At 69.2% G+C, this 55527-nt stretch carries 53 protein-coding genes (1 of these 53 only partly in view); 23 read left to right on the top strand and 30 right to left on the bottom strand.

Annotation, left to right across the window (positions count from 1 at the left end):
* Nucleotides 1-472, top strand: the 3' portion of a protein-coding gene (locus ACIQCZ_RS38050; protein WP_402290018.1) for a class I SAM-dependent methyltransferase. It extends 302 nt beyond the left edge of the window; 472 of the gene's 774 nt are visible here — the last part of the coding sequence; its start codon lies beyond the left edge, outside the window; it ends in the stop codon at nucleotides 470-472.
* A gap of 4 nt (nucleotides 473-476) precedes the next feature.
* On the opposite strand, the gene ACIQCZ_RS38045 is transcribed toward ACIQCZ_RS38050, so the two are convergent.
* Nucleotides 477-938 carry a hypothetical protein gene (locus tag ACIQCZ_RS38045; RefSeq protein WP_402290015.1) on the bottom strand — a complete coding sequence of 154 codons (462 nt, stop codon included), beginning with the start codon at nucleotides 936-938 and terminating at the stop codon, nucleotides 477-479.
* A 228-nt stretch (nucleotides 939-1166) separates the two neighbouring features.
* On the bottom strand, nucleotides 1167-2486 hold the full coding sequence (locus tag ACIQCZ_RS38040) for a M60 family metallopeptidase (RefSeq protein ID WP_402290014.1): 1320 nt from the start codon (nucleotides 2484-2486) through the stop codon (nucleotides 1167-1169).
* 609 nt (nucleotides 2487-3095) lie between these two features.
* Here ACIQCZ_RS38040 and ACIQCZ_RS38035 point away from each other — a divergent pair.
* Nucleotides 3096-4157, top strand: coding sequence for a tetratricopeptide repeat protein (locus tag ACIQCZ_RS38035; RefSeq protein ID WP_402290012.1), 1062 nt, complete (start codon nucleotides 3096-3098; stop codon nucleotides 4155-4157).
* Nucleotides 4154-5206, top strand: a complete 1053-nt coding sequence (locus ACIQCZ_RS38030) for a polyprenyl synthetase family protein (protein ID WP_402290010.1) — start codon at nucleotides 4154-4156, stop codon at nucleotides 5204-5206. Before ACIQCZ_RS38035 ends, ACIQCZ_RS38030 begins: the two co-directional genes overlap by 4 nt.
* Before the next feature lie 137 nt (nucleotides 5207-5343).
* On the opposite strand, the gene ACIQCZ_RS38025 is transcribed toward ACIQCZ_RS38030, so the two are convergent.
* Both ACIQCZ_RS38025 and ACIQCZ_RS38020 read right to left on the bottom strand, forming a co-directional pair.
* Complete coding sequence (locus ACIQCZ_RS38025; protein ID WP_402290008.1) at nucleotides 5344-6036, bottom strand: RraA family protein; 693 nt, start codon at nucleotides 6034-6036, stop codon at nucleotides 5344-5346.
* A 148-nt stretch (nucleotides 6037-6184) separates the two neighbouring features.
* Nucleotides 6185-6805, bottom strand: coding sequence for a TetR/AcrR family transcriptional regulator (locus ACIQCZ_RS38020; RefSeq protein WP_402290007.1), 621 nt, complete (start codon nucleotides 6803-6805; stop codon nucleotides 6185-6187).
* A 116-nt stretch (nucleotides 6806-6921) separates the two neighbouring features.
* On the opposite strand from ACIQCZ_RS38020, the gene ACIQCZ_RS38015 reads away from it, so the two are divergent.
* The gene (locus ACIQCZ_RS38015) at nucleotides 6922-7944 is read left to right on the top strand and encodes a hypothetical protein (protein WP_402290005.1); all 1023 of its coding nucleotides are present in this window, start codon (nucleotides 6922-6924) and stop codon (nucleotides 7942-7944) included.
* A gap of 126 nt (nucleotides 7945-8070) precedes the next feature.
* Here the strand turns inward: ACIQCZ_RS38015 and ACIQCZ_RS38010 are convergent, their stop codons facing one another.
* From ACIQCZ_RS38010 to ACIQCZ_RS37975, 8 genes are all read right to left on the bottom strand, one after another.
* A complete protein-coding gene (locus ACIQCZ_RS38010) occupies nucleotides 8071-8625 on the bottom strand; it encodes a hypothetical protein (RefSeq protein WP_402290004.1) in 555 nt (184 codons plus the stop codon).
* Complete coding sequence (locus ACIQCZ_RS38005) at nucleotides 8622-8948, bottom strand: metal-binding protein (RefSeq protein ID WP_402290002.1); 327 nt, start codon at nucleotides 8946-8948, stop codon at nucleotides 8622-8624. The genes ACIQCZ_RS38010 and ACIQCZ_RS38005 overlap by 4 nt, the downstream gene beginning before the upstream one ends.
* A complete protein-coding gene (locus ACIQCZ_RS38000; protein ID WP_402290000.1) occupies nucleotides 8945-9676 on the bottom strand; it encodes a 2OG-Fe(II) oxygenase in 732 nt (243 codons plus the stop codon). The genes ACIQCZ_RS38005 and ACIQCZ_RS38000 overlap by 4 nt, the downstream gene beginning before the upstream one ends.
* Before the next feature lie 204 nt (nucleotides 9677-9880).
* A complete protein-coding gene (locus ACIQCZ_RS37995) occupies nucleotides 9881-10660 on the bottom strand; it encodes a 2OG-Fe(II) oxygenase (protein WP_402289999.1) in 780 nt (259 codons plus the stop codon).
* Nucleotides 10661-11035: 375 nt separating this feature from the next.
* Entirely contained in the window at nucleotides 11036-12202 is a 1167-nt protein-coding gene (locus tag ACIQCZ_RS37990) for an IS630 family transposase (protein ID WP_402289997.1), read from the bottom strand.
* Nucleotides 12203-12330: 128 nt separating this feature from the next.
* Entirely contained in the window at nucleotides 12331-12705 is a 375-nt protein-coding gene (locus tag ACIQCZ_RS37985) for a PPOX class F420-dependent oxidoreductase (RefSeq protein WP_402289994.1), read from the bottom strand.
* A gap of 523 nt (nucleotides 12706-13228) precedes the next feature.
* Nucleotides 13229-13840 carry a TetR/AcrR family transcriptional regulator gene (locus ACIQCZ_RS37980; protein ID WP_402289992.1) on the bottom strand — a complete coding sequence of 204 codons (612 nt, stop codon included), beginning with the start codon at nucleotides 13838-13840 and terminating at the stop codon, nucleotides 13229-13231.
* 132 nt (nucleotides 13841-13972) lie between these two features.
* Complete coding sequence (locus tag ACIQCZ_RS37975; protein ID WP_402289990.1) at nucleotides 13973-14527, bottom strand: nuclear transport factor 2 family protein; 555 nt, start codon at nucleotides 14525-14527, stop codon at nucleotides 13973-13975.
* Nucleotides 14528-15233: 706 nt separating this feature from the next.
* Here ACIQCZ_RS37975 and ACIQCZ_RS37970 point away from each other — a divergent pair.
* Nucleotides 15234-16562 carry an epoxide hydrolase family protein gene (locus tag ACIQCZ_RS37970; protein WP_402289988.1) on the top strand — a complete coding sequence of 443 codons (1329 nt, stop codon included), beginning with the start codon at nucleotides 15234-15236 and terminating at the stop codon, nucleotides 16560-16562.
* A 191-nt stretch (nucleotides 16563-16753) separates the two neighbouring features.
* On the opposite strand, the gene ACIQCZ_RS37965 is transcribed toward ACIQCZ_RS37970, so the two are convergent.
* Nucleotides 16754-16909, bottom strand: a complete 156-nt coding sequence (locus tag ACIQCZ_RS37965) for a DUF6131 family protein (RefSeq protein ID WP_402289986.1) — start codon at nucleotides 16907-16909, stop codon at nucleotides 16754-16756.
* 521 nt (nucleotides 16910-17430) lie between these two features.
* Between ACIQCZ_RS37965 and ACIQCZ_RS37960 the strand changes: the two genes are divergently transcribed.
* Nucleotides 17431-18546, top strand: a complete 1116-nt coding sequence (locus tag ACIQCZ_RS37960) for an AI-2E family transporter (RefSeq protein ID WP_402290027.1) — start codon at nucleotides 17431-17433, stop codon at nucleotides 18544-18546.
* A 226-nt stretch (nucleotides 18547-18772) separates the two neighbouring features.
* Here the strand turns inward: ACIQCZ_RS37960 and ACIQCZ_RS37955 are convergent, their stop codons facing one another.
* Entirely contained in the window at nucleotides 18773-20896 is a 2124-nt protein-coding gene (locus tag ACIQCZ_RS37955) for a glycogen debranching N-terminal domain-containing protein (protein WP_402289984.1), read from the bottom strand.
* Between the two features lie 125 nt (nucleotides 20897-21021).
* Here ACIQCZ_RS37955 and ACIQCZ_RS37950 point away from each other — a divergent pair, with 125 nt between their 5' ends.
* The 5 genes from ACIQCZ_RS37950 (at nucleotide 21022) to ACIQCZ_RS37930 (ending at nucleotide 26362) form a co-directional block, all read left to right on the top strand.
* The gene (locus ACIQCZ_RS37950; RefSeq protein ID WP_402289982.1) at nucleotides 21022-22071 is read left to right on the top strand and encodes a LacI family DNA-binding transcriptional regulator; all 1050 of its coding nucleotides are present in this window, start codon (nucleotides 21022-21024) and stop codon (nucleotides 22069-22071) included.
* A gap of 92 nt (nucleotides 22072-22163) precedes the next feature.
* A complete protein-coding gene (locus ACIQCZ_RS37945) occupies nucleotides 22164-23405 on the top strand; it encodes an extracellular solute-binding protein (protein WP_402289980.1) in 1242 nt (413 codons plus the stop codon).
* A 5-nt stretch (nucleotides 23406-23410) separates the two neighbouring features.
* Complete coding sequence (locus tag ACIQCZ_RS37940) at nucleotides 23411-24559, top strand: carbohydrate ABC transporter permease (RefSeq protein ID WP_402289978.1); 1149 nt, start codon at nucleotides 23411-23413, stop codon at nucleotides 24557-24559.
* Nucleotides 24556-25494, top strand: coding sequence for a carbohydrate ABC transporter permease (locus tag ACIQCZ_RS37935; RefSeq protein ID WP_402289976.1), 939 nt, complete (start codon nucleotides 24556-24558; stop codon nucleotides 25492-25494). The genes ACIQCZ_RS37940 and ACIQCZ_RS37935 overlap by 4 nt, the downstream gene beginning before the upstream one ends.
* Nucleotides 25495-25741: 247 nt before the next feature.
* Entirely contained in the window at nucleotides 25742-26362 is a 621-nt protein-coding gene (locus ACIQCZ_RS37930; RefSeq protein WP_402289973.1) for an L-threonylcarbamoyladenylate synthase, read from the top strand.
* A 132-nt stretch (nucleotides 26363-26494) separates the two neighbouring features.
* Here the strand turns inward: ACIQCZ_RS37930 and ACIQCZ_RS37925 are convergent, their stop codons facing one another.
* Complete coding sequence (locus tag ACIQCZ_RS37925) at nucleotides 26495-27115, bottom strand: TetR/AcrR family transcriptional regulator (RefSeq protein WP_402289970.1); 621 nt, start codon at nucleotides 27113-27115, stop codon at nucleotides 26495-26497.
* Between the two features lie 126 nt (nucleotides 27116-27241).
* Here ACIQCZ_RS37925 and ACIQCZ_RS37920 point away from each other — a divergent pair, with 126 nt between their 5' ends.
* A complete protein-coding gene (locus tag ACIQCZ_RS37920; protein WP_402289968.1) occupies nucleotides 27242-28681 on the top strand; it encodes an amidase in 1440 nt (479 codons plus the stop codon).
* Between the two features lie 508 nt (nucleotides 28682-29189).
* Here the strand turns inward: ACIQCZ_RS37920 and ACIQCZ_RS37915 are convergent.
* The 10 genes from ACIQCZ_RS37915 to ACIQCZ_RS37870 form a co-directional block, all read right to left on the bottom strand.
* A complete protein-coding gene (locus tag ACIQCZ_RS37915; RefSeq protein ID WP_402289965.1) occupies nucleotides 29190-29378 on the bottom strand; it encodes a ferredoxin in 189 nt (62 codons plus the stop codon).
* 31 nt (nucleotides 29379-29409) lie between these two features.
* Nucleotides 29410-30606, bottom strand: a complete 1197-nt coding sequence (locus ACIQCZ_RS37910; protein WP_402289963.1) for a cytochrome P450 — start codon at nucleotides 30604-30606, stop codon at nucleotides 29410-29412.
* A 675-nt stretch (nucleotides 30607-31281) separates the two neighbouring features.
* Nucleotides 31282-31800, bottom strand: a complete 519-nt coding sequence (locus ACIQCZ_RS37905) for a transglycosylase SLT domain-containing protein (protein WP_402289960.1) — start codon at nucleotides 31798-31800, stop codon at nucleotides 31282-31284.
* 544 nt (nucleotides 31801-32344) lie between these two features.
* Nucleotides 32345-33223, bottom strand: a complete 879-nt coding sequence (locus ACIQCZ_RS37900) for an urease accessory protein UreD (RefSeq protein ID WP_402290024.1) — start codon at nucleotides 33221-33223, stop codon at nucleotides 32345-32347.
* A 59-nt stretch (nucleotides 33224-33282) separates the two neighbouring features.
* Nucleotides 33283-33924, bottom strand: a complete 642-nt coding sequence (gene ureG / locus ACIQCZ_RS37895; RefSeq protein ID WP_402290022.1) for an urease accessory protein UreG — start codon at nucleotides 33922-33924, stop codon at nucleotides 33283-33285.
* A gap of 226 nt (nucleotides 33925-34150) precedes the next feature.
* Nucleotides 34151-34837 carry an urease accessory protein UreF gene (locus ACIQCZ_RS37890; protein WP_402290020.1) on the bottom strand — a complete coding sequence of 229 codons (687 nt, stop codon included), beginning with the start codon at nucleotides 34835-34837 and terminating at the stop codon, nucleotides 34151-34153.
* 79 nt (nucleotides 34838-34916) lie between these two features.
* Entirely contained in the window at nucleotides 34917-36641 is a 1725-nt protein-coding gene (gene ureC / locus ACIQCZ_RS37885; RefSeq protein ID WP_402289957.1) for an urease subunit alpha, read from the bottom strand.
* On the bottom strand, nucleotides 36641-37051 hold the full coding sequence (locus ACIQCZ_RS37880; protein ID WP_402289956.1) for an urease subunit beta: 411 nt from the start codon (nucleotides 37049-37051) through the stop codon (nucleotides 36641-36643). Before ACIQCZ_RS37880 ends, ureC begins: the two co-directional genes overlap by 1 nt.
* Before the next feature lie 18 nt (nucleotides 37052-37069).
* On the bottom strand, nucleotides 37070-37375 hold the full coding sequence (locus ACIQCZ_RS37875) for an urease subunit gamma (protein WP_376211997.1): 306 nt from the start codon (nucleotides 37373-37375) through the stop codon (nucleotides 37070-37072).
* Between the two features lie 4 nt (nucleotides 37376-37379).
* Nucleotides 37380-38333 carry an urea transporter gene (locus tag ACIQCZ_RS37870; protein ID WP_402289955.1) on the bottom strand — a complete coding sequence of 318 codons (954 nt, stop codon included), beginning with the start codon at nucleotides 38331-38333 and terminating at the stop codon, nucleotides 37380-37382.
* A gap of 874 nt (nucleotides 38334-39207) precedes the next feature.
* Here ACIQCZ_RS37870 and ACIQCZ_RS37865 point away from each other — a divergent pair.
* The 8 genes from ACIQCZ_RS37865 to ACIQCZ_RS37830 all read left to right on the top strand — a co-directional run bounded on the left by ACIQCZ_RS37865 (nucleotide 39208) and on the right by ACIQCZ_RS37830 (nucleotide 47719).
* On the top strand, nucleotides 39208-39453 hold the full coding sequence (locus ACIQCZ_RS37865; protein WP_402289954.1) for a hypothetical protein: 246 nt from the start codon (nucleotides 39208-39210) through the stop codon (nucleotides 39451-39453).
* Complete coding sequence (locus tag ACIQCZ_RS37860; protein ID WP_402289951.1) at nucleotides 39450-41744, top strand: heavy metal translocating P-type ATPase; 2295 nt, start codon at nucleotides 39450-39452, stop codon at nucleotides 41742-41744. Before ACIQCZ_RS37865 ends, ACIQCZ_RS37860 begins: the two co-directional genes overlap by 4 nt.
* On the top strand, nucleotides 41741-42286 hold the full coding sequence (locus ACIQCZ_RS37855) for a copper chaperone PCu(A)C (protein WP_402289949.1): 546 nt from the start codon (nucleotides 41741-41743) through the stop codon (nucleotides 42284-42286). The genes ACIQCZ_RS37860 and ACIQCZ_RS37855 overlap by 4 nt, the downstream gene beginning before the upstream one ends.
* A 443-nt stretch (nucleotides 42287-42729) precedes the next feature.
* A complete protein-coding gene (locus ACIQCZ_RS37850; protein ID WP_402289947.1) occupies nucleotides 42730-43521 on the top strand; it encodes a hypothetical protein in 792 nt (263 codons plus the stop codon).
* A gap of 136 nt (nucleotides 43522-43657) precedes the next feature.
* Nucleotides 43658-44332 carry a sigma-70 family RNA polymerase sigma factor gene (locus ACIQCZ_RS37845; RefSeq protein WP_402289945.1) on the top strand — a complete coding sequence of 225 codons (675 nt, stop codon included), beginning with the start codon at nucleotides 43658-43660 and terminating at the stop codon, nucleotides 44330-44332.
* Between the two features lie 441 nt (nucleotides 44333-44773).
* Complete coding sequence (locus tag ACIQCZ_RS37840) at nucleotides 44774-45379, top strand: TetR family transcriptional regulator (RefSeq protein WP_402289943.1); 606 nt, start codon at nucleotides 44774-44776, stop codon at nucleotides 45377-45379.
* 58 nt (nucleotides 45380-45437) lie between these two features.
* Nucleotides 45438-47039, top strand: coding sequence for an MDR family MFS transporter (locus ACIQCZ_RS37835; RefSeq protein ID WP_402289941.1), 1602 nt, complete (start codon nucleotides 45438-45440; stop codon nucleotides 47037-47039).
* A 29-nt stretch (nucleotides 47040-47068) separates the two neighbouring features.
* Complete coding sequence (locus ACIQCZ_RS37830; protein WP_402289939.1) at nucleotides 47069-47719, top strand: TetR/AcrR family transcriptional regulator; 651 nt, start codon at nucleotides 47069-47071, stop codon at nucleotides 47717-47719.
* Between the two features lie 222 nt (nucleotides 47720-47941).
* Here ACIQCZ_RS37830 and ACIQCZ_RS37825 read toward each other — a convergent pair whose 3' ends face one another.
* Nucleotides 47942-48262, bottom strand: a complete 321-nt coding sequence (locus ACIQCZ_RS37825; RefSeq protein ID WP_402289937.1) for a DUF4157 domain-containing protein — start codon at nucleotides 48260-48262, stop codon at nucleotides 47942-47944.
* 570 nt (nucleotides 48263-48832) lie between these two features.
* Nucleotides 48833-49447, bottom strand: a complete 615-nt coding sequence (locus tag ACIQCZ_RS37820) for an SMI1/KNR4 family protein (RefSeq protein ID WP_402289935.1) — start codon at nucleotides 49445-49447, stop codon at nucleotides 48833-48835.
* A gap of 275 nt (nucleotides 49448-49722) precedes the next feature.
* Between ACIQCZ_RS37820 and ACIQCZ_RS37815 the strand changes: the two genes are divergently transcribed.
* Nucleotides 49723-50286 (top strand): dihydrofolate reductase family protein, encoded by a 564-nt coding sequence (locus ACIQCZ_RS37815; RefSeq protein ID WP_402289934.1) that lies wholly within the window; start codon nucleotides 49723-49725, stop codon nucleotides 50284-50286.
* A 743-nt stretch (nucleotides 50287-51029) separates the two neighbouring features.
* On the opposite strand, the gene ACIQCZ_RS37810 is transcribed toward ACIQCZ_RS37815, so the two are convergent.
* Nucleotides 51030-51293: a hypothetical protein gene (locus ACIQCZ_RS37810; RefSeq protein ID WP_402289932.1), complete on the bottom strand. Its 264-nt coding sequence runs from the start codon at nucleotides 51291-51293 to the stop codon at nucleotides 51030-51032.
* Nucleotides 51294-51449: 156 nt separating this feature from the next.
* Between ACIQCZ_RS37810 and ACIQCZ_RS37805 the strand changes: the two genes are divergently transcribed.
* The gene (locus ACIQCZ_RS37805) at nucleotides 51450-52535 is read left to right on the top strand and encodes an integrase core domain-containing protein (protein WP_402289930.1); all 1086 of its coding nucleotides are present in this window, start codon (nucleotides 51450-51452) and stop codon (nucleotides 52533-52535) included.
* A 98-nt stretch (nucleotides 52536-52633) separates the two neighbouring features.
* Here ACIQCZ_RS37805 and ACIQCZ_RS37800 read toward each other — a convergent pair whose 3' ends face one another.
* Nucleotides 52634-52918, bottom strand: coding sequence for a hypothetical protein (locus ACIQCZ_RS37800; protein ID WP_402289928.1), 285 nt, complete (start codon nucleotides 52916-52918; stop codon nucleotides 52634-52636).
* A 174-nt stretch (nucleotides 52919-53092) separates the two neighbouring features.
* Complete coding sequence (locus tag ACIQCZ_RS37795) at nucleotides 53093-53659, bottom strand: hypothetical protein (RefSeq protein WP_402289926.1); 567 nt, start codon at nucleotides 53657-53659, stop codon at nucleotides 53093-53095.
* Between the two features lie 402 nt (nucleotides 53660-54061).
* On the opposite strand from ACIQCZ_RS37795, the gene ACIQCZ_RS37790 reads away from it, so the two are divergent.
* Nucleotides 54062-55489, top strand: a complete 1428-nt coding sequence (locus tag ACIQCZ_RS37790) for a trypsin-like serine peptidase (RefSeq protein WP_402289923.1) — start codon at nucleotides 54062-54064, stop codon at nucleotides 55487-55489.
* Nucleotides 55490-55527 lie beyond the last annotated feature (38 nt).

Genomic DNA, 55527 nt, shown 5'->3' with positions numbered 1-55527 from the left:
GGGCCTCTCGACACTTCCGCGCGTCCGGCTCCACGGCCACGCGCCGATCCACGGTCGGAGCCCCCTTCAGGTCCGGGTTCACGAGACGCGTGTCGAGCTTCTCGACACGCACAAGTCCTACGACGTGATCATCTCGGGCCTGCCGTTCACCAACTTCGGTCCGGACACGGTCGCCTCCCTGATGGACCGCTACCTGGATCTGCTGCGCCCCGGCGGGTCGTTGACCTACTTCGCGTACGTCGGCACCGCCCCGGCCCGCCGGTTGGTCGCCCCCTCCGCCGAGGTGGCCCGGCACCGGGCGGTCGAGGCCGTCCTCGCCGCATACCGGCGGCGCGGGCCGGCCCAGGGGCGCACGGTGTGGGCGAACGTCCCGCCGGCCCGCGTCTGGCGTCTGGATCCGACGCCCTCGCGCACCCGCACCCCCGCTCCGCGCGGCCGACGAACCACCACGGCCCGCCCGGCCAAGGGGTGAGCGGTCAGCGCCGGGCCCGGCGCCGGGGGCACCTCGACGAGGCCCGGCGTCCCCGGTGGCAGCCCGCGGTCAGGAAACCCAGACCGACGCCCAGCATCCAGGAGTCCTTGGCCATCGGGATGCCGTTCTGGGTGGGGCGCAGACTGCCCGGCTCCCGCATACCGGGAACACGCAGATAGAGGCCGAGGAGCCCGCTGGAGAACCCGGTCAGCGCCAGTCCGGCCAGCCGCGTCGGCACGACGGGGGCGAGCAGCGCACCGCCGATCGTGACCTCCGACCAGCCGAGCATCCGGGTGAATCGCCCGGCCTCCACCTTCTCCAGGAACGGGTAGGCGACACAGGCCATGCCGTGCACGGCCCGCGCCGTCTCCTCGTCCGCCTTCAACTTGCCCAGGCCGGAGTTCAGGATGAACGCGCCGATGGCGAGGCGCGGGGCCACGTCGCGTGGTTCGAACGTCATGGTCATGGGAGCCTCCGTCGATCTGGTATTCGGCCCCTCGACGAGCTTAGCCAGGAGATGCCCGTGGCGCTTCGCAAGGCGCCCTGCCGGTGCGATGCGCATCGCACCGGCGGGGCGCCCAGCGGGATCTCCCGGTGGTACGCGGCGCACCGTCCGCGGGACCGGGCAGGATCGCCGGTCCTCAGGCCGTCCGCCGGTCGGCCCCGGTGCGGTGCCGCGCGCCCCGGGAGGCGATCACTCGGTCCGGCCGACGACCGCTGCCGCCGCGTTGCCCGTCACCGTGACCTGCTGTCCGCGGCCGGTGGCCGTGGAGCTGGTGCTCAGGCAGCTGCCGGTCGACGGGTCGGTGGCGGTGGGAAGGCCGCCCGTGTGGTCGACGCCGTCCTCGGTGCCGACCGGTTTGCCGTACGTCACGGTGACGCGCTGCCCGCAGCCGGCCGAAAGGTAGGGCTCGATGAATCCCTGATCGGCGCTCTTGAACCGGCCCGAGGCCGACGGCAGGCTGAAGCTGCCGATGTGCGCCACCGGCGTTCCTGTCGCCGTCTCGACGACGTCGCCGGACATCAGCTGCGTCGCCCCGCTCACCGCGGCCCGTTTCAGCGCCAGGGAGTACATCGTTCCCGGTGTATAGACGAAGCGGACCGCACAGCTCACTCCGGCGCCGCCGTCGGCTCCGTAGGTGCAGTGGTCATCGGCCGTCGTGGCATCGGCGTTGAAGGAACTGAAGATCGCCTGGAGCACATGGTTGCCGCTCGCGTCCACGGGCTTCGGCTGGAAACCGGCGTACGGGCGTGTGCCGCTCTCCAGGGTGGTGTAGAAGGCGAAATAGATGCCGGACGCGTCCGGAGCGGAGTCCACCGCCATCGGAAGCGTCAGCGTGGTCACGGGGGTGGGCGCGCCGGTGGTCCAGCGGAGTATCGGAGTCGAGGCCCACGACTGGCCCGTCGCACCGACGGCGAGCAGCGCGGCGGCGGCGAGGACCGTACCCGCCCGCATGAGGCGGCGCAGGGGCCTGTGGGCGGGTGCACCTGTCACGAAACTTGTAGTGCGCATGTCATCTCCTTCAATGGAACTGCTGCGACTGGCGATGTTCCGGGCGGACGCGACGGACACGGCAAGGCTGCCGGGGGCGAGGCCCGGTTCGGTGGTGCCGAGCTCCGGCAGCGCGGCCTGGTAGTGGTTGAATCCCGTCGCGGGGTCGACGGTCAGGAGGTCGGACGTCTGGCCGAGGGTGCGCTGCGCGGCCAGTGAGCAGATGCTGGCGGTGACTTCGGTCAACTGAGCGGCCCGGCAGGCGGCTTGCTGGTGGAGATGACCCAGCTCGCGGGAGAGGCCCCAGCACCGGGTGCGGGGCCCGGCCACGGCGCCCAGCCGGTCCATGTACGCGCGCGGGAAGCCGTTGCAGCCGTGCCAGGCACAGGCATCCACCCAACTGGGCACGAAGCCGACCTCGTTGACGTGATAGCGGCCCGCCTCGGGCCGGTCGAGCGGGCCCCTGCCGTCCAGACCGCCGATGCGGGCATGGCTGTCGATGACGGTGTCGAACAGCTCCATCGGCGTGGCGTGGAAGCGAGCAGTCGGGCCGGAGCGGTGAACGGCGTTCGGGCAGAACCCATCCGGAAACTCCCATGGGATCAACGGCATCGGAGTGAAGTGCGGGCCGCGCGCCAGCATGTAAGCGATTGCTATGAAGCCGCAAGAGCAGTTTCAAAGTTTCTGACTTTTACTATGGCCAAGGCATGTGATGGCGACAGTAATCGCTCACATTCAGCAGGCATGGCCGAGCGGAAGGGCGAGCACGGCCATCGAGTGCCGGCCTGCGCCCGGCGCCGACGACCGTCCGGCGGGTCGGGACGCGCACGCGGTCGTCTCGTTCGAGGAGGATCGGAGTTCGACTCCCGTCCGATGCCCCAGTGCCCGCCGGCCGGAATGACGAGCGACACCCGGTGCCGGACGAAGTGCAGACGGCTTCTGCTGCTCACGGAGCAACCTGAACCACCCGACCACCGTCTTGATCCACAACAAGGCGGTTCGCCGCACGTCACCAGCAACCTCCGACCCCCACGAACGCCCGGGTTCGACCATCGGGTAACTATGCACAAAATGTATACACGATGTTCATAGTTGCTCCGCCGTCGACCCGGCCGCGCGCGAAAGGCACCCATGCACAGCAAGGCAATGGCGCCCGAGTACCAAGGCGCTCTCACCAAGATGTCGGTGAACTCCTCTCTCACGGATGTACTGGCGGAGGGCGTACGTCACTTGAGAGAGGCCGAACTCAGCGGCTCCCAACAGGAAGTGGCGAAGTGCGGGCTCGCGGTCGCGGAGGCTCATCGCCGGCTCGGCAACATCGCGGAAGCCGATCAGGCCTGGAAGGCCAGCTACCGGGCCGCCCGCTCGGCCGGTGACCTGGGAGCGATGGCGTGGGCGCTGTGGAGCGGCGGGACACTCGCCCGGCAGCGCGGCGAACTCAGGCTCGCCTTCCGTCTGTTGGGGCTCGCCGCCGACATGGGAAAGCGCGGTGGGGATGTCGTGGCCCGCGGATACTCCCTCGCCGGCCTCGCCGAGACCGGGCGAATACAGGGCGACTACGAGACTGTCGCGGTGCTGCACGAACAACTGCTCGCCGAAGCCCGAGCCCGTGGCGAGGCACGGCACACCGTGTGGGCCCTGGAGGGAATCGCGCAGATCCACCGCAACACCGGGTCGCTCGACAGCGCCCTGGCCATGTTCGAGGAAGCGGCCGAACTGGCCGGCGACGCGGACGACCGGCGTGGCCGCGCATGGGCCCTGCGCGGCATGGCCGACATCATTTCCCTGCGGGACGACCCCGAGCGCGCTCTGGCTCTGCTCACGGAGGCGGAACTCACCTGCCGCGAGATGAAGTTGTCCAGCGCACTGGCGTACAACCACAAGATGCGCGCCAACGTCTTCTTCCGTGCCCACCGGTACGAGGAAGCACGTCAGGTGTACGAGGAGGCACTCGCGGAGTTCCGCGCGATGGCCGAACCCCGGGGTGAAGCCCTCGCCCGGCTCGGTCTCGTCAAGTCACTGGCCCGGCTCGGCCGGGACCGGAACGAGACCGCCGCCGACCTCGACGAGCTGCGCCGCACCCTCAGCCGGATCGGCCTGCTCAACGCCCGGGACATGGTGGACAAGGCGTATGCGGAACTCGGCGTGACACCGGTCGGTGCCGATTCGGACGAGGAAAGCGGGCACCGATGACCCCCTCGCCCGTAACCCACCGGGCCACGGCGCCACAGGCCCTCACCCGCTGCCGCGAACTCGTCCGCCCCGCGCTGGCCGGAGCCGTGCAGCGTCTGCACCCCTGGCACGCGGAGATGGCCGCCTTCTCCCTCGGCTGGGACGCAGCGGACGGCAGCCCCGTCCCCGGCTCACAGGGCAAGGGGGTGCGCCAGGCCCTCACACTGCTCAGCGCCGAAGCCGCCGGCGCGCCGGCGGAGGACGCCGTCGTCGGCGCGGTCGCCGTAGAGCTGATCCACGTCTTCTCCCTCCTCCACGACGACATCATGGACGGCGACGAGACCCGCAGACAGCGCGCCACCGTCTGGAAGGTGTACGGGACCGGCCCCGCGATCCTCGCAGGGGACGCGCTGTTCGCACTGGCCGTCCAGACACTGGCCGACTCGCCCGGCGCGCACGGCGCGGCCGCGGTCCGGCAACTCGCCGCGACGCTGGCCGACCTGGTGCGCGGCCAGGCCGAGGACCTGCTCTTCGAGGCCCGGCCCTGGACCGGACCCGAAGCGGTGCGACCACACGAGTACCGGTGGATGGCCGAGCACAAGACCGGCGCGCTGCTCGGGTGCGCGACGGGCCTCGGTGGACTCCTCGCCGGAGCCCCGGCCGCGACCGTCGACGCCCTCGCCGTGGCCGGCCGGCACCTCGGAGTGGCGTTCCAGGCCGTGGACGATCTCCTCGGGATCTGGGGGGACCCGGTGCTCACGGGCAAGCCGGTCCACAGCGATCTGCGCAGGCTGAAGAAGACGTACCCCGTCCTCGCGGCCCTGGCCACGGACGGCCCCGCCGCCCGGCACCTCGCCGCGCTCCTGGGTTCCGGCAGCCCGCTCGACGCCGCAACGGCCCGACGGGCGGCCGACCTCGTCGAAGAAGCCGGCGGGCGCTCGGCGACGCTGACCGAGGCCCACCGGCACCTGGACAGCGCCCGCCGCAGCCTCGACGGCGTTCCCCTGGCCCCGGCCGCGCTCGGTGAACTCCTCGCGCTGTTCCCGTTCTTCGTCGACCGCGCCATGTGACCCGCCGGGCGCCCCGACCGGGCACCACCCCGTCCCGGGCTCACGCGCCGGTGGCCGGGAACCCGTCACCCGGGTCCGGCCACCGGTATCTCCTGAACCGTCGCTGCGAACAGGGGGGTTCCCCGCCGCCCCGCGGCCTACTCCTCGATGGCTCCACCGGTCCGCCGGAGGTGCCGGCGGAAGGTGTACGACGGATCGGCTGTGCGCCGGGCCAGATAGTCGTCGAAGGAGGTCTGCTTGCGCAGCGTCTCGCCCGCCCTGATCATGAGGGCCTGTTCGCGTTCGGTCCGGCGGATCTCGTGCGCGGTGGTCAGCACCTCCTCGACACGTGGGGCCGGGACGAACAGCACTCCGTCCTCGTCACCGAAGACGACGTCCTCAGCGCTCACCAGGTGCGGGCCGAATCGCGCCGCGGTCAGGGCCTCGGGTTCCCGCTCGTCCAACCGGACGGGGCCGGAGGGGTAGTTGCCGTAGCTGAACACGGGAACGCCGATCTCCCCCAGTTCCGAGGTGTCGCGGTGCAGGCCCCACACCACCAGGGCCGCCACGCCCGCGGCCTCGGCCTCGAGCACCGCCAGGTCTCCCACACATGCCTCGTCCGACCGGCCGCCGTTGTCGATGACCAGCACGTCACCCTGCTCCGCCGCGCCGAACGCCTCCAGGAAGACGTCCACGCTGCCGTAGTGCCGCACCGGCAGCGCCCGGCCCGCGATCCGGTGCCCGGAGACGACCGCGCCGATTCCGGACGGCGCGATGCGCAGGGGCACGTCGACGCGGAGGCAGGCATCGGCCACCAGCGGTGTGGACAGGTCCTCGAAAGCCTTCAGCATGGTTCTCCCTGGCACGGTGCTGGCGTCTTCGGCCGACAGCGGGCGACGACAGCGGCTTGGAGCCGCGATGTTACTTGCGCAGCCCCGATGAGTCGACGGAGCACCGCGTCAGGCCCCGCCGCGGTGCGGTACGGGAGGGGGGCGCACTTCAGCTCGGGACCGGACCGCTTCGCCGCACCAGCGGCAGGTACACCTCGTCGACGATCTCGACGAGGACGTCGTCCGGTGCGGTGGGAACCCCACGCATGACGAACTCATTGCGCAGCAGGACGACGGCCACGGTCGCGACCCGTGGCCGGAGCGCTTCCGGAGCGACTTCCCCGCGGGCCACCGCCCGCTCCAGGACGGTCAGCCAGGGGACGGCTGCGGCGTCGCCGGACTGGTCCTGCAATTGCGCCAGAAGTTCCGATGCGCCTCCGGCCGCGGCGAGTAGTTCACGCAGGATCATGCCGAGCGGGGAGCTCCAGTGGCGGTTCGCCCGGCGCAACAGCTCCAGGACGTCATCGCGCAGATCGCCGGTGTCGGGTGGCCGAACCGTCGTGGTCAGTTGCCGGTAGGCGGCGATGCCGAGCGCGAGGCGGTTCGGCCAGCGACGGTAGATGGCGTTCTTGTTGGTGCCCGCGCGGGCGGCAACCTTGTCCATGGTCAGCCCGGCGTACCCGGATTCGGTGAGTTCATCGACCGCGGCGCGCAGAATCGCCTCCTCCAGGGCAGCTCCGCGTCGGCGCGTCCGTCCGGCGTTCTGCTGCCCCATCGCTTCCCCTGCCATGGCCCCTGCCTCACTCGGTACCGATCACACCCTCATTCTGCTTCGCGTCCTCGACCCACGAAAAATAGGGTACGTTGAGTACCGTATTTGGGTTCCGACAAGAGGGGATGCGACCCATGCGGGCCAGAGGCATCAGTTACGACACCGGCTTCGTCCGGAACGGAGTGAACTCCCGCACGTACTTCGACCCCGTGGTGGTCGAGCGCGAGTTGCGCATCATCCGCGACGACCTGCACTGCGACGCCGTCCGCATCATGGGCGGTGATCCGGAACGGGTGGAGCTCGCGGCCACGTACGCCGCGGACCTCGGTCTTGAGATCTGGTTCTCCCCCTACCCCCTCGAACTGACCACCGACGAGATGCTGTCGCTGTTCGCCGACTGCGCCGAGCGCGCGGAGCGGCTCAGGCAGCGGGGAGCCGAGGTCGTGTTCGTCACCGGCGCCGAGCTGAGCATGATGAACAAGGGGTTCCTGCCGGGCGACAGCACCGACGAGCGGGTCGCACTGCTGAGTCGGCCGGAGGGCGTGCGTGAGCACGTGGGCCGGGTCGGTCCGCGGGTCAACGACTTCCTCGGCAAGGCCGCGGCACTCGTCCGCGAGCGCTTCGGCGGCAAGGTGACCTACGCCTCCGTGCCGCTCGAACGCGTCGACTGGACGCCCTTCGACATCGTGTCCATGGATCTCTACCGGTCGGCCGAGACCGCCGACCGCTTCGCCGCAGGTGTCCGTGACCTCACTGCGACGGACAAGCCGGTCGCGATCACCGAGTTCGGCGCGGCCGGCTACCGGGGTGCGGGTGACAGGGGCGCCCTCGGTCTGGAGATCGTGGAGTACGACCCGGATGCCGGTCCGGTCCGGTTGAACGGTGAGTACGTCCGCGACGAGGCCGGCCAGGCCGCGTATCTGCGCGAGTTGCTGGAGGCGTTCGAGGACGGCGGCATCGACAGCGCCTTCGTCTTCACCTTCGCGCTGTACGACCATGTGCACCGCCCCGACGGCGACCCTCGCGAGGACCTGGACCTGGCCAGCTACGGCATCGTGAAGGTCCTGGACGGTCGCCTCGGAGACACCTACCCCGACATGCCGTGGGAGCCCAAGGCCGCGTTCGCCGCCGTCGCCGACCACTACCGGGAACGCTGAGGCGGCGAAAGCGGCCCTGTGCGGGGCGGGTTCACCGTTGGCCCGGCTCGCCGAGGCGTTGCCGGGCCGGTGGCGGACCGGGTCGGGGGCCGGCGGAGATCCCCGCCGGGCCGGCCCCGCCCCGCGTCATTCGGAGGGGAGGTCCGGGGGCCCGTAGTGGGTGGTCCAGCCGCGGCGCATCTCCCAGGTGCCACCGTCGGCGGAGGCACCCCGCAGACCGTGCACGGTCTCGGCGCCCGCGAGTTCGGCCAGCCGGGGGGTGCCGAGCGAGGCGAAACCGAAGGTGCGGGCCGGTTCCCAGTCGGTGGAACGGCGCAGACGCAGGGCGAGCCGGGCCGTTCCGAGCGACGCACCGGCCAGCACCCACGCGTCCGGAGCCTGCGCCGTCAGTCGCCGGGCGGGACGCAGCCACGAGGCGGCGGCCTCGGGCCAGTCGACGACGGCGAGGACGTCCTTGTGCAGGGCGTGCCATGCGCGGACGAACGCCTGCGCGGCGGTACGGGAGTTGGTGTCGCGTCCGTGCCCGACGGCCACGGACCTGATGTCCGGGCGCACCGCGGTCAGCAGGCCGATCAGCGCGACCAGCTCCGCTTCGGTGTGGGCATCAGGCGCCGGGCTGTCGACGACAGGGGCACGGGGTCCGGGGGGCCGGCTCGGCGCGTCGTCCTCGGTCGGGCTCATGAGGTGTCCTCGGGGTCGTTGTTCCTGTCCTGCCGTCCGCTCGCCTTCCAACGGGCGTACGCCTTCGGCAGGCACACCGCGCACGGCCGGTATCCGGCCCGGACGGCAGTGCTCTCGTCGGCGAAGAACACACGCTGGGACACGTACTGGCCGCGGGCCATGGCCCGAAGCGCGCAGGGGCAGTCCAGGCGGCCGTACAGGCGGCATCGCCGGTGTCCGCCGAACGTGCCCGGTGTGACGCTTCGGTAGGGCTCGCCGTCCGGGCCGATCAGTGTGTGGACGCGTCGGTCGTCTTCCCGGCGGGCATCGGTGCGGTCGTTCATCCGGCGTCGTGGAAGACGAGGCCGAGAGTACGGCGCCGGCCTGAGCGGACGGTGCTGACGCCGTGCCGCATGGGCGCGGCCGACCAGCCCCGTCTGGAGGCGACCGGGCGGTCCCGGGTGGTGAAGACCAGCCCGTGCCCCTGCGGGAGGAGGGTGGCCGCTCCCCGGGACTGGGCGCGGGGGCGCTGCTCGGTCATCAGGAACTCGCCACCGGTGTAGTCGGTGCCCGGTGCGTCGAGTCCGATGACGACCTGGAGCGGGAAGAGCAGGTCTCCGAAGACGTCCCGGTGCAGGGCGTTCCAGTCTCCGGCGCCGTAACGCAGCAGGATCTGGGCGGACTTGGACTGTCCGGCCTCGTGACACATGCCGAGCCACTCCTCCAGGTCGTCGGGCCACGGGGCGGGCCGTCCAAGCCTGTCGGCCCAGTCGCGAGCGATCGGCAGCAGGTGTGGGTAGAAGGCCTGGCGCAACTCCCCCACCGGCTCGGGCAGATCGTGGGTGAAGTAGCGGTACTGGCCGGAGCCGAAACGGTGGCGTCCCATGTCGACGGTGGAGCGGAAGCGTTCGTTCTCGTCGTACAGACCGGCGAGTTCGTGGCACTGCGCAGGGCTGAGAATCCGTCCGGTGAGCGCGCTTCCGTACCCGTCGACCTCTTCGGTGAGCGCCGCCCAGTCCGTGGCGTCGACCGGGTCGCTCGCCGTCCCGGCCGGATGTGTTGTGTCGATCATGAGTCTCGTTCCTCCGTGCGTGGTCGGTTAAGGAGTGGGGCTTCGGCGTCGCCACAGCCATGGCGGAAGGGGAGGCGCGGCGAGGCCAATCGGGCGGCGATCCGGTCGCCACCCCCGGCGACGCCTTCGCGGGGCCGGGGTTGTCTCTCGCACTCCAGCCCTCCGGGTGCCACGACGGGCGATGTGCCGGAGCCCGGCGGGGGTTCAGCGGGCGTCATGGAAGATGAGGCCCAAGGTCTGGCGCCGCCCGGACTCGACCGCGCCGGTGCCGTGCCGCACGGGGTGCCCGCGGTAGCCGTTCCGCCCTCGGACCGGGCGGTGGCGCACCGGAAAGATCATCCCTTGGCCCAGCTCCGGCTTGACGACCACGGCCGTGGACTGGAAGCGGGGGCGCTGCTCGACGAAGACGTTCTCCCCACCCGTGAAGTCGACGCCCGGCTGGTTGAGCATGATCGCGATCTGCAACGGGAACACGATGTCGCCGTAGATGTCCTGGTGGAGGCAGGCGTGGTCACCCTCCCCGTAGGAGAGGATCAGCGGGGTCGGACGGTGCTGGCCGTTGGCCGCGCACTCCTCGGTGAGTTCCGCGAGCGTGTCCGGGAAGGTGCGTTCGCCGAGCATCGGCGCCCATTGGTTGGCCATCCAGGCCAACGGCGGGTAGAGGCTCTCCCGCAGTACACGGACGAGTGACGGCAGCGGATGGGCGTAGTACTTGTACGTGCCGCGGCCGAAGTTGTACCGCTGCATCACCACAGTGCTGCGGAACACTCCGTCGTCGTCGAACATGCCGATGAGCTCCTCGCACTGCTCTCGGCTGAGCAGGGGCGGGGTGAGCGCAACGCCGCGCTCGTTCAGTCGGTCGTAGAGGGCGGGCCAGTCCAGGTCGCTCAACACGGGCAGGTCCCTGTCGTACGCAATGCGCGGTGCGTCGGCGGTACGGGGTGTCGTGCCGAACAGCGTCGGGGTGACGGCGGAGTGGTTCATGATGCGTTTCCCTCGGTGCTGTGTTGTCCTCGCGGCGGCCGGTCCGGCGGCAGCGCGCCCCTTCGGTGCCTGTGACCACAGGCCCGCACCCTGCCCCGGCCCGGCCGCCGCAAGCCTTCGACAATCAATCCTGGCCGTCACCGGGCGGCAGATCCGGCGCTATTCGGACATCGCGCTGAGGGCTGTCCCGTAATCCGCGGTGGATCAGCGCGCGGCGTCGGATGCGGTGCATTGCAAGACGGAGGGACGTCCGCATACTGGATGTACGTGGACGTTCCGACAACGCGGCGAGGTGCGGTAGCTGTCGTCGCGTGCCCGCCGGGGGGGTACGGGACAGCCCTTAGTGGTCGGCTCCGGAAGTCCTTCGTGGGTTGGTCATGCTGCCAGGGCGGTAGAGGATATCTCTGGGTGATCGGCGGTATGTCGGTCGAGCCTGGCCAGCAGATCGTTCCGGTCGGAGGTGGTGAACTTCCACTGGAACGGCTGTGCCGTGGCGTTGTAGCGGTCTTCGAAGTCTCGAAGCCGCTCCGCGACCTGGGCCAGGTCGGTGAAATCGTTGGGCGAGACGACCTTGCGCTGTACGACGGAGAAGTAGACCTCGACCTGGTTCAGCCAGGAAGCGTGCACCGGGGTGTGGACCAGCACCGCGTTCGGGAACGCGGTGGCGAGTCGGTTGGCTGCCTTCTTGCCGCGGTGGGAGGAGCCGTTGTCGACCACCCAGTACACGCGTTTGGCGCTGGCGTACGGCTCGCGGCTCATGACCTGGGTGACGAGGTTCATGAACGGGGCGATGCCGGTGTGTGGTTCGCAGCGGCCGAATACCTTCGCGTGGTGGACGTCGTAGGCGGCCAGGTAGGCCAGGGCTCCGCCGCGGCCGTAGGTGTGGTTGACACGCATCGCGCGGGCCTGGCCGGGGGCGAGGGTGGGGTGGCAGCGGCAGCGGGCCTGGATGGAGGTTTTCTCATCGGCGCTGATGACGTACTCGTCTTCGTCGAGCGGAACGCGGTCGAAGGTGCGGGCGTACAGGTCCAGCACGCGCTCGGCCTTGGTGCGGAACTGTGGGTCGGAAATGAAGATCCACGAACGGTGCTGCCAGCGTTTGAGTGCTTCCTGGCGCAGCCAGCGGCGCACGGTGGAGGCGGAGACGGGGCCGGTGATTCCTCGTGTGGTCAGCTCGGCGGCCAGTTCCGGACACGACCAGCGTGCCAGCGGAACGCCGGTCTCGGCCGGGAGCCGGCAGGCCAGTGCCTTGGCCTCGGCGACCTGTACGGGAGTGAATCGGGCCGGGCGCCCGGAGCGTTTGCGGTCAGCCAGAGCCGGTATGCCGCCGTTGGCGAATCGTCCGCGCCAGGTGCGGACCGTGTCCACATGCAGGTGAGTCTCAGCGGCGATCCTGGCGTTGCCCCGGCCGCGTGCTGCGAGGAGGACGACCGTGGCGCGCTGCCTGGCCTGGTGTGGGGTCTTGTGGCCGTAGGCCATCTTCTTCAGCCGGCGGCGTTCGGCAGCGGTCAGCACCACCGTCACGGCAGCGCATATGGGCATAGTGAACCGACGGCTCTCGTTCGTAGAGATGTTGAGCGGCGGGGACGGAGTCGAGGGAGGTGCGGGCGGGCGCCCCGGTCACACGCGGCGCCGGCGGATTCGTTCAACTACCATGCTGCGTACGCAGTTCACAAGGTGATGGCGATGGCGATATTCGGCTTCTTGGGCAGGTGCAGAACCTTGACGAACCAGTTGCCGATCCGGGACGTGATGTACCGCTTGCCGAGCAGGTCCTGCACGGCCATGGTGCTGTCCTGGTCGAGCAGCCGGGCGGTGCCGGGAAGGGACGCTGCGCCCGTGGAGGTCCGCCCCCGCAGATCGCAGACGGTCACGGTCACGGCGCTGTTGTTGCGGATCCGCTTGACCTTCCAGGAGCCGGCGGGCGTCACGACGAGGATCTCGCCCTGAGGACCTGCCACATGCCAGACGGGCGTCGGGACCGGGGATCCGTCCTTGCGGTAGGTGGTGAGGCTGATGTACTTGCTGCGTCGGATCTCGTCCATGACTGGCACGCTCGGTAGCCTCAATCTTTCGTGATGATCCGACCCTCTGGCCCCGGGGGCGCGTCGGACGATTTCCATGTCAATGCCGAGGATGGCGGCGTGTTCTGCGGCGCCTCCCGTGATGTGGACACTCTGACCAATGGATCTCGCAGATCCGAGAAAGGGTGTCCTGGTGGGACGTAAGTCTCCGTATACCGGTGGAGTTCAGGAATGATGCCGTCGCGCTGTACCGCACGGCGGGTGGGAAGCGCACCTATGCGGCGGCGGAGGTCGGGGGCCCGGCGAGACGCTGCGCGGTGGGGTGCGCGGACCTGTCGCGCCGCCAGCGCCGCCTGTTCGGAGGCCACGCAGGTCGCAAAGTCTTAGACCGACCGGCAAATGGGGGGTGGAAGAAGGAGCGGGGCTGGGTGCGTGCGGCTGCAAGGCGGAGGAGGGAGGCAACGCGGAGCGTTGTTGACCGACGACAACGCCGCAGATGTGCGTGTCCAGCCCCGCGGCGCCGCCCCCCATTTGCCGGTCGGTCTTAGTCCGGGTGGCGGGCCAGAGACGCGAGGATGATCTCCCGCGCGGCGTGGACCGCGGCCGTGAAGGCGGCCGGGTCCCGGCCGATGCGTTCGGCGCCGGCGCGTAGGGCACCGGACAGCAGCTCCACCGTGAGGTGCACATCGCCGACGTCGCGGAACTCCCCGCGCGCTATGCCGTCCTGGACGACGTTCTCCACTTCGACCACGATCGCGTTGAACGGGTTGTCCGGCCCCTTCGGTACCTCGGCGACCAGTGGGCCGGAGCCCGGCTGGAACATCAGCTGCATGGCCTGGTCCGAGCACGCCTTCAGGACCGCCTCGATGATCTCCCGCATCCGCTCCGAGGCCGGGTCCGAGGACCGCGCGGCGATCGCGGCCACACACTCGAGCATGGGCCGGCTCGCCCGCTGAGTCAGTGCCATAACCAGACCATGCTTGTCGCGCGCGTAGTTGTACAGCGTGTTGCGCGCGAGCCCGGCCCGAGCCGCGATATGGCCCATGTTGATCGAGTCGTAGTTGCGTTCGAGCAGCAGCTGCTGCATCGCCTCGGCGAGGTCGGACCACACCATCTCGTGGTGCTCTTCTATGCTCGCTCCCCGGATCCGCGGCATCCGATCATCCTCTCCTCGTCGCGGCTTTCCTCGCGCCCCGAGTCTGTCTCCCCGCCCTGCACGGCGGCCGTGCGGTGCGCGTGTCGTGCGCTGTATCTCAAGAAGCGCGTGGATCAACTTCGGCCTTCGCCGCTAGCCGTCCTGCCCAGCGGCCAGGGCGGCACCCGCCAGATGCGGGTTCTCCTGGTGGCTCGCGGTGAGCCTTACATGGCTGAGGCGCCAGCCGTCCGCCGTGCGGACCGCCTCGTTGTCGTAGAAGCCGACCACCAGCCAGCGGTCGGGTCCTCCGTCGGCCAGTTCCTCCGGGACCCAGTGTTCGGCGCGGACGTGCGCGTGGACGGTCGCGCGGTCGCCATCGATGTCGATCACGTGACCGGTGATGGTGTGGTGCGTTGCGATGAAAGGTGCAAAAGCGCCGCGGAGAGCCTCGACGTAGTCGCCGAGCGGCACGGTCATGGGCGGAATACCGGCGACCGACTCGAAGTCGACCGTGACCGGGTCGGCCAGGACGAGGCCGGGCAGCTCGGTGAACTCCTTCAGGTCCGCGATGTCGGCGTACCGGCCTATCAGTTCGAGGAGATCAGCGCGATCACCGAGCGTGGGCACCACGGCTCGGCCGGACGCGGCGGTCGTTCCGGAGGCCTCGGCGATATCCGCGAGCAGATGTGTCCCGGCAGGCCCGATCACCCCCGAACCCTCGACGGAGAAATGGCATGTGAGGCGAGGATCAATACCTTGGCCACAGAAGGCTCCTCCCGATGTGACCGACAGAACCCCTGAAGGGATTTCCTCACTCCATCCCCGGAAGGAACTTTCCCGCTTTCCTCCCCGCTCCCGGCACCATTCCGACTGAAACAGCGAGGGCTGGAATTCAACACCTCACCGACGGTAACTCTGGGTCACGTGCCGGATTGCCCGAGTAGCAACCCGGACCCATGATGAAGGCGTTGACAGAACGAACGGGTGGCAAGCTCCCGTCGGGCGCCCCGTTCACCCGCGGAGAGACGCAGGTGAACCGGCATCGGGACCCGTCCCCCCGTTCGCACGGCAAGGAGGCCTCCACATGCCTGTCGCTTCCGAAGAGCTGGCAACCCGCGTGTTCAAGGTCGAGATTTCCGAGGCATAACCGAGCCCGACCTACTTCACAGACCCTCACCCGGCGACGCGACAAACACATGAGCGCGCAAGACGGAAAAGATGCTTTCTGCCGAGCTGAGCATCCGTCTCTCCGAGATGACATTCGGCGATCACGTCGCAATCCGGTGCGGCAGGAACCGATCACCTTCCCCCGCCCAGCCGGCCCGGCCATGTCATCCGGATCTCACCCTCACCGTCGACTTCTCGCATTTACGTGACGGAAGTCGAATTCCCCGAAAGGTTCACCATGTCAGAAATGGTTTCGCCGCACTCTCGACGGGAATTTCTCTCCGCCTCCGCCGCCGTGACGGCTGGGGCGGTCGCCGGATCCTTCGGCATGTTCACCCCCTGGGCTCAGGCAGCCGAAACGGGAGGTGACCCAACGGGAAACAACACCGTTCCGTCAGCGGACGGGGCCATCCGTCCCTTCCGTGTTCATTTCCCGGAGAAGGCTCTGGCCGATCTCCGTCGGCGCATCCTGGCCACTCGCCTGCCCGACAAGGAGACCGTCGCGGACCAGTCGCAGGGCACAGAGCTCGCGACGGTTCAGGCGCTCGCGCGCTACTGGGCGTCGGACTACGACTGGCGCAAGGTCGAGGCGAAGCTGAACGCCGTGCCGAACTTCATCACCAAGATCGACGGGCTGGACATTCACTTCATCCATGCCCGCTCGCAGCACAAGAACGCCCTGCCGGTGATCGTCACGCACGGATGGCCCGGCTCGGTCATCGAGCAGATGAAGATCATCGAGCCGCTCACCAATCCCACGGCACATGGCGGAACGGCATCGGACGCCTTCCACCTGGTGATTCCGTCGATGCCGGGATACGGATTCTCCGGCAAGCCGACCGCGACCGGCTGGACCCCCCAGCGCATCGCACGTGCCTGGGCAGAACTGATGAAACGCCTCGGATACAAGCGGTACGTGGCTCAGGGCGGCGACTGGGGCGCAATCATCTCGGACTTCATGGCCGTGCAGAGGCCTGCGGGACTGATCGGCATTCACACCAACATGCCCGGCGTGGTTCCACCCGCCGTCGACAAGGCGGTCCAGTCCGGCAATCCGGTGCCGTCCGGTCTCTCGGCGGAGGAGAAGCGCGCGGTCGAGCAACTGGACTACTTCTTCAGACATCATGTCGCCTACGCCCAGATGATGGGGACACGCCCGCAGACGTTGGCCGGGCTGGCGGATTCGCCCGTCGGTCTGGCGGCCTTCCTGCTCGACCACGACTCGGCCAGCTTGAAACTGATCTCCCGGGTCTTCGCCGGACACACCGAAGGCCTGTCGCGGGACGACATCCTCGACAACACCACGCTCTACTGGCTGACGAACACGGCGATTTCCGCTGCCCGTCTCTACTGGGAGAACAAGGCCTCCTTCTTCGGCGTCAAGGGCGTCACCCTCCCGGTCGCCGTGAGCGTCTTCCCCGACGAGATCTACCAGGCGCCCAAAAGCTGGGCGGAGAAGGCGTATCCCAACCTCATCCACTACAACAGGCTGCCCGCGGGAGGGCACTTCGCCGCCTGGGAACAGCCCCGCCTCTTCACAAAAGAGCTCCGCGCCGGCTTCCGCTCCCTTCGCTGAGGGCTGTTGCGCAATCGCCGGTACGGCGCGCTCGGGATTACGGGACAGCCCCCGGGGTCCTGCGCCGGAGATCCGTCATCGGCCCGACCGGAACGACAAACGGACCGACACGCCCCTATGCATGAGTGCTTCTCGGCAGTGCGCCCACGTCAAGGTCACCGGGCATGACGCACGTCGACACGGAGCAGGCCCTACCAGTAGTGTCGACGGCCGCCGACAGCGTGCCCGACGGCACCCAGGATCCAGAGGATGATGCCGATGACGACGAGTACGACACCGATGGTCCACAGGATCGCGATGCCCGCCACCAGGCCGATGCCCAGCAGAATGACACCTAGGACGATCATTTCGTCCTCCTGTCGAGCGTCTTGTCCCAGTACGCGCCCGGCGACCGCTCCGGCAGGTTGACACGGCGCGGGCAGCCACCTCTCCCCCGTCCCGGCCCTCCCGGACGAGCGCACGGAAGGCGTCTTCGGTCCGGCCGGACATGCGCCGGACCAACTCGGTCGCAGTCTCGTCCGTCCCCGCCAGTTCCGTCGCGGTGTTCACGGCCATGCAGGCGCAGCGGTCGGGGTCGGCGCGATCCATCTCGGCGAGGAGCCGCAGCACCCCGCACAACCGATTCTTCACGGAACCTCCCGCGTCAGTCTCCCGGGTGCACCTCGCGGTCCCGGGGCCGTCGGCTCCGCCCATAGGGTGACTTCCCGCGCATGTCGCCGCACGGGCCCGCAACGGCGTGGCCTCTGCTTGGTACCAGCAGGGAATGCCCAGGCCATCGCATCCGCAGCCCGACAGCACGGAAGCCGGAGCGCCGTCCGAAGGACGGCGCCACCGGATCCGCGCCGCGTCACGCCAGGCGTTGCGCGGCATGCCGCGCCCCGCAGCCCGGGACTCGGGCCTGCAGCACGCACGGCCCGGTCAGCCGTACGAGCCACGCGTGAACCCGGCGCTGCGGACGGCCGCCGCGTACTCCTGGCGGATCCTCGTCGTGGGAGCCGTCGTGTACGCCGTCTTCTCGGCACTGGGACGGTTCCACGAGGTGGCGGCGGCCGTCTTCCTCGGTCTGATCGGCGCGGCGTTGTTGCGTCCCGTGGCGGATCTCCTGGCGCGCCGCATGCCCCGGCCGCTCGCCGTCGCCCTCGCGCTGCTCGGCAGTGCCGTCCTCGTCCTCGGTGTTCTTACCCTCGTCGGCGAGACGGTCGCCGACGAACGCGTCCGGCTGGAGCGGGAGTTCGGTGACGGTCTCGGCCGCATCGAGCGCTGGCTGGAGGGGCGGCCGTTCCGGCTGAACCCGGCAGCGCTCGACGACATCAAGTCCCGGATCGGGAAGTTTCTGTCCAGCCATCGTTCCACCCTCATCAGCACGGCCGTGAGCGGCGTCGGGCGGCTGGTGGAGGTGGTGACGGTGTTCGTGCTCGGGTTGTTCTGCTCGGTCTTCTTCATCCACTCGGGCGACCGGCAGTGGGACTGGTTCTGCGACCAGCTTCCGCGGACCGCCCGCACCCGGGTCGCGATCGCGGGCCGTGCCGCGTGGCGCACGTTCACCGGATACACGCACGGCATCCTCCTGGTGGCGGCGACCAACGCGGTACTCGTCGGGCTGGCCCTGTTCGCGCTCGGAGTACCACTGGCGCTTCCGCTGGCGCTGCTGGAGTTCTTCGCCGCCTTCATTCCGCTGATCGGCTCGCCGATCGCCCTCGCGGTCGCCGCCGTAGTGGCTCTGGCATCGAAAGGTCCGATCGTGGCGGCCGCCGTCATCGCGCTGATCGTGGTCATCGGCCAGATCGAGGGCCATCTGCTGCACCCGATCGTGATGAGCTGGGCGGTCCGCCTGCACCCGGTGGTCGTCGCACTCGCGGTGATCAGCGGCGCCATCGCGGCGGGGGTGCTGGGGGCGGTGGTGGCGGTGCCGCTCGTTTCCGTCGCCTGGTCGGTCCATCAGGCACTGCGCCGGGCACGCGAGTCCGCGGGCGAAACACCTTGAGGGATTGCAGACCCGCGAGCCCAGCCTCAGCCGCTCTCCTTCCGGAAGCCGCTCGGGAGACGTGCCCGGCCCGGGCCGGGCACGCCGGAAGGCGAATCACCGGGATGTCCCGTCGCACCGCCATCGCCGCCGACGCCTCCTGGGGTCGGCACCGGCCGCCCGGTCCGAGGCAGGTCCCTGCCCCGGCTCGCAGGGTCCTGCCTCGGACCGGGTACAGCCGCCCGTGTCAACGGGGCGTCGCGTGCTGCCTCTTCACCACCAGGCCCTCGGGCGCCTCGATGTGCGCCGTGCCGTCCGCGTCGACGGAGATGTCGAGCCGCCCGCCCGCGACGTCGAGTCCCTCGACCTTGAGCGGCCGGTACGCCTCCGCGAACGCGGGCGCGACCGTGAGCGTTCCGCCGGGGACATCGGCGGAGAGACCGAGCACCGACTGGAGGATCATGACGGACGAGGCCGCCGCCCAGGCCTGCGGTCGGCAGGACGCCGGATAGGGCGAGGGCCGCGCGTCGGTCGCCGCGCCGTGACCGGCGAACAGCTCGGGCAGTCGCGCGTCGAAGGCCGCCGACGCGGTCAGCAGCCCCTCGGACAGGGATGCGGCCGCTTCCGGGAACCCGGCCCTGACCAGGCCGTGCACCGCGATCGCGGTGTCGTGCGGCCAGATGGAACCGATGTGGTAGCCGTACGGGTTGTAGGCCACGTGATCGCTGCTCAGGGTCCGCAGACCGTGGCCCGAGTCGAGGTCGGGCGCGCCGAGCCTGGCGGCCAGCAGGGCGCTCTCCTCGTGGTTGAGCAGGCCCGTACCCAAGAGGTGGCCGAAGCCCGAAGTGACCGAGTCGACCGGCTTCCCGTCCCGGTCGAGCGCCACGGCCGGGTACGGTCCCCGCTCGTCCTCCACCCAGAAGTGCTTGCGGAAGCGATCGCTCAGCCGCTCGGCCCACTCCTCCCACTGGTCGGCGCCGGGGCGACCGAAGGCGCGCAGCAGGTCCGCGCCACCGCGGGCCGCCTCGTACGCGTACGCCTGGACCTCGCAGAGCGAGATCGGGGACACGGCGAAGCCTCCGTCGCGGTACCGGATGGAGTCGCCGGAGTCCTTCCAGCCCTGGTTGGCCAGGCCCCGCCCGGTGTGGTCGATGTACTTCAGGAAGCCGTCCCCGTCCGCGTCGCCGTGGTCACGCATCCAGGCGAGGGCGGACTCCGCGTGCGGCAGGAGCTGTTCGACCTGCTCGGGCGCGAGGCCCCAGCGCCAGGAGTCGTGCAGCAGGGTGATCCAGAGCGGGGTGGCGTCGACCGTGCCGTAGTAACAGGGCGGCAGGGAGAAGTTCTCGTTGAAGTCCTGGGTGGCGCGGCGCACTTCGTGCAGGATCTTGCCGGGCTGCTCCTCGGTGTCCGGGTCGGACTTCGCGCCTTGCCGCCGGGCGAGCGTGCGCAGCGTGCCGGCGGCGAGTTCGGTGCCCAGCGGCAGCATCATGCGGGCCGCCCACAGGGAGTCGCGGCCGAAGAGGGTGAGGAACCACGGGGCACCGGCCGCCAGGAACTGGTCGGCGGGTTCCTCCGGGTCGGTCAGCCGCAACCGGTCGAGGTCGGCGGCCGACTGGCTCAGCCAGTGGTCGAAGCGCCGGTCGGCGCTGCGCAGTGCCGGGGTACGCCAGGGCAGGCTCTGCGCGGGAGGTGCGGGGAACTGGTCGCCGTCATCGTGCGCCGCCTCGCAGTCCAGTACGGCGGTCCATGACGAGCCGGGGGCGAGTGCGATGTCGTACTCCAGCCGTCCGGCGGCCGGGTCGACGGCGGCGGGCTCCGGGGAGCTGGTGAGGTGCACGGCGAAGCCGTCCCGGGACCAGTCGAGTCCGCTTCCGGTGGCGGTGGCGGTGACCGGGCTCTGCGCATGTCCGGACTTGACGCGCTCGATCGGGGCGAGGTCCGTCCCGGCGGTGACGATCAGCCGGACACGGACGTGCTGCCGCCCCGCGTTGACGACTTCGAGGGTCTCCTCCAGGTGCCCGGGGGTGACGCGGCGACGCCGGTGCAGGGTGACCGCCGGGTCCGGCGTCTCCTCGCCCAGCCCGCGCAGCACACTGCGGAAGGCAGCACGGTCCGCTCCCTCGAAGGCTCCGCGCACCGGGGCGAGCGCGATTCCGTCCGCCGCGACGGTCAGCCGAGCAAGTGCCCTGCTGTCGCCGTGGTAGAAGCCGTCGGCCGAACCCTCGATCTGCCCGTCGTCGTGCGAGATCGCGAAGCTCGGAGCGTACAGCGTCACACAGGCGTCATGCAGGAACGGCTGGAGGCCCTCGACCGACGGGCCGGCCTCCGTCTCGGAGTTTGTTATGTCGTGGGTCTTGACAGTGGTGTCCAAAAGAGCAGAACCTCTCAGGCATTGGAGCGTTCCAAGAACCCTAACGACGACCTCAGGGCGTTGACAATGCTTTTGGAACGCTCCAATAATCTCGTCAGTTCGCACAACCGGTTCCGGAGACTCTCATGCCCCGCTCCCCCAACACCCCCGCGACCAAGGCCGCTTCGGTAACCCTGGCCACGGTCGCGCGGCGGGCCGGAGTCTCTCCGCAAACGGTGTCGAACGCACTCAATTCGCCCGAACTGCTCCGTCCGGAGACCCTGGACCGAGTTCTGCGCACCATCGACGAACTGGGCTATCGCCCGCACCGAGCGGCGCAGACCCTGCGCACCCGCTCCAGCAAGCTCATCGGGTACGGGATCCGCCCCACCGCCCCGGGTACCTCGGCCCCGGTCATGGACCGGTTCCTGCACGCCCTGTCCCAGACGGCCGACGAGGCCGGATACCGGGTCCTGCTCTTCGCCGCACCCCCCGGCAGCGCGGGCCTGGACGGGTACGAGGAACTCCTCGATCTGCACAGCGTGGACGGTTTCGTGCTGAGCGGCACCGACCGGGGCGACCAGCGCCAGGCCTGGCTGGAGAAGCGCGGGGTACCCTTCGTGGGCTTCGGCCGTATGTGGTCCGGCCGACAGGTCGGCGACTGGGTCGATGTCGACGGCGCCTCGGGCACGGACGCCGCGGTCGAGCACCTGGTCGGCCTGGGTCATCGCAGAATCGCGTTCCTCGGCTGGCCGGGCGGCTCCGGGGTCGGCGACGACCGCGCCATGGGCTGGCAGCGCGCCATGCGCCGACACGGACTTCCGGTGCGCGGCAGGCGGGCACGGAGCGTCGATGACATCGCTGCGGCGCAGGCCGCTGTCGGACCGCTGCTCGACGCGGGTGCGACGGCTGTGATAGCCGCCAGCGACATACTCGCACTGGGCTGCTACCACGCCCTGCGCGAGCGCCGAGCCGTGCCGGGCAGGGATGTCGCGGTCATCGGCTTCGACGACTCCCCCACGGCCGCGCTCCTGTCCCCCGGACTGTCCACCGTCGCCCAGCCGCTGGAGGCCGTCGGCCGCGAATGCGTCCGGCTGCTGCTGGCCCGGATGTCGGACGTCGGCGCTCCGCCCGAACGCGTCCTTCTCGAACCGTCTCTCGTCGTGCGTGACAGCACGTCCGCGTCGGACGACTGAACCACCCCCCAACGCCCGTTCACGGGCCTTCTATTCACAGCGCGCCCTTTCCGGGCAGCTGAGCCGCAAGTGTCATCCCCCTGGAGGAACTCATGGGAACCCGTACGGCCGTTGCCGCCTTCGCCACCTGCGCGGCGCTACTGGCCGCCACCGGCTGCTCATCCAGCTTCGGCGACAAGGAGCCGGAGCAGGACAAGACCGGCAAGCAGAAGCTGACGGTACTGATCGCCACCTCGGGGGACGCCGAGACCCAGGCAGTCAAGGCCGCCGCCGCCGCATATGAGAAGAAGTCGGGCAACTCGGTCACGGTCGAGACCGCCAAGGACATGAACCAGCAGCTTGCCCAGGCCTTCGCCGGGCACAAGCCGCCGGACGTCTTCTACGTCAACTCCGACCAGTTCGCGAACTACGCCAAGGGCGGCTCGCTGTACCCGTACGGCGACCGGATATCCGACGCCGACGACTTCTCCCAGCAGCTGCGGACCTCGTTCTCGTACGACGGGAAGCTGGTCTGCCTGCCGAAGGACACCTCCACCCTCGGTCTCGCCATCAACACCGACCTGTGGAAGAAGGCCGGGCTGACGGAGAAGGACTACCCGAAGAGCTGGGAGGAGCTGAAGACCGTCGCGGACAAGCTCACCGGCAAGGGCGTCACCGGTCTGGTCACCAGTGACGAGTACCAGCGGCTCGGGGTCTTCATGAAGCAGGCGGGCGGCTGGCTCACCGACCCGAGCCAGAAGAAGATGACCGCCGACAGCCCGGAGAACGCCAAGGGGCTCGAGTTCGTCCAGTCCCTGCTCAAGTCCGGCTCAATGAAGTTCGCCAAGCAGGTGGACACCAGCTGGGGCGGGGAGGCGCTCGGCAAGGGCAAGGCCGCCATGACGATCGAGGGCAACTGGCTCGAAGGCGGCATGAAGCTCGACTACCCCGATGTGAAGTACACCGTCGCACCGCTGCCCGCGGGGCCGGCCGGTAAGGGCACCCTCGCCTTCAGCAACTGCTGGGGCGTCGCCGCGGACAGCGCGCACCGCGACGCGAGTGTCGACCTCGTGAAGTACTTGACGTCGGCCAAGCAGCAGGTCGCCTTCGCCGACGCGTTCGGTGTGATGCCTTCGCGGGCCAGCGCCCTCAAGACGTACGCCGAGAAGAAGCCCGCCGCCAAGGCCTGGGTGGACGGCAGCGCCTACGCGCAGGGTCCCGTGACGATCGCCGGCTTCGACAAGGTGCTGAGCCAGTTCAACACCGATCTGCAGTCGCTGCGCACCGCCGACCCGAAGAAGATCCTCGCCGACCTCCAGCGCAACGGCGAACAGGCCATCGCGAAGGGCAACTGAGCCCCATGCCCAACCGCACGATGCGCGCGAGCGGTACCCCCCGAACTGCCGGCACGCCGGGCGCACCTGACAGCGCACCCGGCGTATCCGGTACGACCGCGAAGGCTCGCGCCCGGCGCGCGGGCCTTCGCGGGGAGGGCACCTGGGGCTGGCTGTTCGTCAGCCCCATGGTGCTCGTCCTCGGCCTGTTCATGGTGCTGCCCATCCTGATGGCGCTGTGGGTGAGCCTGCTGCACTGGGACGGACAGTCCAACCCGTTCTCCGGCCAGGCCGATTTCGTCGGCCTGGACAACTACCGGTCGCTGCTCACGCAGGACGGACTGGACCGCACCCTCTTCGCGACCGCCCTGCGCAACAACGCCTACTACGTTCTGCTGACCGTCCCTCTGCAGACGCTGCTGGCACTGGGGCTTGCCCTGATCGTCAACCAGAAGCTGCTGCGGGGGCGTGGCGCCCTCCGTACAACGTTCTTCTTCCCGTCGGTCACCAGCTCCATCGCCGTCTCCACGGTCTTCCTCTTTCTCTTCCAGGGCAGCGGAGCCGTCAACTCCATGCTGTCCTGGATCGGAGTCAAGGGACCGAACTGGTTCGCCGATCCCCGCGGGGTGCTGTCGCTGATCCTGGGCGGCCTGGGAATCGTCGACCCGGAACGGCCCACCGGGATGCTGGCCGATCACTCCGTCATGGGCCTGTCGTGGTTCGAGTGGCTCTCGGGTCCCTCGGTCGCGATGTGCACACTCATCCTGCTCGCCGTGTGGACCACCTCCGGCACCTTCATGCTGATCTTCCTCGCGGCACTGCAGAACATTCCGCGGGAGCTGGAGGAGTCGGCCGCCATGGAAGGGGTCAACCGTCGCCAGATGCTCCGGTACGTGACACTGCCCGCGCTGCGTCCTGTGCTGTTCCTCGTCCTGACCCTGGGACTGATCTCCACCTGGCAGGTCTTCGACCAGGTGTATGTGATGGGTCAGGGGGCTCCGGGCAACACGACGCTCACGCCCGCCTTCCTGTCGTACTCCTCGGGCTTCGAGGACGCGGACTTCGGGCAGGGCGCGGCGATCGCGTTCATCCTGCTCGCCCTGATCCTCATCCTCACCGCGTTCCAGCGCTGGGCGCTGCGGGATCGTGGCGCACGCACCGGGAGGAACCGATGACCGCCGCAGGCACGACCGCACGCGACCGGAATCGGCGTTCCTCTCGCCGTCCCGCGTCGCGCGACCGGGCACGCCCCGTCCTGAGCCGCTTCCCGCTGCCGTGGCGGCTCGTGGGGTACTCCGCGGTGCTGGGGCTGGGTCTGCTCTATCTGCTGCCGTTCGTCCTTCAGTTGGTGACCGGCTTCAAGACGGACCCGGACGCTGCCGCGCATCCGCTGGCCCTGATGCCCACCACTCCGACCACGGCCGCGTACCAGCGGCTGTTCGGACTGAGCCAGGCCGCCGGGGATGTGCCGTTCCTGCGCTGGCTGGGCAATTCGGCGCTGGTGGCGGTGCTGGTCACCGCGGGCCGGGTGCTGTTCGACTCCATGGCGGGATACGCGCTGGCGCGGCTGCGTTTCCGGGGCCGCTCGGTACTGTTCGGCTTCGTGCTCGCGGTGATGGCGGTGCCCGGTGTGGCCCTGCTCATCCCGAAGTTCCTGGTGCTCAACACCTTCGGGCTCTTCGACACGTACACCGGCATGGTCCTGCCGCTGCTGGTGGACGCGGCGGGCATCTTCATCATGAAGCAGTTCTTCGAGTCGGTACCGCGCGAGGTCGAGGAGGCCGCGCGGGTCGACGGGGCGGGGGTGTTCCGGATCTTCTGGTCCGTCGTCCTGCCGATGGCGAGACCGGCGTTGATCACCTTGACGATCCTGTCCTTCCAGGGGTCGTGGAACGAGTTCACGCACTTCCTCGTCAGCACGCAGTCCAGCCAGTACGAGACGCTCACCACGGGCCTGGCACGCTTCGTGTCGGGCGGACTCGGCGGCGGAACGCAGTATCCGCTGAAGCTGGCGGCCGCCCTGCTCTCCACCCTCCCGGTGGCCGCGCTGTTCTTCTGCTTCCAGCGCTACTTCGTGAACGGCGCCAACGCGGGCGCGGTCAAGGAGTGAGCTCCGGCGCCGTCGGGGACCGACGGCGCCGGGCCCCGCTCGCCATCCGCTCTGATCCGAAGGAGCGGCCCCAAGGGCTGTCCCGTAACCCCTGGCGGGCGCACGACGACGGCCACGGCCCTCGTCGCCGTGTCGGAACGTCCGCATACATTTGGTGAGCGGACGTCCCTCCGCCTTGCGATGCATCGCATCCGACGCCGCGCGCTGACCTGCTCTCCCTCGTGCATCAGGCCATTAGACTCGGCAGATGGCGAAGTATTTCGACGTGCATCCCGAAAATCCTCAGCAGCGCACCATCCGCACCGTGGCCGACAGCATCCGGTCGGGCGCGCTCGTCGCGTACCCGACGGACTCCTGTTACGCGCTGGGATGCCGGCTGGGCAGTCGGGACGGTATCGGCCGGATCCGGTCGATCCGGAACCTCGACGACCGTCACCACTTCACTCTCGTGTGCCAGAACTTCGCTCAGCTGGGTCAGTTCGTGCACGTCGACAATGATGTGTTCCGCGCGATCAAGGCGGCGACGCCCGGCCGCTACACCTTCATCCTTCCTGCGACGAAGGAGGTGCCGCGCCAGTTGCTGCACCCGAAGAAGAAGACGGTCGGAGTACGGATCCCCGACCACGTCGTCACTCAGGCCCTCCTCGCCGACCTCGGCGAGCCGCTGCTGTCCAGCACCTTGCTGCTGCCCGACGAGGACGAGCCGCTGACACAGGGCTGGGAGATCAAGGAACGGCTCGACCATGTGGTGGACGCCGTGCTCGACTCGGGCGACTGCGGCACCGAACCGACGACGGTCATCGACTTCTCCGCCGGCGAGCCCGAGATCGTGCGCCGGGGAGCGGGCGACACGACGCGGTTCGATTAGCGGCACGAAGGCGACGAGACGGCCGAAGCGAGCCGGCACCAGGCCGTCCGGCACGCACCAGGCATCCGCTTTCCCGGCTTTCCCGGCATCGGCGGGCGCCGCGGCGAACAGCGCGGCGCCCGGTCGAGGCGTTCACATGCTGCGCGGGGACCGGGCCGCCGGCTCCCAGAGGCCGTTCAGGTGAGCGTGGAGGACGTCCTGCGCCTCCGGTGGAGTGAGATGGCCGACGAGGACGTGTGAGGTGAGACCGTCCGCAAGGGCGAGGAGGGTCCGGGCCTCGCGTTGCGGATCGAGGGGTACGGCGCGGTCGGCGCCCTCGTCCGCTTCCGAGATGAGGCGGGCGAACATCTCCTGCAGGGCCGCGTAGTTCGCCTTCAGCGTCCGGGCGAGCGGCTCGCTGACAACCGCCTGAGCGACGAAGGCGAGCCAGACCCTGGCCTCGGCACGGTGTTCCTCCCGGAGCAGTGACATCTCGGCGACCGCGTGGCCCAGGGCGGTGGCCGCCGACTGGGCCGGGCTCCTGACGAGGCGGGCCCGCACGCGCTCGCCGATCCGCTCCCCGATGTGCGCGAGAGCGAACACGAGCATCTCTTCCTTGGTGCGGAAGCACCGCTGAACAGCGCCCATCGACACCTGCGCACAGGCGGCGACGTCGCGCAGGGTCACACCCTCCAGTCCGCGCTCGTCGGCAATGCGGCAGACGGCCTCGGCGATGCGGCGTCGCCGCTCCGCGTGATCCACCTGTCTGGGCATCGGTCGCCTCCCTGTTCCACGGCGCTCTGTTCCGTGGCGAACTTTATTCGATGCAAGCGTATCGTTTCTCGGGCTACAGTTCCGATGCAAGCGCATCGGAACGTGGACGGGAAAGGACACGAGCACATGCAGGACCCCCTGTGGAAGATGCCGGCCGCCGCTCAGGCGGAGGCAGTGCGCAACGCACACGTCTCGGCTGTCGAACTGATCGAAAGCCACCTGGAGCGCATCGCGGAGGTCAACCCGCGCGTGAACGCGGTCACGCAGCTCCTGGCGGAGCGCGCACGGGCCGCCGCGGCGCAGACCGATCGCCGACGGGCCGCCGGGGAAGAGCTGGGGCCGCTGGCGGGTGTGCCGTTCACCGTGAAGGAGAGCACCGCCGTCGAAGGCGTGCCGACGACGTTCGGCACGGAGCGCTTCCGCGATCTGGTGGCACCGAGCGACGCTCCCCCGGTGGCACGGCTGCGCGCGGCGGGGGCCATCCCCATCGGGCACACCAACATACCCACCCTGATCCTGGCGGGGATGCACACGCGCAGCGAACTGTTCGGCGACACGGTCAACCCGTGGGACAGCAGCCGGACCCCGGGCGGCTCCAGCGGGGGTGACGCGGTGGCCGTCGCCACGGGCATGGCAGGGCTCGGGCTCGGCAACGACTCCGGCGGGTCGGTACGCGTTCCGGCCCAGTTCTGCGGTGTGGCCGCGCTGAAGCCGTCCACGGGCCGGTTCCCCGCCGACCACCGCATTCTCGGAGCGGACGACCCCGGCCCGGCGTCCCAGATACTGGTCACCGACGGCCCGGTGGCACGGAGTGTGGGCGACCTGCGGCTTGCTTACGAGGTGCTGGCCGGGACCGATCCGCGAGACCCACGTGCCGTGCCGGTGCCCGCCTACGGCGAACCGCTCGCCGGGCCGGTGAAGGTCGCGGTCGTGGCGGACCCCGGCGGGCACGGCGTCCACCCCACGGTGCGCGGAGCCGTCGCGACCGCGGCCGAGGCACTGCGCGACGCCGGGTACGACGTGCGCGAGGTGCAGGACGTGCCGCGGATGGACGAGGCCCTTGAGGCGTACGGCCGGATCACCGTGACCGAGTTCGCCCCGAACTGGCCAGTGGTACGCACGCTGCTCGGCAAAGGTGGTGACCGCTTCATCGAGATGGCGATGGAGCAGACGCCGCCTGCAAGCGCGGACGAGTTCATGAAGCTGATGAGCACCTGGATGAACATCCGCCGCACATGGGCCGAATTCCTCGATGAATACCCGCTGTTGCTCGGCCCTTCCTTCACCGAGCCCCCGGTCGAGCCGGGGCTGGAGTCGCGCGACAGGGCGGGCCGGGACCGGGTCGTGTCGGGAATGCGTCTGTGCACCGTGACGAGCTTCGTGGGCGTGCCGGGCGTGGCCGTGCCGACCGGAGTGGTCGACGGCCTGCCGTCCGGGATCCAGGTCGTCGGACGTGCTTTCCGGGAGGACCTGTGCCTGGCCGCGGCCCAGGCGATCGAGGACCGGCTGGGCGTGTTCACCCCGGTCGATCCGCGCATGGGCGCGGGCAGCGGCTCTCGGCCGTGAGCGGAGCCATCCCGTGCCCGGCAACGACGGGCACGGGGGCCTGGATCGTGAGGACCGTTGACCATCGGTCACCGGTGGACTCGATCAGCTGATGGGTTCTCCGGTGGCCGCCGAAGCCGCCGGAGTCGTGAGGCAACACATCCGGCGGGCCTGCTCCGTGAGCGTCTCCCCCCGGGCGCGCCTGTCCTGGTCGGGCCGCCAGGACACGCGAAGGCGCGGCAGGCCGCCGAGGGGGGATCGGGCCTCAACCGGCCCTCCATCGGCCCCGGACTGCGGTGGGCCATTCCGGTCGTTGTGCTCGCCGTGCTCCTGCTGCTCAGGCGTCGGCTGCGCCGTTCCGGGCGACTGCACGCGTGAGCGGGTGGCGGCCGTGGCGGGCGCGCCTCGTTCCACATCGTCGGGCCCCGGACGGGTGAGCACGTCGTCCGGGGCCCTGCGGAACAGCGGAACCGTCGCGAGGGCTCGCCGATCTCTCGTCGGCGGCTGAAGAGTTCGTCGACAGGGACCGCTATTGCACGGTGATGGCCTGCACCGGGCAGACGCGGACGGCTTCCTTGACCATCGGGTCGGTCACGTCCTTCTCGTGGCCCGGCAACAGTTCGCTGAGGCCGTCGTCGTCCTGGGTGAAGACCTTCGGAGCGGTCAGCGCACACTGGCCGGCACCGATGCACACATCCTTGTCGATACTGATCCGCATCACCGCGGCATCCTTTCCGAGAGGGGTCCGGTCACCACGCCACGGGCAGTTCGAGCATGCCCTGGATCGTGTCGCCGGGCTTGAACGGGATCTCGTCGACGGGCGCCGCCAGACGCAGCTCCGGCAGCCTGTCGAAGAGGGTGCGCAGCGCGATCTCCAGCTCGGCGCGCGCGAGGTTCTGGCCGAGACACTGATGGATCCCGAAACCGAAGGCGACATGGTGGCGTGACTGCCGGCCGAGGTCCAGTTCGTCCGGCGCCGCGTACACGGTCTCGTCCCGGTTGATCACCGAAGTGGCCAGCACAACGCCGTCACCTGCACGGATGGTCACCCCGCCCACCTCCATGTCCTCCGTGGCCACCCGTGAGATGGCGTCGGCGATGGACAGGAACCGGAGCAGTTCCTCGACCGCGCTGGGCATCAGCTCCTCGGACGTACGCAACCGGTCGAGCTGGTCCGGATGCTGGAGAAGGGTGAACGTACCCAGGGAGATCATGTTCGCGGTCGTCTCGTGGCCCGCCACCAGCAGGATCTCTGACAGCTGGACCAGTTGCTCGCGGTCGATGGCTCCGCTGTCGAGTTGCTGGGCGATGAGCTCGTCGAGCAGGCCCTCGCCCGGCTCGGCCCGCTTGCGTGCGATCAGTGTCCGGAAGTACTCGTCGAGTGCGGCCCTTGCGTCCTCGACGTCGGCGGCATCCGGGCCACGCAGCAGCCTGCGTGACTGGGCCTCGAAGAATTCATGGTCGGCGTACGGAACGCCGAGGAGCGAACAGATCACCATGGAGGGAACGGGCAGCGCGAACGCGCTCACCAGATCGGCGGGCGGCCCCTGCTCGATCATGGCATCCAGCAACCGGTCCACGGTCTCCTGGATCCTCGGCCGCAATGCGGCGGTCCGCTTCAAGGAGAAGCTCGGGATCAGCATCCGGCGCCGCTCGTTGTGCTCGGGATCGTCGACGCCGAGCAGTTCGACGCGACGCTTCGTACTCCGGGCCAACCGCTCCGTGACCATCGGGAACGCGGGGTTCTCCCGGTTCGACGACAGTCGCGGGTCCACCAGCAGCGCACGCGCCTCGGCATGCCCGGTCACCAGCCACACTCGGCGGCCGTCGAAGAGTCTGACCAGGGACAACGGCCCGTGCCCGTCACCCTTGGGCCGGTACTCGGCCGGCGGGTGGTACGGACAGGTGCGGTCCTGGGGGAAGGAGATGGTCTCGGTATCTGCCATGGCGGGCCTCGCAAACAGGATGGAGGGAGTCCTACCGATCTCCCTCCACTAGATGCCTCAGTCACCTAAATGGTCTACGCGATGTTCGGCCAACTCGTCTCGGAGGCATCCCCTCAGCTCCGGACCCACGGTTCGTGGGCGGGCTCGGGCGACACCCTCCGCCCGGGTATGCCGTTCATCGGAAGCCTAACTCCGCGACCCGCGTCCCGCCCGGGAACCACCGAGGGGCCCGGTCATGGCCGGGAATCGCCCTGGCGCACGCACCCGTACCGGAGCGCGGGGCGCGCAGGCCTTGCGCGGATACGACCGTCCCCCGGCGCCAGGCACCCGGAACACCGCCTCGAATGCCACGGTCGAGGACGAGAGGCCGCGCGGACCGGCGGCCACGGCGGCGTCTCCGACTCGCGCCGCGTCGCCACGGGCACGCCCCGGCCGGGCCCGTGGCGCAGAGACGCGGTTCGGGTGGCAAAGCGTCACACCACCCATCCGCCCGCCTTTCCGCGCGCACCTCGGGACGTCCCGTCCACGTTCTTCCGGATGAGACCGATCGGCGGACTCACCGCATGTCCCGGACGCGCTCGCTTCCCGTCGAATGGCATGCCGAAAGACCGGCATGGGCAGCGTCGGTGCTGCCGTGCCGGTCCTGGCTCACGCGGTGGGTGTGGAGTTCGCCGCTCAGTAGGCCGAGTTGACGTTGTCGATCGAACCGTAGCGGTGGGCGGCGTAGTTGGCGGCCGCGGTGATGTTGGCGACGGGGTTGGTGAGGTCGTGCGCGGTGCCGCCGACGTGGTACGCGTTGAACGTCGGCTGGATCACCTGGAGCAGACCCTTGGACGGCACACCGTTGCGGGCGTTGACGTCCCAGTTGTTCTGGGCGTTCGGGTTGCCGCCCGACTCGCGCATGATGTTGCGGTGCAGCCCCTCGTAACTGCCCGGGATGCCCTTGGCCTTCATGATGGCCAGCGACTGCTTGATCCAGCCGTCGAGGTTGTTGCCGTACCCCTGGCCGCCCTTGCCGTCGGCCGCCGAGACCTTGGCCACGGAGGCGCCCACCGACTTCACCTCGGCGGCCTGGGCGGAGGTGGACGTCAGGGTGAGGGCGGCCGCCGCGGCACCCAGGGAAGCGATACCGGCGACGGACAGGGTACGGATACGGGCGATGCGGGAGGTGCGGGACTGCGTGTGCGTGGTCATACGGAAGGAACTCTCCAATGCGGGGACGTCACGTGGTGCCCGCCGTCTCGATCACGGCGGCCTGCGGAGCGGAGCCCCGCCGTGCGGGCCGGTGCGATCCGGTCCGACGCGATCCGCCCGGCCCGGTCGCGGTCTCCCGCAACGACAGCCATGGTTAACGCCCGACCGAACCCGACGCAAGAATGTGACGTACTACCCACATTAGGAGCAATGTCCGAAATGCTAGATTCTGCGCCATTTCCATGCTGTTCGCTCCGCTCTGTTCCTCCTATCCTCCCTAGGATGTGACGCACCTCCTATGGGTGGCGTCACATCCCAGGGGCCGAATCGGGCGTTTCGACGGGCCTGTGGCGGTACCCGAACGGGGCAGCCGACGGGGCCGGTGACGTCCCGCGGTCCCGGCGCGGGAGCGGGGTGACAGCTGCTCGCCGCCTCGCACGCACTCGACCCCGCCTGCCCCGGGATACGGGGGCCGCGGTCGGCACCCCCGCTCCCCTGTCCAACGGCCGGAAAGGACAGGCACGCGTCATGGGCTCCGGCCGGGTCAGGTCTTCCGCAGGTCCGGGGCCGGGACATCGATGAGCAGCCTCCGCAGCACGTCCCACGCCACGCGCATCGCTCGGGTGATGGCGGGTGAGTCGCTCCCGACGATGCGTACCCACGCACCGCAGTCATCGGGCAGCGTGCTCACTCCGAACGCCAGGCCGGTGGCCAGAAGCGCCTCGTGGAGGGTGTCCGCCACCCGGGTCGCGGGGGCGAGCGGAGTGACCGCGTACAGGGAGGCCATCAGATCGTGGTCCGCGAAGACCGCCGGACCGGTGACCGCGCCGGGCACCTGCGGATCGAGGCGGACGCTGTCCACGGCAAGGAGTGCCCCGTCGGGACGCCGGATCTCCAGGTCGCTGAAGAGCATGCGGTAGGCATGGCGTTCACCGCGGGCCAGCCGTCCGGCCGCGATCGTCTCGCCCAGGAGCACGGTGGCGGTCGGATCGACGGTCACCCTGGTGTGCTGGTAGAAACGTGCGTCCCGGTACGGGATCAGGGAGTCCGGCAGGTACTCGACGTAACTTCCCTCTCCAGCAGTGAGGTTGACGACCTGGGTCGCGTGGTCGAACTCCATCCGGTGGACCTTGGTGGCGGCCTGGGTGGTGAGGTGCACCGCGGTGCCGGGGCCGCAGTCGATGTCGATCCGGTTGCGGTCGGCCTGGATGACCCCGCCGCCGGTCGACATCAGATAGGTCACCGGCAGATCGGGCCGCGCCGGATCGACATAGAGCGGGCGCATGATCTGCAGCGGTGACTTCTGATAGCGGTCGACGAGCTCGGTCCGTTCGCCCACACGTGCGTAGCGCAGTTCGAGCAGGCCGACCTTGCCGGGGCGCCCGGCGGCCAGCGTGTCCGGGCGGCCGGCGAGGTCGAGCATCCGGGCCGGTACCCGCAGGGGTTCGTAGTGCGCGGGTTCCAGCCGCGCGGGCGCCTTGGTCACGCGGAGGCCGCCACCTGGGCGGCTTCGTGGGACAGGAGGAAGTCGGCGATGGTGTCGAGTCCCTCTCCGGTGAGGGAATTGGTCAGAACCACCGGCCGTCCGTCCCGGACACGGTATGCGTCCGACTCCATGACGCCGAGATCGCATCGCACATAGGGGGCGATGTCCACCTTGTTGATGACGAGCAGTTCGCACTCGGTGATGCCGGGGCCCCGCTTGCGCGGCATCTTGTCGCCCTCGGCGGTGTCCAGGACGAACAGGAAGAGATCGACCAGCGCAGGGCTGAAGGTGAGTGTCAGGTTGTCGCCGCCGCTCTCGAAGAGCAGGGTGTCCACGTCGGGGAAGCGCTCCACGAGTTCGTCCGCGGCGGCCTGGTTCATCGTCGGGTCGTCCCGGACCGCGGTGTGCGGGCAGGCCCCGGTCTCCACCCCCACGATCCTCTCCGCGTCGAGGAGCCCGGCCAGGGTACGGCGCACGTGCGCGGCGTCCTCACTGGTGTAGATGTCGTTGGTGATGACGGCAGGGATCCGGCCGCGCTCGATCAGCACGGGGACGAGCGCTTCGATGAGTGCGGTCTTGCCGGATCCGACCGGTCCGGCGATGCCGACGCGCAGTACGCCGTCCTTGGGCCGCTGCATGAGCTCGTCGTGGTCGTGGTGGTGCCTGGCCTGCATCGGGTCGTGCATGGTGATCCTTCCGGTGTGGTGGTCTTCCAGGTGAGGGAGGGAGGGGTGGGTGATGGGGCCTTTCGTCCGGAACACGCCGGGCTCGCATGCCCCGGTGCCGTGCCGCTCGCCGATCCCTGAGGGCTGTGCAGTGCATCTGACGCCGCGCGCCGATCCGCCGGGGATTGCGGGACGTCTCTCAGCTGGCGAAGAGGCGTGCCTCGGCGCGCTCGTGACGGCCGGCCATGACATCCGCGACCGGGACACACCCTCCGATGTCGGCCAACTCCCGCCGCAGCGCCGCGTCGACGGTCTCCTCGATCACCGGGGCGGCCCCGTGCAGCACGACCTGTGCCCGGCGGTGGTCGGTCAGCCGCAGCCGCACGGCGGCCCCCACGAAACTGGCCGCGAAGGCGAACAGCTCGCAGGTGACCGCCTGGCGGGTCGACAGCCCGTTGGCCGCGTGGACGACGGCGGCGACGACCGGCTGGCAGCCGCGTACGGCTCCCTCCCGGTAGAGGGCCTGGTATTGCTCGATCTGTGGTGTGCGGTAGACCTCGCCGGCGAGGTCCAGCAGCTGCCGTCCGGTGCGGACGGCAGCCTGCCGGGCCTCTCGACCCAGTTTGGTGGCATGCAACCGCTGTTCCACGGCCACCACCTCCGCCCAGTCGTCGGCGGTGACCGCGCGGTGGGCGAGGGCGAGGGCGGTCGCGTCGGCCGGCCCCGCACTGTTGCGCAGCAGGTCCTGAAGGAGGGCGGGCAGACCGCGCGGGGTGACCGCGCGGGCCTGTTGGAAGCCTTCCAGGCCGTGGGAGAGGGTGTAGTAGCCGCTGGGGAAAGCCGAGTCGGTGAGCTGGAGTCCGGTCAGCAGCGCCGGGATCGGCATCGGGTCGTTCACGCCGGGGATTCCGTTCGTGCCAGGGGCCGTCAGAGGTGGTCCGGCCGGTGACGGCCGTCGAGGACGGTCAGACGATGTAGAAGAGGTGGTTGAGCGGGAGCCGCTCCGCCGGCTCGATGGTGGCGGGCTCGCCGTCGACCGTGACCTTGTACGTCTCCGGGTCCACTTCGATGCGCGGCAGCGCGTCGTTGCGCACCATGTGCTCCTTGCCGATGGTCCGGCAGCGCTGCACGGGTTCGATCCGCCGCTGCAGCCCCAGCTCGTCGGGGACGCCCGCGGCGATGGATGCCTGGGACATGAAGGTCACCGACGTGCGCTGCCGGGCCCGACCATACGTGCCGAACATCGGCCGGTAGTACACCGGTTGCGGTGTGGGCAAGGACGCGTTGGGGTCGCCCATCAGCGCCCAGTTGACCATGCCGCCCTTGATGACCAGCTTGGGCTTGGCCGCGAAGGAGTGGATCGGCCAGAGCACGATGTCGGCCAGCTTGCCGGGCTCCAGGGAGCCGATCACGTCCGCGGCACCGACGGCGGTCGCGGGGTTGATCGTCAGCTTGGCCAGATACCGCAGGACACGCGCGTTGTCGTTGCGGGAGCTGTCCTCGGGCAGCGGGCCACGCAGTTCCTTGCAGTGATGTGCCGTCTGGAAGGCGCGGACGAAGGACTCGCCGACCCGCCCCATGGCCTGGGAGTCCGACGAGAAGATGCTGATCACGCCGAGGTCGTGCAGAACGGTCTCGGCCGCGATCGTCTCGGCCCGCACCCGGCTGTCGGCGAACGACACGTCCTCGGGGATGTCGCGCGACAAGTGGTGACAGACCATCACCATGTCCAGCAACTCGTCCACCGCGTTGATCGTGTACGGCAGGGTCGGGTTGGTGGAGGCAGGCAGTACGTTGGCCTCGCCGGACACCCGGATGATGTCGGGGGCGTGACCGCCACCGGCGCCCTCGGTGTGGAAGGTGTGGATGGTCCGGCCGTCGATGGCCGACAGGGTGTCCTCGTAGAAGCCGCCCTCGTTGAGGGTGTCGGTGTGAATGGCCATCTGGACGTCGTGTTCGTCGGCGACCCGGAGCGCGGTGTCGATCGTGGCGGGGGTGGCGCCCCAGTCCTCGTGCACCTTCAGTCCGGCCGCGCCCGCCTCGACCTGTTCGCGCAGCGCCTCGGGCAGGCTGCCGTTCCCCTTGCCGAGCAGACCCACGTTGACCGGCAGGTCCTCCACGGCCTCCAGCATCCGGTGGATGTTCCACGGGCCGGGGGTGCAGGTGGTGCCGTTGGAGCCGTCGGTCGGCCCGGTGCCTCCGCCGAAGAAGGTGGTGATGCCGTTGGACAGACCCTCCTGGGCCTGCTGGGGCGCGATGAAGTGGATGTGCGTGTCGACGCCCCCGGCGGTGGCGATGAGGTGTTCGCCGGATATCACCTCGGTGCCGGGTCCGATGACGAGCTTGGGGTCGACTCCGCTCTGCAGATGCGGGTTTCCCGCCTTGCCGACGCCGACGATCAGGCCGCCGCGTACGCCGATGTCGCCCTTGACCACGCCCAGAATCGGGTCGAGCACCACAACATTGGTGATGACGAGGTCCAGGGCGCCTTCGCGGTTGAGTGCGGACGGGTCCTGGGCCATCCCGTCCCGGATGGCCTTGCCTCCCCCGTAGACGGCCTCTTCCCCGTAGGAACCGGCGTTGTGGTCGTACTCGACCTCGACGACCAGATTGGTGTCGGCCAGGTGGAACCGGTCGCCGACGGTGGGGCCGAACAGATCCGTGTACTGCTTGCGCGGGATGATCGCCATCAGATCCGGGCCCCCTCGTGGTCGGTCTCGGTGTCGCTGTCGTCGTGTGTGAAGCCGAGCTCCGCCGCGCGGCGGAGGGCGACGCGCTTGGTGTCCGGGGCCGACAGTCCCCCGTTGACGAGCGCGGCGAAGCCGGTGAGCCGCCCGGTGCCGGCGAAGGCGCACAGCTCCACCTCACGGGTGTCGCCGGGCTCGAAGCGCACAGCGGTGCCGGACGGAATGTCCAGACGCATGCCGTAGGCGGCCTCGCGGTCGAAGCGCAGGGCGCGGTTGATCTCGAAGAAGTGGTAGTGCGAGCCGATCTGCACGGCCCGGTCACCGGTGTTGGCGACCGTGAGTGTGATCCTGGCCCGGCCGGCGTTGATCTCGACGGGGTCGCCCCCGTAGAGGTAATGAGCTCCGCCAGACATCTGTGTCTCCTCGGTGTTTCAGGCGCTGATCGGGTCGTGGCAGGTGACCAGCTTCGTCCCGTCGACGAAGGCTGTCTCGACCTGGAGGACGGTGAGCATCTCCCGCACTCCGGGCATCACGTCGTCGATGGACACGACCTTGCGGCCCAGCTCCATGCATTCGGCGACGGTGCGGCCGTCACGCGCGGCCTCCAGGACGGCCTCGGTGATCAGGGCGGCGGCTTCGCTGTAGTTGAGTTTGGTTCCCCGGTCCCTGCGGCGGCGGGCCAGGTCCGCGACCACATAGACGTGGAGTTTGTCGATTTCCCGCGGTGCGAGGTTCATGGCGTCACATTGCTTTCTCGGACGAGATGCCGGGCCGGCCCAGGAGTGGACCAGCCGCCAGGAAGAGCCAGGTCGTCACGGTGAACGGCCAGGTGAAGGGGTATCCGCCGGAGGGCTGGGCAACTGCTTCCCAGGCAGCGGTGAACGGGACGGAGGCCGCCGCGGCGAGCGCGGCGTACCCGGCGGTCCACGAAGTGAGAGTCAGGAAGGTGGCTGTCAGCGCGATCGCGCAGAGCACCGCGTTGTATCCGTACAGCCCCTCGGTGATCCGGTCGGCGGGCAGCCCTGTCAGACAGGCCGTCAGGAACGCGACGACACTGGCGCCGATCGCCGCGACGGCGGCGATCCGCGAGGCGACGAGCAGCCCGACGAGCAGGATCAGGCCCGCGTACCACTTGTCCAGGTAGAAGATCTGACCGATGTTGTTGCAGAGCGCCCGCCCGGTCTCCGCGGCCGTCATGGTCGTGAACCCTGAGACGCGTGCGGCCGGACCGGCGGCGACCGGCGCGTTGGACAACGTGACCACCAGCGCCCCGGCGACCAGGCAGTACGGGGCCGTCAGCACCGGCAGCCCGAGGGGGCCGAGGAGGCGGCCCGCCGCTGCGCTCAGCACCGAACAGACCGCCGCGCCGAGCACGGCCAGCACGGCGGTCTGCCACGAGGTGCCGAGCCGGACGACAAGGGCGATCCCGGTCAGGCAACCGCAGTAGCCCTGCAGCCCGTTGACCAGTCCCTTCCGGTCGGCTCCCAGGAGCGCCGCGGCGGCGGTGGACGAGGCCGCACCCAGCAGGCCGTACACGCCCAGTCGCCATCCGTCCACGAACAGCGCCGCGGTGAACAGCAGCCCGGCCCATGCGTTCGAGCTGAGTGCGACCTGGGCGACGCCGCGCAGTTGTATCTGTCCGGCGCGGGTGGAGGCCCAGTTCTTCGCCTGCACCACCTGTTCCACTGCAGGCATGTCTTCTCCTTTGAGGACATGACGAAATCACCAAAGCCCCCGCATCCGGGACACTTTGAATCTTGATCAACATTCTGTTGAGACCGTACGCCTGGCGCGGGCGGGCCAGGGGCACGAAAATTCGATGCTCAGCGTGACCACATGGACGCGAGCAGACATATCCGCTGCTGAGAGGACGCGATTTCCGGGCCTGCAACGACGATTTCCAGCCCCGTCGCGTCAATTTCTTGGTCAGAGGTTGAACATTCCGTACCTGTCGTTTGACCGAACCGGGCAGGCGCGGCCACACGTCTCGCCCTCTTCGCGCGGGGCCCGCGAGGGGGGCGCGCTCGGCGCACCCGGTGCGGCGACCCGCCGCGTACCCGTACAGGCATGCCGCTCGAAGTACCCAGAATTTGCGCAGACTTGACGCGCACAGCGTGGACATCCGCGTGGTGGGACTCCGTCTCGGGGCAAGGGCGGAACGCGCCCGCGTGTGGGACGTCGAGGGCGCGTATCCGCCACTTGATCCGGAAGCGCAGCGCCCCTAGGTGTTCCTGACGACCTGTCAGATACTGCGGTCGAATTCGGGCAGCTCGGGAGTGAAGAGGTGGAGGGACCACTCGCCGTCGAGTACGCGGGTCCAGACGGCGGTCCGGAGAACCCGGAGGGTGGTCGCCGGGGGGACCCGAGGAAGTCGTTGCAACTGGCCCCCGGGTTCCCGCCGGTTGAGGGGAGAAGAGTCACGCACGAGCACGGCCTCCGACGGGGACGGCCGGCCATCCACGCATGTCAGCATGGGAGCCGTGGGTCGAGCGACACCGTCCGTCCGCTCCCCCTCGGCATCCTCCTCCACGCGCCCCACCTCTCGCGCGTGCCCGTAACCGGAGCGGCGATGAAAGACCAGCCATCATTCCTGCACACCGTCGGCGGCTTCCTTTCCCGGTACGTGCCGCCACCCGCGCTGGCCGGCTTCCTCGTGCTGCTGGTGGCGATGTTCGCCGTGTCGTACGAGGTCGGCTCCGCCGTCGGCCCGGTCGCCCCGGGAATGCACTCCACCCCTGTCGATGACAGTGGTGGCGGTCGGTCAGAACCACACGGTCACGGCATGGGTGACATGCACTCGGGTGATGAACGATGACGGCGGCCCGGTCCACGAGCACCCCGACGACCACCGATCTGGTCATCGGTGGGATGACCTGCGCGGCGTGCGTGAGCCGCGTCGAGAAGCGCCTCACCCGGCTCGACGGGGTGACTGCCACGGTCGATCTCGCCACCGGACGGGCCAGGGTGAGTCATCCCACCGAGGTCACGGCGGACGATCTCGTGGCCGTTGTCGAACGGGCCGGATACACGGCCGAACTCCCGCCGGTTGCCGAACCGTGGGCAGCGACCGGCCGGTCGGACCGAGCACGGGACGCAGCAGTGCCCGAGCGCGATCGGCTGTTGATCACCGCGCTGCTCGCCGTGCCGGTGCTCGTGCTGTCCATGGCGCCCTCGCTGCAGTTCCGCAACTGGCAGTGGCTGTGCTTCGTGTTGTGCGCCCCGGTTGCCGTGTGGAGCGCCTGGCCCTTCCACCTGCGGGCGCTGCGCGGGCTGCGCCACGGTTCGGCCACGATGGACACCCTGGTCTCCCTCGGAGTCGTCGCATCGTTCTGCTGGTCCGTGTACGCGCTCTTCCTCGGCGGAGCGGGCGCTGCGGGCATGCGCATGCCCCTGGTCCTGCTTCCGTCCGCCGACGGCGGGATCGCACACGTCTATCTGGAGGCCACTGTCGCGGTACCGCTGTTCGTCCTGACCGGCCGGTTCCTCGAAGCGCGAGCCCGCAGCGGTACGGGTGAGGCCCTGCGCTCGCTGGCCGGGCTGGCCGTCAAGGACGTGACCGTGCGGGACAACGGGCGGGAGCGAAGAGTGCCTGTCGAGCGGCTGTCGGCCGGGCAGGAGTTCGTGGTGCGTCCCGGCGAACGGGTCGCCACCGACGGGGTGGTCGTCTCCGGCAGATCGGCGCTCGACCTCTCGTTGGTCACCGGGGAGAGCGAACCGGTCGAAGTCGGCCCGGGCCAGGCCGTGCCCGGGGCGGCCGTCAACGCCGGCGGCCTGCTCTTCGTACGGGCCACGGCCGTCGGCGCGGACACCCGGCTCGCCCGGATCACACGCATGGTCGCGGAGGCACAGGCCGGCAAGGCTCGGGCCCAGCGCCTGGCCGACAGGGCGGCAGGTGTCTTCGTACCGGTGATCCTGGCCCTGGCCGTCACCGTCCTCGGCTTCTGGCTGGGTGCCGGGGCGGACCCGCAGGCCGCCGTCACCGCGTGCGTGGCGGTCCTGGTCGTCGCCTGTCCCTGTGCCCTGGGCCTGGCCACCCCCACCGCCCTGCTGGCCGCCACCGGCCGCGGCGCCCGGCTCGGCGTTCTGGTCGCCGGACCACAGGCCCTGGAGACGCTGCGTCGCATCGACACCGTCGTCCTGGACAAGACCGGCACCCTCACCACCGGCCGCATGACCGTCTGCCATGTCACCGCGCTGCCCGGCGAAATGGACCGGGAGGCCGTGCTGCGGCTGGCGGGCGCGGCGGAGCAGGGGTCGGAGCACCCGTTGGGCCGAGCGGTCACGGCATACGCCCGAAGCGAGCTGTCCGACCGCCCTCTGCCCGACGCCACCGGCTTCCGGGCGACGCCCGGCGTCGGCGTCGTGGCGTACGTCGAGGGCCATCGGGTGGAGGTGGGTGCCCCCGTCGGTACCCTTCCGGCCGCTCTGGCCCGGGCGTCGGCGGCAGCCGAGGCCGCGGCCCACACACCGGTCCTCGTGCGGGTGGACGGTGTCGTCCGGGCCCTCCTCGCGGTCGGGGACACCGTGCGGCCGGGGAGCTACCGGGCCGTGCACCGGTTGAGGAACCTGGGAGTGGAACCGGTTCTGGCCACCGGCGACCGGGAGGCCACCGCCCGCTCCGTCGCCGCCGGACTCGGCATCACTCGCGTGCATGCCCGCTGCACACCCGAGGCGAAGGCGGAGCTGGTGCGGCGGTTGCGGGCGGAGGGCCGCCGGGTCGCGGTGATCGGCGACGGCGTGAACGACGCGGCCGCCCTGGCCCGTGCGGATCTCGGCATCGCCATGGGCACCGGCACGGACGTGGCGATCGGGGCCGCGGATGTGACACTCGTCCGCGGCGACATCGAGGCCGTCGGCGACGCGGTCCGCCTCGCCCGGCGCACGCTGGCGACGATCCGCGCCAACCTGACCTGGGCGTTCGGATACAACGCGGTCACCGTGCCACTGGCCGCGGTCGGCTGGCTCAACCCGATGTTCGCCGCCGCGGCGATGTCGGCCAGCTCACTGCTGGTGGTGGGCAACAGCCTGCGCCTGCGCACCTGGCGGCCGTCCCCCGCACGGCATCCCGGATCCCGTGTTCCGCATCACCGAGGAAGGACGCCATGACGAAGGATTCCGCGATGAAGAACCCCGGGCGACCGGCGGTCGCCGACGGCTGGACTCCGTCGCGGCGGCGCCTGCGCGAGGGGCTGGTCGCCGCTCTCGCCCCCTTGACGGCCTGCTGCGTGGCGCTCGGCGGGCTGACGGCCTGGACCGCCACGGGTGCCGCCGGAAGCCCGCCCCGCATCGAGGTCGGCGACGGGCGGGTCTTCGTGCCTTACAACAGCGAGGGGAACACCGCGGCGTTCTTCCGGATCGTCAACAACGGCGGGGTGGACGACCGGCTGGTGGCCGTCACCTCCGCGGCCGTCGACAGCGCCATGCTCAGCCGGCATGTGCGTCACGACGGCGGCGCGGGCTCCATGCGCATGATCGGCTCCGCCGGTGTGCCGGCCGGGAGGACGCTGACCATGTCGGCGAACACGGTGGACGTGATGGTGAAGCTGAAGGGCCATCGACAGGTCGGCGAGACGCTGCCCTTCGTGCTGCACTTCCGCCACAGCGATCCGATCGAGACCGTGGCGGTCATGGTGCGGCCGGGCGGCTGAACCGGCCGCCTTCACCACCGCCACACCGACGAGGTCCGCTCGCCCTTCGCGGCCTCCATGGTGCCGATGCCCGCCGTGGTGTCCGCGCTGCGAGTCCGAGTGACTGTCATGGACGACATCCCCGATCCGTCCACCGGGCGCGGGCCGAGGGCTCCGAGCAGTAGGGGCTGCAGCACCGAGAACGCCATGGCACAGGTGAGCAACACCGTCGACCTGTCAGCTCCTTGCACTGCGCCGTCGGTGTACCGCGCCCGCCCGCACCGATGTCTCCGTCCCACGCCATCGGCCGTTCCCCGGCCGCGTCAGGAGTCGGCGCCGAAGGCAGCCCGGTTCCCCACCGATTCTGTGGCGTGCGCCACATGTCACAGCGCCGAGGCCGTCGCCTTCGCACTTTTCGTACCCACCCGCGGCGACCGCGGGAGGAATGCAAGGATGGGCCAGCCATGACTCCAGGCCGAGGTTGTCGCGCGGTACGCGCTGCGGTGTTCGCAGCGACGTGTGTGCTGCTCGCCGCCCTCGGCCACGTCCTCATGTCCGGTACGGCCGTCCCCTGGTGGGCCATGGCCGCCGCCTTCGCGGCGACTGCGGCCGTTGCCTGGCTCCTCGGTGGCCGCGAACGCGGCGTTCTCACCGTGACCTCGATGGTGGTCGCCGCACAAGCGGCGCTGCACATGGGGTTCTCCCTGGCTCAGACGGCGGCTCGTCCCTCGGTGCCGGACGGCGTGTCCTTCGCCCAGCAGTGGGCCCGGTCCCTGCTGTGCGGGCCGACGGGCTCGGCCCGGATCACCGACGCGGAAGCCGTACGCATCGTCACCGAAGCGGGCCTCGGCAGCCGACTGCACCAACCACCGCCCGGCGCCGCGCACATGACCATGCCGGGCGGGATGCAGCACACCCATGACGGCATGCGGGCGATGACCGACCAGGCGGCCCTCGTGCCCACCGGACACGACATGGGCGGCATGTCGTCGGCCGGAATGCTGGCCGTCCACCTACTGGCGGCGATACTCTGCGGCCTCTGGCTGGCCTGCGGAGAGCAAGCCGCCTTCCGCCTGCTGCGTGCCTGCGCGGGATGGATCGTCGCGCCCCTGCGCCTGCTCCTGCGCCTCCCCGCACCTCTTCACCGGCCGCGCCTGCACGGCCGTCGTGACCACCGAGCCCGCGTCCCGCGGCAGCTCTTCCTCATCCACGCCCTCACCTCGCGGGGTCCGCCGTCCGGGATCGCTGTCATCTGACAGCCGGTCTCCCGACGTGCCGGTGTCCGTCACCGCACGCCTCGGGCATCGGCGTCGCCCGTGAGCGATGCCGTACACCTCACCGGTTCCGTGCACACGCGGAGCCGGATCCCGGACCCCGGAAGGACATCAGGCGATGCCCCCTGCCCTGCCACCGGCCGCGGCCGACGACGGCACCACACGCGACACCCACGGCGCCGACGAGCCGGTGACGCGTCTGGCGCTGGCCGCACGCGACGGCTCCCCCGACGCCGTCGACCGGTTCGTACGCGCCCTGCACCGCGACGTATGGCGTTACGTCGCCCACCTCGGCGCCGACCCCCAAGCCGCCGACGACCTCACTCAGGAGACGTTCTTGCGCGCTCTCTGCAGCCTCCATCGGTTCGAGGGGCGTTCCTCCGCTCGAACCTGGCTGCTCTCGATCGCCCGCCGCACCGTCGTGGACAGCCTCCGACGTGCCGCCGCCCGGCCCAGAATCTCGGACCGGGACGACTGGCAGACCGCGGTCGAGAGGACACAACCGCGTGATCTGCCCGGGTTCGAGGACGGAGTAGCACTCGCCGACCTCCTGGCCGCACTCCCGGCGGAACGCCGTGAGTCCTTCGTGCTCACCCAGCTCGTCGGACTCCCCTACGTGGAGGCCGCGGCGGCCCTGGGGTGCCCGGTCGGCACCGTCCGTTCACGTGTGTCCCGCGCCCGCGGCGCGCTGCTCGACCTGCTGAGAGACGCGGAGTCCCACACCACGCAAGGGGGGCCGGTACGACCTGCCCCCGGTGGCCGGGCCCCGGCGTTCCTTTCCACCGCGGCCTGAGAAGCCGACGGGCGTACACCCCAGGGGGCGCCGGCGCCGGGCTCGACCGGTCCGGCGCCCCCTCCGTCCGACTGCGGTCCCGGCCACGTCGCCACGGGCGGACGAAGTCGAGCGGAGTGCGAAGGCGCTCGACGTACACCCCTTCCGGCTTGCGGTTTCCACCGTGTCAACTCCTACGGTCGTCCATGTGGCCGGAGGGACCGGCCGGGTGATGGGAGGCACGGCAATGGCCTGGTCGATCGCGGATTTCGAAGAACACAACGGGGCTGCAGACCCCCGGCGACAGACGGCTCGCCCCGTCCGTGGAACGCCCGTGGTCCCGGTCGACCGGCGCCCCTGCCGGGGCGAGCGGTGGACAACCGGCACAGCGCAGAGATCGTCCGCCAGGACCACACCGAAAGGAATTTTGCACACCACGCAAAATTAAATAGCATGCACCCCATGAGTGCCGACGACATGTCTCTCGGACTGCGCGAACGCAAGAAGCGTGCGACGCGTGACGCCCTTGCGGACGTGGCGTTGCGCATGGCCGCGGACCGTGGAATCGAGAACGTGACCGTGGAAGCGGTCACCGATGCGGTCGGCGTCTCCGTGCGCACCTTCTTCAACTACTTCCCCTGTTTGGAAGACGCGATCATCCGCCCCGATCAGGACAACGCCGAGCGGGCCCGTCGGGCGGTACTCGACGCACCGAAGGAACTCACGGCACTCAATGCCCTGCGCGAGGCGATCGGCCAGGAGCTCGCCCACATCGAGGAGGATCACGAACGCTGGGAACTCCAGATGGCCGTGCTCAGGACCAGTCCTTCGCTGCTTCCCCGATTCCTGGCCGCACAGGGCGCGGACGAGCGCGCCCTGGTCGCTGTCGTGGCCGAACGCCTCGGCCAGGACCCCGAGTCCGATCTCTACCCTCGGCTTCTCGCGCATGTGGCGATCGCCGCCGTGCGCGCCGCCGTCGAGCTCTGGGTGGCGACCGGCCGTACCCGCACGTTCCAGAGCATCTGTCGCGAGGCGTTCAACTCGCTGGCCGACGGTCTGAGCGGCTGAAGCACATCCGAAGCCCCCAGCCGGGGGCCCTTCACCAGAGAATGAGGAACGTCAGCCGATGACCGCTGCCGTCACACCCGAAACCGGTGCGCCCGAGGGGGCGGCGCCAGGCGCCATGACACGTCGCCACATACTCCAGGCTATGTCGGGCCTGATGGCCGGCATGTTCGTGGCCATCCTGGCCTCCACCGTGGTCTCCAACGCCCTTCCCAGGATCATCGCCGATCTGCACGGAAGCCAGTCCTCCTACACCTGGGTGGTCACCGCCGAGCTTCTGGCGATGACGGCGACCGTCCCGATCTGGGGCAAGCTGTCCGATCTCTACGACAAGAAGCTGCTCATCCAGCTCTCCCTCTCGATGTTCATCGTCGGCTCGCTCGTCGCCGGCTTCTCGCACAGTGTCGGCCTGCTCATCGTGAGCCGCGTGGTGCAGGGCATCGGAGCGGGCGGTCTCACCGCGCTGGCCCAGGTGGTGATGGCAGCGATCATTCCGCCGCGTGAACTCGGCCGGTACTCCGGCATCTTCGGCGCCGTCTTCGCCGTCGGCACCGTCGCGGGACCGCTCATCGGCGGTGTGCTCGTGGACACCTCCTGGCTGGGGTGGCGCTGGTGCTTCTTCATCGGTGTGCCGTTCGCCCTCCTTGCGATCGTGCTGCTCCAGCTGACCCTGAAGCTGCCGACGGTCCGCAGAGAAGTGAAGATCGACTATCTCGGTGCCGTCCTCATCATGAGCGGGGTCAGCGCACTGCTGCTGTGGGTGACCCTCGCGGGCAACCGGTTCGACTGGGCGTCGTGGCAGACCGCCGCACTGGTCTCCGCCGGTGTGGTCCTGCTGGTCGCGGCGGTCGTGGTCGAATCCAGGGTCCAGGAGCCGATGATCCCGCTGGACATCTTCCGCAACCGCACCGTCACGCTGACGACGGTGGCGAGCCTGCTCGTCGGTGTGGCCATGTTCGGCGGCACGGTGTTCCTCTCCCAGTACTTCCAGATCTCGCTCGGCAAGTCTCCGACCGTCGCGGGCCTGATGAGCCTGCCGATGATCCTCGGTCTGATGCTGTCCACGACGATCGCCGGGCAGATCATCTCCGCCCGGGGCAAGTGGAAGGGCTTCCTCATCGCGGGCGGCATCATCATGACCGCGGGCATGGGCCTGCTGTCCACGATCAGCGCGGACTCCTCGTTCGGGCTGCTCAGCGTCTACATGGTGGTTCTCGGCGTCGGCGTCGGCATGCTGATGCAGAACCTGGTCCTGGCGGCCCAGAACGACGTACCCGCGTCGGAGCTCGGCGCGGCGACCTCGGTGCTGTCGTTCTTCCGCAGCCTCGGTGGGGCGATCGGCACGAGCGCGCTGGGCGCCGTGCTGAGCCACCGGGTGGCGAGTGAGCTGGAGAAGGGCTTCGGCGGGGCGGCGGGCGGCGGGGGCGCCGGGCACGGCGTTCCCGACCTCTCCACGCTTCCCGCACCGGCCCGGCTGATCGTCGAGCACGCGTACGGGGTCGCGACCGCGGATGTCTTCCTGATCGGAGCCCCCTTCGCGTTTCTCGCCCTGATCGCGGTGCTCTTCATCAAGGAGAAGCCGCTCAAGACACAGAGCGGCATGGAGCGGCTCGCGCAGGAGAATGCCGCCGCGGCGGGGGCGCCGTCGGCCCCGGCGCACTGAGCACACCGAGTCGGAGGAGGAGGGCCGCCGTGCCCGGACAGAATCTGCGGACGCGCAGGATGCAGCGTACGCGTGAGGACGTGGCGCGTACGGCGGCCGGACTCTTTCTCGCTCAGGGGTACGAACAGACCACCGTCGACCAGATCGCGGAGGCGGCGGAGGTCTCCTCACGCACGGTCTTCCGCTACTTCCCCGCCAAGGAGGATCTGGTGCTGGCCCCACTGACCGCGAGCGGGGACGCGCTGGTCGCGGAGCTTCGGTCACGACCGGAGGAAGAGAACCCCATGCGTGCGATGCGCGCGGCGTTCGGTGCGGTTCTGCGCACTCTGGAGGAAGGCGGCGCATCGGGTGTCGATGCGTCGCTCCTCCGGCTGATCGACCGGACGCCCGGCCTGAACGCCGAACTACTGCGCCGTACCGCCGGACTTGAGGCCCGGCTGGCCGAGGTCGTCGCGGAACGGGAAGGCATCCGCACCGGTTCCGACATGCGCCCCCAGCTGATGGTCGGCGTCTTCGTCACGGCCGGCCGCGTGGCGACGCGGAACTGGTGCGGCCAGGAACCCACCACTGCGTCGCGCATCGGTGCGCTGCTGGAATCCGTCCTCGACCAGATGGGTCCGGGGCTCTTCGGGGACTGGCGCGGCAGGAGCGAAGGCGGCACGGCCCCGTCACGGCCGTAGCCTGAGGAGCGGGGGCTCAGGTCGAACAGCTGGTCGCCAGGGGCGGATGAGGTGTTGGAGGCGTCGGGACGGGCGCCTGGACGGAGGGTGGGTACGGGGCGCCGGCGATCCATGTTCGAATCAGTCGGCCTTGCCCTGCACGACCCTGCGGAAGCCTTCCTGCGACCCCGCTTTTCGCGGCGCGGGCGATGCGTCACCGGGTCCGCCCGCAGGCGCCGTGAGCTACTCGGCCTCCCGAGTCGGCCCAGTGGCGCCACGCATGACCCGACGCGCATTGGCCTCCGCGTCCCGTTCGAAGCGGTCGGAGGGGTCGGACACCTTCAGCCCCGCACCGTTGTCAGTGCCTGCCACAGGCCCCTGGCGTTGTTGGATGACGTGGGTGAGTTCGTGGGCGAGGGTGTGTCTGTCGGCGCCACCGTCGCCGATGACGACGTGATTGCCGCTGGTGTAGGCGCGAGCGCCGACTTCGGCGGCGGACGCCCTTGCGGCACTGTCGTCGTGGATGAGGACATCGGAGAAGTCGGCACCGAGGCGGCTCTCCATATCAGCGCGAGTGGTGCCGTCCAGTGGCCTGCCGTTGGTACGGAGAACGTCCTGGACCGCGGAGCGCTGTACCGGAGCCGGCGCAAACTGGGGGCCGTGGCCGGCACCGCGTTGGTGCTGTTCCTGTGCCCAGGCGTGCCCGGCCTGCCGGAGCATCTGTACGACGGCGGCATTCCCGACGGTGGACTGCAGGGCAAGTAGTCCCAGGGGCCGGCCGCGAGCCGCAGCCGCGGATCCGTGGGCCACCGAACGGACGTCACCTGTCCCCTTCGATCTGACGCTCTCGTGGCGCTGCAAGACGGCTTCTTTCCTAGGAGGGATACGGCTTCGTCCTGCATACGCGCTGAGCAAGCACGGGCGCCAGGTACTTGAGGGCAGAGTGAACCGGCCACGCGGGCAATCACCCACGACTGTCACAGCTGTTCATGCTCGGCCAGGGCGTGAGCGGCGGACGGCAGACCACTGAATCCCGCTCGGCGCGATCAACAACGTGCCCCAGGTGATCACACGTATGTCCTCGCACGGTGGCATCACCTGTCACCAGGACGGGAGATACCACCGCGTTCATTTTCAGGGCAGGAATTCGTAGAACGGGCCGTCAGGTGCGAAGTTGCGAGAACAGACCGTCACGTCTCTGCCCTTGAGGTAAGCCAGCAGCCACTCACCGAACGTCATCTCGTAGAGAGTCCAGGCCGGACTGTCGAACTCCTGGACCACGATGCGCCAGGGCGACGAGGGGTTGTCGGGAATGCGAAGGAAGACCGCCTCGCCCGTCGTGGCCGACGCCACCGGCATCAGTTCCCCGGGGGCCGCCCCCACCGGACTCGGCAGGAACTCCACCATGTCCTCATCGCGCCAGAGCTCAAGATCCTCCCTGATTTTTTCGCCCAGACTGTGCAGAAGATGGCCGGCGGGGTGCTTCAGATACAACTGCTTATTGATCTCTATCGAGCCGTAGGCGTCCACGACCTCACGGAAGTCCGCAGGAAATTCAATACCCAGTTCCTGCTCCAGTCCGATCCATGGAGCCGGATCCGACCAGTTGAACCGGGGTTCGCCCAAGAGGGCTGTGATCTCTGGAAGCGTTGTCACCACGAGGTCCTTCTTGCACGTCGAGCGGATGCCTGCGTTGGAGTTGACCGCAGTACAGGCGACAGTCTCCTCGGCTTCCTGGGCTCCGTACATGATCGCCCCCACCTGAACGGTGACAGGAACGGCCGAGTGAGGGTCTCCGTAGGACCTGGCCCCACACCTGCTCCTGTGATCCGGACACGACACACGTACAGCGTGCGGACCGGATCCGACTCGTGTCGGATCTCCTTGCTCAGGAGATGTCAGTGAGGTTTTCTCAACGAAATGATCTCGTAAGGTGACTCGCCCCAGGGAATCCCGCGAGCCGCGACGAGTCCTGCGGCGTCCGGCGGTCCTACTGTCCAACCCGTTACCGAGGAGGACTTCTGATGCGCAGCGTGACCTATTCGATGAACGTCTCACTTGATGGCTACATCGTGGGGCCGGACGGCGACTTCAACTGGACGGCGCCCGCCGAGGAGGTCTTTCGCTCCTGGATCGACGAAATTCGGGAGGTCGACGTCCACCTGTTGGGACGACGGCTGTACGAGACGATGCTGTACTGGGAGACAGCCGACCAGGATCCATCGCTCGACGATTCCATGCTCGAGTGGGCCGCGATCTGGAAGCGGCTCCCCAAGGTGGTGTTCTCCACCACGCTGTCGACGGTGCAGGGCAATGCCCGCCTGGCCTCCGGCGGCCTGGCGGAGGAGATCGAGCGATGGCGAGCCGAGCCGGGAGAGGGCGACATCGCGATCGGCGGCGCGACTCTCGCCGCCGAGGCGGCCGCGTCGGGGCTGATCGACGAGTACCGGGCCAGGGTCTATCCGGTGCTGGTTGGTGGTGGCATTCCGTTCTTTCCCCAGCACGAGCGCCGGGTGGATCTCGAACTCGTCGAGAACCGCACCTTCAGCTCGAAAGTCGTCCACCTCCGCTACCGCGTGGCGCGTTAGCCGGCTCGTCCGCCGAGCCCCAGTGGGAACGGGCCAGTCGGTGACGTCTTCTCAGCGAAGATCACTTCCAGTGTCTGTTGAGGACGAGGGCGGCGCGGGTGATGTCGCCGATTCGGCTTGGGCCGTCGGCGGCATGTTGCAGGGTGCTCCGGCGTTGTTTGAGGCGGTGCGTTCGCTCAGGACGCGGACCGGCACCGCCTGGCGAAACGACCCAGCGCCCGGGAGCGCCGGGGCATCCCGAGGTTTCGTCGGTGTGCGGTGAACAAACGGGCAAGGTACTCCACCACGTGGCGGGGAACGTCGAGCGCGGCAACACGGGTAACCAACGTGAAGCCTCTGGCTGTTGCGAACATGATCTCGCAGTGCGACCTGTCCCATCAGAGGCTTCACGTCTATCCGCGACTGACTCCCACGCGTCCGACGCGCGCACGAGCGCACGATTTACGCTGCATCGCGAAGATCAATTCAGCGAAAAGCCTCAGTGGTCTGAGCATGGAATACACACCCTTTCAGACCCCATTCCATCAAATTCCGCATACTCCACGGCTCACTGCCGAACCGGGCTCCGATAAAGGTGGCGTCACCGTGGAAGGATGCGCGCCCCGAGTGGGTGCCGCGGATACAGAAATAAACACCTGCGCCGAACAACGCTTCTTCGAATTGAGGTTGTTCCATAGAACTGAGCTCCGGAGAAGTCCCCGTATCCCACACGGCAGCTGTAAGTTGTGATCTTCGTTGTGGGGTCACCTTGTCGCTTCTGTGGTGACGTTGTTCCAGCGGCGGTGGGCCTGGACGGCTTGGTGCTGGTGATGGCGGCGCCAGGCGGACCAGTGCAGGACGCGCCCGAGGTCGCGGCGAGGCGCCGGAAGGGCCGTGACGCGGAGCACCGCGAGCAGTTCGCGGGGGCTGGCGGGGATGAGCGCAATGTCGGCGGCCGGGGCGGCGGTGAGGGAGCGGGTGACGGCCAGGACCGCGGCGGCGAGAAGGCTGATCAGGCTCCAGCGCATCCAGGAATTCCAGCAGGTGACCTGGCCCTGGTCGAGGCCGGTCAGACCCTTCGCGCCCTGGAAGTCCTCTTCGATCTTCCTGTGGGGCTCGAAAAGTCATCGCTGCAGGTAGGGCCCGCGTGCAAGGCCCTGGAAGGTGACTGGGATGCTGCGCGGGTGATCATCTCGATCCTGTACCGGGCTACTCGAGCACTACTTTCCGTGCCAGCAGTGTTACTTCGCCGAGATCCTGCTAAGGACGCCGAACTACTGGTGCTGCGGCACGAGAACGCGGTGCTGCGCCGTCAACTCGCCGGTCCGGTCCGCTACGAGCCCGCGGATCGGTTCTGGCTGGCCGCACTGTCGTCGCTGATACTGCGCCGCCATTGGAAGCGTGTCTTCCCGGTCGCTCCAGCGACGCTACTGGCATGGCACCGCAGGCTGATCGCGAAGCGGTGGGACTACTCCCACCGACGTCGACGCACCGGCCGCCCACCCACGGCGGCTGCACTCAAGAAGCTGGTCCTGCGTCTGGCGCGCGAGAACCCGCAGTGGGGGCACCGGCGGATCCACGGTGAACTGGCCCGTCTGGGACATGCGCTCGCGCCATCCACGGTCTGGCAGATCCTGCACGCGGCCGGCATCGACCCGGCTCCGCGCCGGACCGGCCCGAGCTGGCGGGAGTTCCTCACTGCGCAGGCGGAGGGGATCATCGCGGCGGACTTCTTCCACATCGACACGGTCACCGGTAGGCGGCTGTACGCGTTGGCGTTCCTCGAACTCGGCACCCGCAAGCTCCACATTACTGGCGTCACCGCTCATCCCACCGCGCAGTGGGCGACCCAGCAGGCTCGCAACCTGACTGCCGACCTCGGCACCCGCGTCGAGTCGCTCCGCTTCGTCCTGCGCGACCGCGACAGCAAGTACATCGACTCCTTCGACGGCGTCTTCGAGGCCGAGGAGATGGAGATCCTCAAGAGTGCGCCGCGAGCTCCTCGGATGAACGCCCACTGTGAGCGGGTGATCGGCAGCATCCGGCGTGAGGCTCTCGACCATGTCCTCATCATGAACGAGGCCCACGCCCGGCACGTCCTGGCCGCCTACGAGCGGCACTACAACGAGCACCGCCCCCACCGAGCACGCAAGCAACTACCTCCGGGCGCCGACCAGCAGCCCATCACCGTGCACGACCTCGAAGTCCGCAGACTCCTGCGCACCCGCATCCTCGGCGGCGCCATTAACGAGTACCGCTATGCGACTTAACCTGCAGCGACGACTTTCCGAGCCCCACAAGTCCAGAGCTGGGATGCACGGTGCCGTCGTCACTTCGCTGGTCTCGACCTCGTACAGGGTCGTGGTGCTCACGCACTCACCCCTTCAACGGCAGCGACCAGGAGCGCGACGGCATCGGCCTCGTACGGGTCGGTGAACAACTCGTGGTCGCTGACGGCGAACGGCGCCGGCCGCGCGGAGACCCTGAATCCAGGTATGACGGCGGTCTCCCGCCCCTCCAGTGCGGGGGTGATCCGGTCGGTGTCCTGGGAGACGTGCCGGGCCTGGGTGTAGGGGCCGAGGCGCAGCAGGGTGTAGCCCTTGCTGTCGGTCTTGCGGGCTTCGGCGTAGGTGGCGTTGTTCGCGGGGTCCATGCCGAGGTTGTCGGGGAGGTCCAGGCCCGCCGCGGCGTGGGTGAGCGGCGCGTAGGCCGGGCTCCAGGCTCCGAGGATCTTGGCCGTCTCGCAGCGCAGCCAGCCCGGCTTCCGGTAGCGGTCGCCCGAGCCGGCCGGAATGTGCAGGTGCGGTGAGGGCAGCGTTCTCGAGGGTCAGGACGGAGCCTGGCGGCGGCGAAGGCGCAGCAGTATCCCGCCCACCGCCAGTGTTGCCACGGCGCCCGACGCGATACCGATGGCCAATCCGCCATCGAAGCCTGGCCCTTCGTTCGATGCCGCGGTCTCGTCCTGACCCGATACCGTCACTTTCGAGCGCAGGACGATCGCGGGGTAGTCGCACACGTAGTCGCGGTCCTTTTCCGTCACGCAGTCGGCGCTCTTGTGTCGTAGCGTGAAGGTCACCGGATACGTTCCGGGCTTCACCGTCTTCTTGATCCGGCCCGCGCCCACCCAGGCGCTCTTGGTGTCACCGAGGGCGGTGTCGTCGGTCAGTGCAGGGCTTGAGACCTCGACTGCCGTCGGGTGTGGGTTGCCGGGGCGTTCCTTGACCGTGAGGTTCACTATCTCGCCAGGCGCTGCGGGGCCACCGACGGAGCCGTACCCCTGCTTGGGGAAGGGGAGCTGATCGGCATGGGCCGCTCCGGCCTGCCCGAGCAACATCAACGACAAGGCAATTGCGGCAAGTCCGCAGCGGACGGACGAACGTGTGAAGTCGATCATACGTGCCTCCCCGTGCCAGTAGTGGTCATACGATCTTGACTGACCTTGACACGGCCACGCCAGGCGGTTTGGCATGTGTCTCTATTCATGTGGGAGATGACCATGAGGTTACGCAGAGCGCTGGGTACTGCGGCGGGCGCCGCAGCGCTCATTTTACTGCCGGGCTTTCCGGCGATTGCCGATCAAGGCGATCCGACTCCCTCGGGGAACGCCACCCCGAGCACCCCGACGGAGCAGTCCTCCGTTTCGCCACCTGCCGTCCCGGAGCAGTCTTCCGTCCCGTCGGTCCCTGTCCCGGAGAAGCAGTCTTCCGTCCCGCCGACCCCTGTTCCAGCGGGCGGGGACAATGACGCGCGCGGGTTCACGCCGGCTGACGCCGACGACTACTGGACCCCGGAACGCATGCGGGCCGCGAAGCCCGTCAAGGAGCAGGAGGCCAAGCACTTTCCCGCTCCGACCAGGATGGATCGCGCCGCCAGCCAGCCGTTCGAAGGGTTGCCCATCGTCGGCACCTTCTTTTGGAACGACGGCACCGAAACCGGCCGCTTCTGCGGTGGTACGGTCGTCAAGAGCCCCGGCAAGAACATCGTGATGAGCGCCGGTCACTGCTTCGACGACCAGGACGCGCGCAAGAACCTCGCGTTCGTCCCGCAGTACGACGACGGGAAGAAGCCGCACGGCTCCTTCACTGTCAAGCCTGGGCGTATCTACGTCGACAAGCGGTACCTGTCCAAGGGCCCGGACGCCGCGGCCGACCTCGACTTCAACTTCCTGCAGCTCGAACCGCGCGGCGGCAAGAACGTCGAGGACGTCGTCGGCGGTGCCGAGCTGATGATCAACGCCGGGTACAACCACGACCCCACCCGTCTCATCGGCTACCCGGCCAACCAGAGGCGCCCGCTGGACTGCATGGACAAGACCGTCCGTTACGACAGCACCGACCCCAAGATCCCGGGCAGCTTCCTGCGCATCGCCTGTGACAAGTACTCGGGTGGTGCCTCCGGTGGCCCGTTCCTCATCAAGCGGGGCAGCGACTGGGGCATCATCGGCGTCATCGGCGGCTGGAAGACGGGCGGCGACAAGGACGACATCTCCTACAGCTCCTACCTCGACGGCGACGCCAAGGCGCTGTACGACGACGCGGTCAACAACCGTCAGCCGGCGGGCCGTGGTGTCCTGGGCAAGGCCGAGACCTGGCAGCATGCCGACGTCATGACGGGTGGCTACTTCACTGACGGCAATCCAGGATCCTGGGACTACTCCGACCTGATCGTGCGCTGGTCCGACGGCGAGCTGACCTTGTACCGCGGTGCCGGGGAGGAAGCCGACAACTTCGACAAGGAGATTCGTCTCGTCGCGCCCAACGGCACCTGGAAGCACGCCGTGACCATGGCCGCGGGCGACTTCACCGGGGCCGACCGCGACGACCTCATCGTCCGATGGACGGACGGCGAACTGACGCTCTATCCCGATGTCGACGAGAAGGGGCTCCACGGCGAGGTACAGCTGCAGAAGCCCAACGACCTGTGGAAGCACGCCACTTCCATAACCGGTGGTCGCTACACGACCAGCAACAAGTGGGCCGACGATCTCCTGGTTCGCTGGAGCGACGGTGAAGTCACGCTGTACACCGACGTCAACCGCGACGGCTTCCACGGCGAAAAGAAGCTCGCCGCGCCCAACGGCACCTGGCAGCACGCCTCGACGATCACGTCGGGCGACTTCACCGGCAACGACCAGCACGACCTCATCGTGCGCTGGACGGACGGCGAACTAGGGTCTGTTTCTTGGATCATGTTCGGAGCCAGATCGCGAGGGCCGCGAGGGTGACGGTGCCGAGGTAGATGTAGGCGCGTTTCTCGTAGCGG

Source organism: Streptomyces sp. NPDC093149 (genome assembly GCF_044754145.1).
Classification (GTDB): Bacteria; Actinomycetota; Actinomycetes; order Streptomycetales; family Streptomycetaceae; genus Streptomyces.
The sequence above is the reverse complement of the archived record's forward strand: the minus strand, read 5'-3'. Positions and strand labels throughout refer to the sequence as shown.

Bases quoted from the DNA above. Each gene is read 5' to 3' on its own strand.
- ACIQCZ_RS38045 (WP_402290015.1), bottom strand. From the start codon at position 938: ATGACCATGACGTTCGAACCACGCGACGTGGCCCCGCGCCTCGCCATC.
- ACIQCZ_RS38040 (WP_402290014.1), bottom strand. From the start codon at position 2,486: ATGGAGCTGTTCGACACCGTCATCGACAGCCATGCCCGCATCGGCGGT.
- ACIQCZ_RS38035 (WP_402290012.1), top strand. From the start codon at position 3,096: ATGCACAGCAAGGCAATGGCGCCCGAGTACCAAGGCGCTCTCACCAAG.
- ACIQCZ_RS38030 (WP_402290010.1), top strand. From the start codon at position 4,154: ATGACCCCCTCGCCCGTAACCCACCGGGCCACGGCGCCACAGGCCCTC.
- ACIQCZ_RS38025 (WP_402290008.1), bottom strand. From the start codon at position 6,036: ATGCTGAAGGCTTTCGAGGACCTGTCCACACCGCTGGTGGCCGATGCC.
- ACIQCZ_RS38020 (WP_402290007.1), bottom strand. From the start codon at position 6,805: ATGGCAGGGGAAGCGATGGGGCAGCAGAACGCCGGACGGACGCGCCGA.
- ACIQCZ_RS38015 (WP_402290005.1), top strand. From the start codon at position 6,922: ATGCGGGCCAGAGGCATCAGTTACGACACCGGCTTCGTCCGGAACGGA.
- ACIQCZ_RS38010 (WP_402290004.1), bottom strand. From the start codon at position 8,625: ATGAGCCCGACCGAGGACGACGCGCCGAGCCGGCCCCCCGGACCCCGT.
- ACIQCZ_RS38005 (WP_402290002.1), bottom strand. From the start codon at position 8,948: ATGAACGACCGCACCGATGCCCGCCGGGAAGACGACCGACGCGTCCAC.
- ACIQCZ_RS38000 (WP_402290000.1), bottom strand. From the start codon at position 9,676: ATGATCGACACAACACATCCGGCCGGGACGGCGAGCGACCCGGTCGAC.
- ACIQCZ_RS37995 (WP_402289999.1), bottom strand. From the start codon at position 10,660: ATGAACCACTCCGCCGTCACCCCGACGCTGTTCGGCACGACACCCCGT.
- ACIQCZ_RS37990 (WP_402289997.1), bottom strand. From the start codon at position 12,202: ATGCCCATATGCGCTGCCGTGACGGTGGTGCTGACCGCTGCCGAACGC.
- ACIQCZ_RS37985 (WP_402289994.1), bottom strand. From the start codon at position 12,705: ATGGACGAGATCCGACGCAGCAAGTACATCAGCCTCACCACCTACCGC.
- ACIQCZ_RS37980 (WP_402289992.1), bottom strand. From the start codon at position 13,840: ATGCCGCGGATCCGGGGAGCGAGCATAGAAGAGCACCACGAGATGGTG.
- ACIQCZ_RS37970 (WP_402289988.1), top strand. From the start codon at position 15,234: ATGGTTTCGCCGCACTCTCGACGGGAATTTCTCTCCGCCTCCGCCGCC.
- ACIQCZ_RS37965 (WP_402289986.1), bottom strand. From the start codon at position 16,909: ATGATCGTCCTAGGTGTCATTCTGCTGGGCATCGGCCTGGTGGCGGGC.
- ACIQCZ_RS37960 (WP_402290027.1), top strand. From the start codon at position 17,431: ATGCCGCGCCCCGCAGCCCGGGACTCGGGCCTGCAGCACGCACGGCCC.
- ACIQCZ_RS37950 (WP_402289982.1), top strand. From the start codon at position 21,022: ATGCCCCGCTCCCCCAACACCCCCGCGACCAAGGCCGCTTCGGTAACC.
- ACIQCZ_RS37945 (WP_402289980.1), top strand. From the start codon at position 22,164: ATGGGAACCCGTACGGCCGTTGCCGCCTTCGCCACCTGCGCGGCGCTA.
- ACIQCZ_RS37940 (WP_402289978.1), top strand. From the start codon at position 23,411: ATGCCCAACCGCACGATGCGCGCGAGCGGTACCCCCCGAACTGCCGGC.
- ACIQCZ_RS37935 (WP_402289976.1), top strand. From the start codon at position 24,556: ATGACCGCCGCAGGCACGACCGCACGCGACCGGAATCGGCGTTCCTCT.
- ACIQCZ_RS37930 (WP_402289973.1), top strand. From the start codon at position 25,742: ATGGCGAAGTATTTCGACGTGCATCCCGAAAATCCTCAGCAGCGCACC.
- ACIQCZ_RS37925 (WP_402289970.1), bottom strand. From the start codon at position 27,115: ATGCCCAGACAGGTGGATCACGCGGAGCGGCGACGCCGCATCGCCGAG.
- ACIQCZ_RS37920 (WP_402289968.1), top strand. From the start codon at position 27,242: ATGCAGGACCCCCTGTGGAAGATGCCGGCCGCCGCTCAGGCGGAGGCA.
- ACIQCZ_RS37915 (WP_402289965.1), bottom strand. From the start codon at position 29,378: ATGCGGATCAGTATCGACAAGGATGTGTGCATCGGTGCCGGCCAGTGT.
- ACIQCZ_RS37910 (WP_402289963.1), bottom strand. From the start codon at position 30,606: ATGGCAGATACCGAGACCATCTCCTTCCCCCAGGACCGCACCTGTCCG.
- ACIQCZ_RS37905 (WP_402289960.1), bottom strand. From the start codon at position 31,800: ATGACCACGCACACGCAGTCCCGCACCTCCCGCATCGCCCGTATCCGT.
- ACIQCZ_RS37900 (WP_402290024.1), bottom strand. From the start codon at position 33,223: ATGCTCGACCTCGCCGGCCGCCCGGACACGCTGGCCGCCGGGCGCCCC.
- ureG (WP_402290022.1), bottom strand. From the start codon at position 33,924: ATGCAGCGGCCCAAGGACGGCGTACTGCGCGTCGGCATCGCCGGACCG.
- ACIQCZ_RS37890 (WP_402290020.1), bottom strand. From the start codon at position 34,837: ATGCCGATCCCGGCGCTGCTGACCGGACTCCAGCTCACCGACTCGGCT.
- ureC (WP_402289957.1), bottom strand. From the start codon at position 36,641: ATGGCGATCATCCCGCGCAAGCAGTACACGGATCTGTTCGGCCCCACC.
- ACIQCZ_RS37880 (WP_402289956.1), bottom strand. From the start codon at position 37,051: ATGTCTGGCGGAGCTCATTACCTCTACGGGGGCGACCCCGTCGAGATC.
- ACIQCZ_RS37875 (WP_376211997.1), bottom strand. From the start codon at position 37,375: ATGAACCTCGCACCGCGGGAAATCGACAAACTCCACGTCTATGTGGTC.
- ACIQCZ_RS37870 (WP_402289955.1), bottom strand. From the start codon at position 38,333: ATGCCTGCAGTGGAACAGGTGGTGCAGGCGAAGAACTGGGCCTCCACC.
- ACIQCZ_RS37865 (WP_402289954.1), top strand. From the start codon at position 39,208: ATGAAAGACCAGCCATCATTCCTGCACACCGTCGGCGGCTTCCTTTCC.
- ACIQCZ_RS37860 (WP_402289951.1), top strand. From the start codon at position 39,450: ATGACGGCGGCCCGGTCCACGAGCACCCCGACGACCACCGATCTGGTC.
- ACIQCZ_RS37855 (WP_402289949.1), top strand. From the start codon at position 41,741: ATGACGAAGGATTCCGCGATGAAGAACCCCGGGCGACCGGCGGTCGCC.
- ACIQCZ_RS37850 (WP_402289947.1), top strand. From the start codon at position 42,730: ATGACTCCAGGCCGAGGTTGTCGCGCGGTACGCGCTGCGGTGTTCGCA.
- ACIQCZ_RS37845 (WP_402289945.1), top strand. From the start codon at position 43,658: ATGCCCCCTGCCCTGCCACCGGCCGCGGCCGACGACGGCACCACACGC.
- ACIQCZ_RS37840 (WP_402289943.1), top strand. From the start codon at position 44,774: ATGAGTGCCGACGACATGTCTCTCGGACTGCGCGAACGCAAGAAGCGT.
- ACIQCZ_RS37835 (WP_402289941.1), top strand. From the start codon at position 45,438: ATGACCGCTGCCGTCACACCCGAAACCGGTGCGCCCGAGGGGGCGGCG.
- ACIQCZ_RS37825 (WP_402289937.1), bottom strand. From the start codon at position 48,262: ATGGAGAGCCGCCTCGGTGCCGACTTCTCCGATGTCCTCATCCACGAC.
- ACIQCZ_RS37820 (WP_402289935.1), bottom strand. From the start codon at position 49,447: ATGTACGGAGCCCAGGAAGCCGAGGAGACTGTCGCCTGTACTGCGGTC.
- ACIQCZ_RS37815 (WP_402289934.1), top strand. From the start codon at position 49,723: ATGCGCAGCGTGACCTATTCGATGAACGTCTCACTTGATGGCTACATC.
- ACIQCZ_RS37810 (WP_402289932.1), bottom strand. From the start codon at position 51,293: ATGCGCTGGAGCCTGATCAGCCTTCTCGCCGCCGCGGTCCTGGCCGTC.
- ACIQCZ_RS37800 (WP_402289928.1), bottom strand. From the start codon at position 52,918: ATGGACCCCGCGAACAACGCCACCTACGCCGAAGCCCGCAAGACCGAC.
- ACIQCZ_RS37795 (WP_402289926.1), bottom strand. From the start codon at position 53,659: ATGATCGACTTCACACGTTCGTCCGTCCGCTGCGGACTTGCCGCAATT.
- ACIQCZ_RS37790 (WP_402289923.1), top strand. From the start codon at position 54,062: ATGCGGGCCGCGAAGCCCGTCAAGGAGCAGGAGGCCAAGCACTTTCCC.